51 protein-coding genes (1 of these 51 running past the window's edge) are annotated in these 57,671 nt (G+C 51.2%); 22 read left to right on the plus strand and 29 right to left on the minus strand.

The features are described 5' to 3' along the window. Nucleotides 1-228 precede the first annotated feature (228 nt). The 5 genes from VB016_05920 to VB016_05940 all read right to left on the minus strand — a co-directional run bounded on the left by VB016_05920 (nt 229) and on the right by VB016_05940 (nt 9,195). A complete protein-coding gene (locus VB016_05920) occupies nt 229-2,301 on the minus strand; it encodes an AIPR family protein (protein MEA4978065.1) in 2,073 nt (690 codons plus the stop codon). Continuing rightward, nucleotides 2,301-3,191 (minus strand): PD-(D/E)XK motif protein, encoded by an 891-nt coding sequence (locus VB016_05925; GenBank protein MEA4978066.1) that lies wholly within the window; start codon nt 3,189-3,191, stop codon nt 2,301-2,303. The genes VB016_05920 and VB016_05925 overlap by 1 nt, the downstream gene beginning before the upstream one ends. A gap of 5 nt (nt 3,192-3,196) precedes the next feature. Beyond that, nucleotides 3,197-6,016 carry a Z1 domain-containing protein gene (locus tag VB016_05930; protein ID MEA4978067.1) on the minus strand — a complete coding sequence of 940 codons (2,820 nt, stop codon included), beginning with the start codon at nt 6,014-6,016 and terminating at the stop codon, nt 3,197-3,199. After that, nucleotides 6,003-7,433: an ATP-binding protein gene (locus tag VB016_05935; GenBank protein MEA4978068.1), complete on the minus strand. Its 1,431-nt coding sequence runs from the start codon at nt 7,431-7,433 to the stop codon at nt 6,003-6,005. Before VB016_05935 ends, VB016_05930 begins: the two co-directional genes overlap by 14 nt. Before the next feature lie 400 nt (nt 7,434-7,833). Further along, entirely contained in the window at nt 7,834-9,195 is a 1,362-nt protein-coding gene (locus tag VB016_05940; protein MEA4978069.1) for a Sau3AI family type II restriction endonuclease, read from the minus strand. 41 nt (nt 9,196-9,236) lie between these two features. Between VB016_05940 and VB016_05945 the strand changes: the two genes are divergently transcribed. The 5 genes from VB016_05945 (at nt 9,237) to VB016_05965 (ending at nt 12,635) form a co-directional block, all read left to right on the plus strand. Further along, nucleotides 9,237-9,677 carry a very short patch repair endonuclease gene (locus VB016_05945; GenBank protein MEA4978070.1) on the plus strand — a complete coding sequence of 147 codons (441 nt, stop codon included), beginning with the start codon at nt 9,237-9,239 and terminating at the stop codon, nt 9,675-9,677. A gap of 19 nt (nt 9,678-9,696) precedes the next feature. Next, nucleotides 9,697-10,932: a DNA (cytosine-5-)-methyltransferase gene (dcm, locus tag VB016_05950; protein MEA4978071.1), complete on the plus strand. Its 1,236-nt coding sequence runs from the start codon at nt 9,697-9,699 to the stop codon at nt 10,930-10,932. Between the two features lie 119 nt (nt 10,933-11,051). Beyond that, nucleotides 11,052-11,243, plus strand: a complete 192-nt coding sequence (locus tag VB016_05955) for a hypothetical protein (GenBank protein ID MEA4978072.1) — start codon at nt 11,052-11,054, stop codon at nt 11,241-11,243. 128 nt (nt 11,244-11,371) lie between these two features. Beyond that, nucleotides 11,372-12,310 (plus strand): oxidoreductase, encoded by a 939-nt coding sequence (locus VB016_05960; GenBank protein MEA4978073.1) that lies wholly within the window; start codon nt 11,372-11,374, stop codon nt 12,308-12,310. A 37-nt stretch (nt 12,311-12,347) separates the two neighbouring features. Next, nucleotides 12,348-12,635, plus strand: coding sequence for a SemiSWEET transporter (locus VB016_05965; GenBank protein MEA4978074.1), 288 nt, complete (start codon nt 12,348-12,350; stop codon nt 12,633-12,635). On the opposite strand, the gene VB016_05970 is transcribed toward VB016_05965, so the two are convergent. Beyond that, nucleotides 12,625-13,344, minus strand: coding sequence for a hypothetical protein (locus VB016_05970; protein MEA4978075.1), 720 nt, complete (start codon nt 13,342-13,344; stop codon nt 12,625-12,627). The genes VB016_05965 and VB016_05970 overlap by 11 nt on opposite strands. Nucleotides 13,345-13,602: 258 nt before the next feature. On the opposite strand from VB016_05970, the gene heR reads away from it, so the two are divergent. Continuing rightward, nucleotides 13,603-14,379, plus strand: coding sequence for a heliorhodopsin HeR (gene heR / locus VB016_05975; GenBank protein ID MEA4978076.1), 777 nt, complete (start codon nt 13,603-13,605; stop codon nt 14,377-14,379). 199 nt (nt 14,380-14,578) lie between these two features. Here the strand turns inward: heR and VB016_05980 are convergent, their stop codons facing one another. From VB016_05980 to VB016_05990, 3 genes are all read right to left on the minus strand, one after another. Beyond that, on the minus strand, nt 14,579-15,406 hold the full coding sequence (locus VB016_05980; protein ID MEA4978077.1) for a methyltransferase domain-containing protein: 828 nt from the start codon (nt 15,404-15,406) through the stop codon (nt 14,579-14,581). Then, nucleotides 15,396-16,463, minus strand: a complete 1,068-nt coding sequence (locus tag VB016_05985; GenBank protein MEA4978078.1) for an iron ABC transporter permease — start codon at nt 16,461-16,463, stop codon at nt 15,396-15,398. Before VB016_05985 ends, VB016_05980 begins: the two co-directional genes overlap by 11 nt. A gap of 63 nt (nt 16,464-16,526) precedes the next feature. Beyond that, nucleotides 16,527-17,909, minus strand: coding sequence for a hypothetical protein (locus VB016_05990; protein ID MEA4978079.1), 1,383 nt, complete (start codon nt 17,907-17,909; stop codon nt 16,527-16,529). Between the two features lie 102 nt (nt 17,910-18,011). Between VB016_05990 and VB016_05995 the strand changes: the two genes are divergently transcribed. Next, nucleotides 18,012-18,773, plus strand: coding sequence for an ABC transporter ATP-binding protein (locus VB016_05995; GenBank protein ID MEA4978080.1), 762 nt, complete (start codon nt 18,012-18,014; stop codon nt 18,771-18,773). Between the two features lie 3 nt (nt 18,774-18,776). On the opposite strand, the gene VB016_06000 is transcribed toward VB016_05995, so the two are convergent. Continuing rightward, on the minus strand, nt 18,777-19,310 hold the full coding sequence (locus VB016_06000) for an FmdE family protein (protein ID MEA4978081.1): 534 nt from the start codon (nt 19,308-19,310) through the stop codon (nt 18,777-18,779). A 211-nt stretch (nt 19,311-19,521) separates the two neighbouring features. Between VB016_06000 and VB016_06005 the strand changes: the two genes are divergently transcribed. Genes VB016_06005 through VB016_06030 form a run of 6 tightly spaced genes read left to right on the plus strand, consistent with a single transcriptional unit; the run spans nt 19,522 to nt 23,227 of the window. Next, entirely contained in the window at nt 19,522-19,908 is a 387-nt protein-coding gene (locus tag VB016_06005) for a DUF134 domain-containing protein (protein ID MEA4978082.1), read from the plus strand. After that, nucleotides 19,905-20,270 carry a NifB/NifX family molybdenum-iron cluster-binding protein gene (locus VB016_06010; GenBank protein ID MEA4978083.1) on the plus strand — a complete coding sequence of 122 codons (366 nt, stop codon included), beginning with the start codon at nt 19,905-19,907 and terminating at the stop codon, nt 20,268-20,270. The genes VB016_06005 and VB016_06010 overlap by 4 nt, the downstream gene beginning before the upstream one ends. Before the next feature lies 1 nt (nt 20,271). Further along, nucleotides 20,272-21,117, plus strand: coding sequence for an ATP-binding protein (locus tag VB016_06015; protein ID MEA4978084.1), 846 nt, complete (start codon nt 20,272-20,274; stop codon nt 21,115-21,117). Then, on the plus strand, nt 21,114-21,992 hold the full coding sequence (locus VB016_06020) for a 4Fe-4S binding protein (GenBank protein MEA4978085.1): 879 nt from the start codon (nt 21,114-21,116) through the stop codon (nt 21,990-21,992). The genes VB016_06015 and VB016_06020 overlap by 4 nt, the downstream gene beginning before the upstream one ends. Next, on the plus strand, nt 21,989-22,810 hold the full coding sequence (locus tag VB016_06025; GenBank protein MEA4978086.1) for an MBL fold metallo-hydrolase: 822 nt from the start codon (nt 21,989-21,991) through the stop codon (nt 22,808-22,810). Before VB016_06020 ends, VB016_06025 begins: the two co-directional genes overlap by 4 nt. A 60-nt stretch (nt 22,811-22,870) precedes the next feature. Then, entirely contained in the window at nt 22,871-23,227 is a 357-nt protein-coding gene (locus VB016_06030; protein ID MEA4978087.1) for a NifB/NifX family molybdenum-iron cluster-binding protein, read from the plus strand. Between the two features lie 236 nt (nt 23,228-23,463). Here VB016_06030 and VB016_06035 read toward each other — a convergent pair whose 3' ends face one another. The 3 genes from VB016_06035 to VB016_06045 are packed head-to-tail and all read right to left on the minus strand — an operon-like array spanning nt 23,464 to nt 27,412. Further along, on the minus strand, nt 23,464-25,272 hold the full coding sequence (locus VB016_06035) for an ABC transporter ATP-binding protein (protein ID MEA4978088.1): 1,809 nt from the start codon (nt 25,270-25,272) through the stop codon (nt 23,464-23,466). Next, nucleotides 25,269-27,020, minus strand: a complete 1,752-nt coding sequence (locus tag VB016_06040) for an ABC transporter ATP-binding protein (GenBank protein MEA4978089.1) — start codon at nt 27,018-27,020, stop codon at nt 25,269-25,271. The genes VB016_06035 and VB016_06040 overlap by 4 nt, the downstream gene beginning before the upstream one ends. Then, on the minus strand, nt 27,017-27,412 hold the full coding sequence (locus VB016_06045) for a hypothetical protein (GenBank protein MEA4978090.1): 396 nt from the start codon (nt 27,410-27,412) through the stop codon (nt 27,017-27,019). Before VB016_06045 ends, VB016_06040 begins: the two co-directional genes overlap by 4 nt. 239 nt (nt 27,413-27,651) lie before the next feature. On the opposite strand from VB016_06045, the gene VB016_06050 reads away from it, so the two are divergent. Next, a complete protein-coding gene (locus VB016_06050; GenBank protein ID MEA4978091.1) occupies nt 27,652-28,245 on the plus strand; it encodes a uracil-DNA glycosylase family protein in 594 nt (197 codons plus the stop codon). Nucleotides 28,246-28,469: 224 nt separating this feature from the next. Beyond that, complete coding sequence (locus tag VB016_06055; GenBank protein ID MEA4978092.1) at nt 28,470-28,790, plus strand: demethoxyubiquinone hydroxylase family protein; 321 nt, start codon at nt 28,470-28,472, stop codon at nt 28,788-28,790. Nucleotides 28,791-28,850: 60 nt separating this feature from the next. Here VB016_06055 and VB016_06060 read toward each other — a convergent pair whose 3' ends face one another. Both VB016_06060 and VB016_06065 read right to left on the minus strand, forming a co-directional pair. Beyond that, nucleotides 28,851-30,596 (minus strand): AMP-binding protein, encoded by a 1,746-nt coding sequence (locus VB016_06060; GenBank protein MEA4978093.1) that lies wholly within the window; start codon nt 30,594-30,596, stop codon nt 28,851-28,853. Next, the gene (locus VB016_06065; protein MEA4978094.1) at nt 30,593-31,510 is read right to left on the minus strand and encodes a 2-oxo acid dehydrogenase subunit E2; all 918 of its coding nucleotides are present in this window, start codon (nt 31,508-31,510) and stop codon (nt 30,593-30,595) included. Before VB016_06065 ends, VB016_06060 begins: the two co-directional genes overlap by 4 nt. Before the next feature lie 194 nt (nt 31,511-31,704). Between VB016_06065 and VB016_06070 the strand changes: the two genes are divergently transcribed. The 3 genes from VB016_06070 to msrB all read left to right on the plus strand — a co-directional run bounded on the left by VB016_06070 (nt 31,705) and on the right by msrB (nt 34,873). After that, nucleotides 31,705-32,202, plus strand: a complete 498-nt coding sequence (locus VB016_06070) for a hypothetical protein (protein ID MEA4978095.1) — start codon at nt 31,705-31,707, stop codon at nt 32,200-32,202. Between the two features lie 144 nt (nt 32,203-32,346). Then, the gene (gene speE / locus VB016_06075; GenBank protein ID MEA4978096.1) at nt 32,347-33,906 is read left to right on the plus strand and encodes a polyamine aminopropyltransferase; all 1,560 of its coding nucleotides are present in this window, start codon (nt 32,347-32,349) and stop codon (nt 33,904-33,906) included. A 37-nt stretch (nt 33,907-33,943) separates the two neighbouring features. After that, nucleotides 33,944-34,873, plus strand: coding sequence for a peptide-methionine (R)-S-oxide reductase MsrB (msrB, locus tag VB016_06080; GenBank protein MEA4978097.1), 930 nt, complete (start codon nt 33,944-33,946; stop codon nt 34,871-34,873). 55 nt (nt 34,874-34,928) lie between these two features. On the opposite strand, the gene VB016_06085 is transcribed toward msrB, so the two are convergent. From VB016_06085 to VB016_06095, 3 genes are read right to left on the minus strand one after another with little or no spacing between them, the layout of a single operon-like run. Further along, nucleotides 34,929-35,684, minus strand: a complete 756-nt coding sequence (locus VB016_06085) for a YqaJ viral recombinase family protein (GenBank protein ID MEA4978098.1) — start codon at nt 35,682-35,684, stop codon at nt 34,929-34,931. Nucleotides 35,685-35,700: 16 nt separating this feature from the next. Further along, nucleotides 35,701-36,798, minus strand: a complete 1,098-nt coding sequence (locus VB016_06090) for a hypothetical protein (protein ID MEA4978099.1) — start codon at nt 36,796-36,798, stop codon at nt 35,701-35,703. Continuing rightward, on the minus strand, nt 36,799-37,410 hold the full coding sequence (locus VB016_06095; protein MEA4978100.1) for an NYN domain-containing protein: 612 nt from the start codon (nt 37,408-37,410) through the stop codon (nt 36,799-36,801). A 128-nt stretch (nt 37,411-37,538) separates the two neighbouring features. Between VB016_06095 and VB016_06100 the strand changes: the two genes are divergently transcribed. Next, nucleotides 37,539-38,423: a DUF6293 family protein gene (locus VB016_06100; GenBank protein MEA4978101.1), complete on the plus strand. Its 885-nt coding sequence runs from the start codon at nt 37,539-37,541 to the stop codon at nt 38,421-38,423. A gap of 248 nt (nt 38,424-38,671) precedes the next feature. Here VB016_06100 and VB016_06105 read toward each other — a convergent pair whose 3' ends face one another. Further along, nucleotides 38,672-39,913, minus strand: coding sequence for an SLC13 family permease (locus VB016_06105; protein ID MEA4978102.1), 1,242 nt, complete (start codon nt 39,911-39,913; stop codon nt 38,672-38,674). 215 nt (nt 39,914-40,128) lie between these two features. Here VB016_06105 and VB016_06110 point away from each other — a divergent pair, with 215 nt between their 5' ends. Next, nucleotides 40,129-41,415: a DUF4143 domain-containing protein gene (locus VB016_06110; GenBank protein ID MEA4978103.1), complete on the plus strand. Its 1,287-nt coding sequence runs from the start codon at nt 40,129-40,131 to the stop codon at nt 41,413-41,415. Nucleotides 41,416-41,551: 136 nt separating this feature from the next. Here VB016_06110 and VB016_06115 read toward each other — a convergent pair whose 3' ends face one another. From VB016_06115 to VB016_06130, 4 genes are all read right to left on the minus strand, one after another. Then, nucleotides 41,552-41,827 carry a hypothetical protein gene (locus VB016_06115; GenBank protein ID MEA4978104.1) on the minus strand — a complete coding sequence of 92 codons (276 nt, stop codon included), beginning with the start codon at nt 41,825-41,827 and terminating at the stop codon, nt 41,552-41,554. Nucleotides 41,828-42,898: 1,071 nt separating this feature from the next. Then, complete coding sequence (locus tag VB016_06120; protein ID MEA4978105.1) at nt 42,899-45,478, minus strand: leucine-rich repeat protein; 2,580 nt, start codon at nt 45,476-45,478, stop codon at nt 42,899-42,901. 410 nt (nt 45,479-45,888) lie between these two features. Continuing rightward, nucleotides 45,889-46,017, minus strand: a complete 129-nt coding sequence (locus tag VB016_06125; GenBank protein ID MEA4978106.1) for an inorganic diphosphatase — start codon at nt 46,015-46,017, stop codon at nt 45,889-45,891. A gap of 71 nt (nt 46,018-46,088) precedes the next feature. Further along, nucleotides 46,089-49,268 carry a leucine-rich repeat protein gene (locus VB016_06130; GenBank protein MEA4978107.1) on the minus strand — a complete coding sequence of 1,060 codons (3,180 nt, stop codon included), beginning with the start codon at nt 49,266-49,268 and terminating at the stop codon, nt 46,089-46,091. A 456-nt stretch (nt 49,269-49,724) separates the two neighbouring features. Between VB016_06130 and VB016_06135 the strand changes: the two genes are divergently transcribed. Then, a complete protein-coding gene (locus VB016_06135) occupies nt 49,725-50,315 on the plus strand; it encodes a DUF998 domain-containing protein (protein MEA4978108.1) in 591 nt (196 codons plus the stop codon). Between the two features lie 934 nt (nt 50,316-51,249). Here VB016_06135 and VB016_06140 read toward each other — a convergent pair. The 4 genes from VB016_06140 to thsA form a co-directional block, all read right to left on the minus strand. Further along, complete coding sequence (locus tag VB016_06140) at nt 51,250-51,771, minus strand: hypothetical protein (GenBank protein MEA4978109.1); 522 nt, start codon at nt 51,769-51,771, stop codon at nt 51,250-51,252. A 197-nt stretch (nt 51,772-51,968) separates the two neighbouring features. Further along, the gene (locus VB016_06145) at nt 51,969-52,835 is read right to left on the minus strand and encodes a recombinase family protein (protein MEA4978110.1); all 867 of its coding nucleotides are present in this window, start codon (nt 52,833-52,835) and stop codon (nt 51,969-51,971) included. Next, a complete protein-coding gene (locus VB016_06150; GenBank protein MEA4978111.1) occupies nt 52,828-53,598 on the minus strand; it encodes a recombinase family protein in 771 nt (256 codons plus the stop codon). Before VB016_06150 ends, VB016_06145 begins: the two co-directional genes overlap by 8 nt. A gap of 248 nt (nt 53,599-53,846) precedes the next feature. Further along, a complete protein-coding gene (thsA, locus tag VB016_06155; GenBank protein ID MEA4978112.1) occupies nt 53,847-55,469 on the minus strand; it encodes a thermosome subunit alpha in 1,623 nt (540 codons plus the stop codon). 143 nt (nt 55,470-55,612) lie between these two features. On the opposite strand from thsA, the gene VB016_06160 reads away from it, so the two are divergent. Further along, entirely contained in the window at nt 55,613-56,020 is a 408-nt protein-coding gene (locus VB016_06160; protein ID MEA4978113.1) for a hypothetical protein, read from the plus strand. Here VB016_06160 and VB016_06165 read toward each other — a convergent pair. Together VB016_06165 and VB016_06170 are read right to left on the minus strand one after the other, a co-directional pair. Continuing rightward, on the minus strand, nt 56,004-56,723 hold the full coding sequence (locus VB016_06165) for a radical SAM protein (protein MEA4978114.1): 720 nt from the start codon (nt 56,721-56,723) through the stop codon (nt 56,004-56,006). The two genes, VB016_06160 and VB016_06165, sit on opposite strands and share 17 nt — an antisense overlap. A gap of 49 nt (nt 56,724-56,772) precedes the next feature. Further along, nucleotides 56,773-57,671: the 3' portion of an Nre family DNA repair protein gene (locus VB016_06170; GenBank protein MEA4978115.1), read on the minus strand. It continues 376 nt past the right edge of the window; 899 of the gene's 1,275 nt are visible here — the last part of the coding sequence; its start codon lies off the right edge, out of view; it ends in the stop codon at nt 56,773-56,775.

Below are 57,671 nucleotides of genomic sequence, written 5' to 3' on the forward strand. Positions count from 1 at the left end.
GGACCGCGGCGTGAACGTGCGTTCCGAGAAGACCAAGCGCGTGAGGGAGATCTTCGAGGCGTTCGGGGTCGAAGACCCTGAGCACCTCGAGCTTGCCCCTCAGAATTCATAAGGCATGTAGCTCAATTCCGGGGATTTCGGTGTATATGCATATGGCTCCCAAATGAGCTGTCTGACACCGGGCTAAACAACGCCTTCTAATTCCTTCTTTGTCAAGTATATTCAAAATTACCCTTTGAATCCCTCTTCGCGCAACCGTTCGAGTATTTTCATCATTGAATTAGCCTGTTTGTCTGTTGGCAACTTTCCGCCGAAACCAATACGGGTGCCGATATCAAGAATTGATTTTTCATATCCCGGCAACGTATTGTGTTCAATGCCCCATTCTATTGCCTTACTCCATCCGCCGGCACCATAGTTGACAACGACGATACGGACACTCACGTCATTGCGCATCTTCTGATCGCGGGTCGCAATCCGCGTTACATAGTTTGAATGAATTTTGCTAACTAGGAATATACTCATATTTGGGTGCAATTCCACTGTTTTTGATTGAATTTTAATCCAACATTTCGGTTTTTTGCACCATTGTCCGACATTCTCTTCCTCTTTGTCCCCTGTAATCGATGAATACACGATTTCTGCAATCTGTATCAATTGCGCCTCCAATGGTTCAGATAAAGATTGCGAATTCCATATTTTCATTAAATCAAGTTCCCCCCCTAACTTTTTTATTTCATGAGACAACTTAGCTATGGTGTATGTGACAGTCTGCGCCCTATATCCCCCGTTGTACCAAGGTTGGGCGGTCACAAGGTCCTGTACTCTCCGGAAAAGAATACAGAGAGCTACAGATTCTCTGAAGTAGGTTTCGTTGTACTTCTCCAGATGTTCCACATCTATCGATTTAGCGAATTCATCAAGACTGTATTGCGCACCTTTGCTCACAATTTGCGGCTTCAGTTCATAGCTGTTACGGAATTTAGCAAGATCTGTTTTGGTGAACATCTGTCCTTTGGGATATTCTGCTTTGAATTTACTCGCTTCAGATCCCGAGCGCATGTTTATGTCCTGTTGATATTGCCCGCGTGTCCTCTCGTAATACCAACGCGTTGAATATGCCGTACCTTGAATCTGTGGTGCCCTAAGCCTGCGCGAATATTTCTCCATCTCTCTGTGGAAGGGGCTATTGGAGAAGAAATCGGATTCGCTGACTTTGTTCTGGGTGTTGGCGGAACGAGATATCATAGGAACTATTTTTTGTGCCATTTCAATATCGGGTATGACAGATATTTTCATCGGAACCGATATTTTATCCATATCGGGCTTGTCGCGTGATTTTCCAACGGTGAAAAGCGTCACGGTCGTCTGCCCCCCATTGACTATCTGCAGAGAAGTAATGTTCACAATCTTCAGAGCGTCGCCGTCCTTTCTCAATTCCAGGCCTGTCGCTGTGGCTGTAATACCGTTATTGTACGCGAAAAACATCTGTGGCTCCCTGAGAATCGTTCCTCTTATCGCTTTGTTGGTTTTCGTCGAAAGTTTTAAAAAAGAACGAACATTCGATTCGAGTAGCCTGCTGCCGTATTTTTCGTAGAATTTCGCCACTAGTGCACCAGGTATTGCACATAGATATGCGTCGTATCCCGCATCGCCTTCATTCGCATATGTGCGGAGGCATGGTATTCCATCTTCTCCGAAATCGGACATATTGATTGTAATCTCATCGAATCCGTTCTTGGAAAGGCTAAGGTCATACAAGTTGCCGATATCCCACACTTTGAGGAGAATGCTCTTGTCCTCGATGTTCCCCACATCCAAGGATTTAATCCTATCACTTTTTTCCAAGTCTGAGAGAACGAAAATCCTGTATCTGTCTATGTTTTCACGGTTATTGTATATGAATTCCGCAAGCTCGTACGCCATCTCGCTTTCTTCGATGCTGTTCTGAACGGTCCTGTCCAGAGATCCGTCGATAAATCTTCTCGCGCGTTCGGCCAGGTCTTGAATTTCTGTCTTCGTCAGTTTGGAATCGGGTTTGCTGGTGCCGTCATACCTGCATGTTATTATGGAGAATGTTCCGTCGTATTCGTCGAGGTTGTACCCGTCGATTTCCACCTTTTTTCCTCTGTTGCCGATGAGGCCTTCATAGAAACACGGTGTAAACTCCGATATCTCTTCGGCTTCGATTAGCTCTGTCATCACCGTATTGACGAACTCGGACCGGTTGAAATCCTGATTGACCTTGGATCCGATTTTTACGCTTTGAATATAATCTGTCCGATACTCGTTGATATCCATCATTTCACCCTGTATTCAACAATTTTATTCAAAGAAATATCATACTCGCCACTCAGTATACCAGACATCACCTGGGATCGTCTCAGCCGGGGAAATCCCTCTCGGACATCGTATTCATCGATCCTCACCAGTTCGTAATTGATATTGTCATAGAACGCATCATCTTCATAGCCCGCGCAAAACAAAGTTTCCATGAATTCGTTTCTGGACTCCAGGGATTGGAGCGCGCTCATTATTCTGTCGCTGAGATTTTTCAAATTTATTTTTTCTGCGGATTCCTTGGACGTCCTGCGGAGCGAGACGACAACCACTCGTCCTGGGTCATCGCGATCTAGTTGCTCGAGCGAATTAACCCTCAGTGAACTCTTCCCGTCGATCAGAGCCTTGACCTCGTACCAGCAGTCGTTCTGAACGAAGTCCTGTTTACCCCTGATTTTGTTCGTCCACGATTTAATCGCAGATGCCTCTCCATATCTTTGAATGAATAGTTTCTCCAGTGCGAGCATCTCCCCTATGAGTCCTTCTACTGCAGTTTCATCAAGATATTCACTGCAGGGTTTGAACATGCGCATCCAATGTTTGTAGTGAGATAATACAAATGCAACCCCATCTTCAGAGCTTACATTTTTACTTGATTCGATTGAATCTTCACAGAATTTGCAGAATGATTCCACATACTGCTCATCTTTGAGCACAAATGCTATGTGAAATTCTCCATTGCTCTTTTCCCATGATTCGATACTCAATCCTTTTGTTCCCTTAATCGGAGGAGGCTTATTCGTCGAGCTGACGACCAGTGCGAATTTCGGATCGCCTTCGTTATATTGCCAATCAAGAGGGTGATAAGGATCTGCCAGAATAAATTTGCAGGTCAACAGCCTTGGATCCATGCCATTCAATCCCCCTCTATTTCATCCAAATCTTCGTTGCCTCCCAGTCTGTCATAAATTACGGAGGTCCTGTATTTGATTGCGAGTCTGTCATTACCATTGTGGAAATCGTATTTTGGGAATCCCATGGCGATGCCTATCGGGGTCCTTCCTTCGAGCATGGCTCTTACCCTTTCCTTATCTGGATCCTCTGTTCCATTCTTTTCATCATATATATCTAGAACATAAATCAAGAATAACGGGCGACGTTTTTCAGTGTTGAGGTAGGCCTTTGCAGGGAAATTGAATTCTCCACCTTTGCTCTCGACCCTCTCTATTTCCTCCTTGGATAATGCAGATTTGTATTTCGATTCCAATTCTTCAATTTCAGCTCTCCATTCTCCTTTGGTTATTGTTCCTTCGCGTATGCTATCGATGCATATGCCCTCGCGTAGGTTGTGTGGTGTGATCAAGCTTGAACTGTTGAATCTTATGGTGCCCTCTTCCTTCGGTATGAAACTAGTGCGACGGGCGGTTTTGATGATACCTAATCCAGCAGACTCAAGAGTTTTTGAGACCGTTCCTGTGCCGTGTTGGATGGCTACGTCCCAATTGCTGTCAAGCTGCCCATCCCTTATCATCCGTATGACTGCTTCGTGATCAAAAAGCACGTTTCCTAACTTTGGATATTTGTATATTTCGAGGAAACTGGCGATTAAATCTCCCGGGACGTTGGGCCATACTCTGTTGCCGCCCATGAATTCGTTGACCAATGGCGTGCTCAGATCATTGAGGCGCTTTATCCATTCCTGTAGGGCCATATTATTCTCATCGACTATGCGCGGATCCACATACACTTTCGAAGTCCAAATCAGGCTTCCGTTCAAACTTTTTGTAATGTATGCCTCTCCTGCGCTCCTCATCTTATTGCGAGCAGTAATCAAGAGTCCATTTATGTCGTTCCTAACTCTGAATCCAAAATCATCTGGTGTTTTATTGAGGTCGCGCATGAGGTGGAATTCATCTTTCAGCTCTTCTGTGGCTTCGGAAATCTGATCATACCAATCAATGCTATCCTGCGTCATCCATACTCTACACAATTTGCCATAGTCATCACGATAGCCGAACCATCTCCCCATCTGCATGAGTGTATCGTAGTTGCTGGATACTCTGTAGAAGTAGCTTTGGCTCAATCCCTCTAGCGTCAGACCCCTAGAAAGACTGTTACCGCCCACAGCAATGACTCGAAGGCCGTCAGGATTATCGCTGTAGTTGAGATTCTTCGGTCCGTTTTTCTGATTGACCGATCTCACAGCAATAGGTTTCACCGCACCCTCGAGTCTCATCTGGATATCTATCCATTCGTACCCGACGTCTTTGTATTCTCTGATCCATGTGTTCTTTATCGAGCAGATATTTTTATCTTTCAGAGAATCCGATTCTGGAAGTTTGGAGTTGAGCTCCAATGAAGATTTAACTCCGAAAATATAATTGGCAATGAGCTCTCTGGCAGATTCCTGGACATTTGTGAATCTACTGACATTCACCAGCATCGACATATGACTCTTACCATATCCCTGCATCTCGCGAATAGTACAAGAAATCAAGAAGCAGTTTATCGCTTCGATAAGAGAGTCTGGCAGGATTTTTATCTTGAAATCCTTTCCGTGTTTGTATGGGATTTCCGGAAGGCCTATGTCGACCCCATCATGGATGACAGTTTCAATTTTTCTCAGCATGAACCGGTGATTTCCGTTTTCATCATACATGCTGGACGGGCCGATGTAATTGTTGGCGGCCCTGAGACAATAGATAAATTCATGCGGGTATAGGTCCTCCTTTTCGTCCGGATTGATGAATATGTTAGCATAGGGAGTGGCTGTGAAACCAACGTAAGTCGATTTGGTGAATAAGTTCAATATCTTGCGTATGCCTCTGTTTATTGCAGTTATCTCATCAGGATCTGAAGAAGTGTTGATCGAAGCATTATCCGCTTCATCGTCGATAAGGAGCAGAGGTGCTTCCAGTACCATATTTGGGCCACTACGGGTTCTCAGCCAATCGCTTAAGTTGTTCAGAATTTTTTTATTCTTTTTAACGACAAGCAACACGGGAATCTGAAGATCTGTTATCGGAACGTTGACCTGCGAGGCTATTGTGCTCTTGAAGTCGTTGTCGGTGGATGTGAAGACTGCGAACGGGAGATAATTGATTTTCCCAACTCCGATTGGTTTCCGCGCAGTGTCTGCTTTGATCAGTATGGCGCTTTCGGAACCGACAAGCCCCTCATCGAGCCGTCTTTGAGTCTGCTGACGTAATATCTCCAATGTCCCAGTAAGAAGAATTATGACCTTATATCCCACGTCGGCGGCCTTGCAACTCAATGTTGTGTACGTATTGGTTTTTCCAGATTGCACATCTCCCATAACCAATCCACGAACGGAAAATGGCCCCGATTTAGGGTCTCCGAATCCATCCATAATCTCATTCGTAATATCGTTAAGTTTGGATACGATGTCTGGAGATAATCCACGTTCACTTTGAAGATATTGTAGGTTACGTTCCGTATACTGCATCGGCGTATCCCTTGTTCTTGCTAGGTACCATGCCTTATGTTCGGAGTTCATTATCATGGATCCGACATCCAAGGTATGACCATAGATCGAAAGGATTTTTTTCTTCACCCTTTCAGCGACCACATCATCGAAATAACGAATGGTGCGGACGTCTTTTATGCACCTGTCGATTGTTGAGTCGTCTACAACTGATTCATTGTCAAGAAGAGACCTCACAATCATCATGTACGAATCGATTTCCTTCTCGTCTGGAGTTTCATCTGCTTTCATTGTATTCCTCAAGTTTTCTGATTACATTTGGATTGTTCATGAACGGCTCGGTGAAACGAAGTATGTCCATGGCAACGCCTTTTTCCAACAGTCGAATTCCCTGACCGATGTATTCCTCCTCATCGTCGGCATCTTCCGTTATAACGAGTTTAGACTCACCCATTGTGCAGAATATGTCATTGTAAGGTATTGATTTCGCGACAAGTTTCATCACATCGCGGAACCAGGTTTTGGCATCATCTTCAAGCTTATCGTACCCTTCTTTGATCACAGGGTGCTCCATGTTCAATTCGTATGTGTAGGACTTGTTGAGCGCCACTTTGTTCCAAACGTAATTCTTCGACGAGTCTGACTCCTTTCTTCCTCGAAATGTGTACTTACGTTCGCTTTTTGATATGACCCTTTCCAATACATTTTCGAATTCTTTCCTGAATTGATCAGGGACGGAAGCGGATGACTTTTTGACATCTATGTCCCATATCGAATCCATGCTGTTCGGTATTTCGACACGGACACGAGCTAATTTAGTGAGTTCCTTGCTTCTGCTCAGTTTGAACCATGTTCCTGGAATGATCAATCTTCTATTGCGATAAACCCAAAAGCCCTGAAGATTTCGTTGTGCGCCACCGATTTTGGCAATATCCTGGGGAGTCATCTTAGATTCAGGAGGTAGGACATAAGGAGTCACAACGACCTTTTGCCCATTAATTTCGACCGTCTGAGATGGCATGATGGATGTTAACGTGTTATCACTGAGGAATGGATCCAAAGGTTCCAGCTTGTTGTTGTTCATGAAGATGTTCACAGGATTCTTCTTTGAACTCATGTACATGTGGAAGTGCAAGCACAGATGACTCCTGCAGGAAACGAGTGTTTCATTCATAGACTCCTGAAGGTCGACAGCTCTCCCTCTGATTTTGTCCAAATTCTCCCAGATCACGAGCGTCCCATGTTCCAGTGTTTTAAGCATGAACATCTGGGGACAGTTATCGACCTCCTCCAGAGAAGGCAATTGTAATGTCCACTGGTCTGTTTCTATGACTCTGTCTAGGTCCCATCTGCAAGCTGCGAACCCAGCATCCGTTTTAGAAACCACAGTTAGCTTTCTGCATTGGGAGAGGGAGGCCATCTTCATGCCGAGTCCGAAACGCCCAAGATCATCCTCGGTTCGAACCATATTCGGGTCTGCACCATACCTCATGGCTATCTGCAAATCTTCTTGTTTCAAACCTTCTCCATCATCGAGTATAGCGACATAGGGGTCCTCGCTAGGGAGTGAGGTTATCCATATCCTCTTCGCCGATGCGCTGATGCTGTTATCGATAATGTCCGATATGGCCGATTCGAACGAATAACCGATTGATCGTGTAGATTCCATTAACGCGGCGGCGGTTGGAGGAGAGTCGATTTCCTTCATATGTGATTACCTCAACGCGCGTGTTTCTGCAGAAGGCTGTCGCGCGATATGCATGGGATATTTTCGCATGGTAATGTGTTTATAATACTTGTCCAATTTTTCATCCCGAATGCCGCTCTATTCTTCTTCAATGAACAGATTCTTTCTACAGCCCAACATGTTTTATTGACTTTCTTTGGTGTTGGACGCTTTTTAATGAAACGGCGTGTTTCCAAAATTTTTGTTTGCATAATTTTAAATATTGATTTAAAAACCACTAGTGTACTGACATCTGACGTGCAAAGCAAAACCAATTAATAAGGATTGAATTCGCAAACATTTCCATGACCGGTGGCGATAACGGCATCATCTGGGTCAAATAATTGAGCTAAATATGGATTATACATTTCTCTGGATATGGTTACGCCGTTTCAATGACCTTTGACATGACCTCTCTGATTGCGTTCAATACATATCCTCTGTTGAACCAAAAACACATTTTCTTGTGCATTTTACCATCGGGCCCCATGGTCAGGTCGCCGGAGTCCCTTCCGTGCGGCCTTACATGAGATATCTTGTCGGCCGAAATGGGGATGAAATTTTCATAATCTCCTTCTTTGATCTTTTCAACCGTGTCCTGCCACACCGAACGTACGGTCTCCAGGTCTTCTTCGCCCATCGACCAGAACTTTATGCCTTTGAAAATAGTCGATCTTCCGTCAGGTCCTTTCTGGTAGACCACGAAAAGGAAGCGATTCGTCATTATGTCGTACAGTTCGGATTCTTCCCAGATTTCGTTGACGATCTCCTTGTATCTGATATGAGGGAAGGACATGCTCTCTTTGAGATTTCCATTATTCTCTAAACGTACCGTCTTCATCTGGATGCCGGCCTTCTCGAATTCTTCTATTCTCTTCTTTTTGATGCCGAGCATCGCCCTGGCCATGGACGCATATCTGTCCTTACTATTACTTGGCGTTGTTCCGGTCTTTTTAATTATCTCATCTGTGCTCATTCCGACATATTGAAAAAAGATGTCAGCAACGACGTCTTCTATGTGCCTGTTCTTCAAATCTGAAATGTCCTTTATGACAGGTTCTGATTCTTTCAAAGAATCGAAGATCACTCGAAGATATTTGTTTTTCAGGCCGAACGCGCGTTGTTTGGCAGGAATGTCGCAGAAGGGCTGCCTGCGCAGGTCCCTTTCATGACCGACGCCTTTCGGCATCGCCTCCAAATAGAATGTCATGCCTCCAGATATCTCGTGGGCGAGCCCGTTCACCACCATTTCACGGATATTGTTCCAGTCTCTTTTGATGATTTCAAGGTCTACATCTGGAAACACCCATTCTGTGGTGTTCAGAATTGAATATTCGAGCGGGGTTTTTTCCTTCTCGTAGAGAAAGAACACTATCAGAAGGTCCTTATTCTTGGCCATGAAAGACTCTTCGAAGGTCTGGCCCACTATCTCCTCGTAGTTGATTATTCCTAGTGCCAGCCTCTCTTTTGGAGAATAACCGCCGAATTTCAATTTGCGCATAGGGCTAGATTTTAGCTCTATGCCGGCCTCTTCAAAATCCGGGACAGGGTCGTTGTTGTTCTCGATATGAAAATAACCGGACTCCAACACCTGGCCGAACCCGCCTTTGTTGTTCTCGTTTATTTCGCCTGAAGTGACAAAACTGCCCAGGGTCCGTCCTTTCAGCCTCTTTGCGTATTCTAAAATGGATCCTTTACTTTTCGGATCGTATGCGACCCCTTCTCTTATTTTGGGCACGCCCATCGATGGTAAACCATATTAATGAATATGTCCACTATTGATCCGTGGTTTCAGAATATCTGCGGGACGGCAGGTCGCCTTTGCCCGAAAATGAGGCCGTATCGCGCTCCATGCGCTCCAACAAAAGCAGGAACACATCGCCCGAACTGGTGCTTCGAAGTGCGCTCCGTGCCCTTGGCCATACGGGATACCGTCTGAATTGGAAAAAGGCGCCAGGAAGTCCCGATATATGTTTTGTAGGCAAGAAAGTGGCGATATTTGTCAACGGTTGCTTCTGGCACAGATGTCCGAGATGCGGCCTCCCATTACCGAAGACGCACGTCGACTACTGGTCTGCCAAGTTCGAGCGTAACACGGAAAGGGACAGGTGCAGCGAGGAGTCCTTAAGGGCCGCAGGTTGGACTGTCATCACGGTTTGGGAGTGCGAGGTCAAGAACGATCCTAAAGATGTAGCAGAAAGGATATCGATCGTTTTAAACCATTAAACCAGATGTGCCGTTGAAGATGTCTGAGAAGGTTATTTCTGTTGTAGAACTGTTTGCAGGAGTGGGCGGCTTCAGGCACGGCCTCGAGATTGCTTCCGAACGTTTTGAGACCTTATGGTCGAACCAATGGGAGCCAGGAAGAAAGAATCAATTCGCTTTCGATTGTTACGAAAGCCACTATGGGAACAGCGGATCCATAAACGTGAACGAAGACATTGCGACGGTTCAGGACGACATTCCGGAGCACGACCTACTGGTGGGCGGTTTTCCTTGTCAGGACTATTCGGTCGCCGCAACAAACGCCAAAGGCATCACAGGGAAGAAGGGGGTGCTTTGGTGGAACATCGACCATATAATTGACAAAAAGCGACCGCAGTTCGTCCTTTTGGAGAACGTGGACCGCCTCCTCAGATCCCCGAGCGCACAACGTGGCCGTGACTTCGGCATAATACTGCGCTGCCTGCATGACCAGGGATATGATGCGGAATGGCGTGTCATCAATGCCGCAGAATATGGCGAGGTCCAACGCAGAAGGCGCGTCTTCATATTCGCGTCCAAACGCGGAAACAACGGTTATGAAAAATCCCTGGGGGGATCTGGATTAAGAGAGATAGTTAACAAAAATGGTTTTTTTACAAGTGCTTTCCCAATAAAGGACGCCTTTAAAGGAGAAAAAGAATCGGAGTTCGCTATTGACGGGACCGAGTACCTGGACCTGGTCTCCATATCCGATCGCTTTGCTGAAAACTTCTACCGTGCCGGCTCTATGAAAGAAGGCAAAATCTATACGAGAGATTATTCCAGCGCCTGGGAGCCCGAAGAAGACAATGCATCAAAGACGCTCAGGTCCATACTTTTGGAGGACGTGGACGAGAAATACTTTGTCGACGACGAAAACGACATCGAGAAATGGAAATTTATGAAGGGGCCTAAAAAGCTGGTGCGCAAAAAAAGAGGCACGGACTTCGAATACCTTTATTCCGAGGGGGGCATCCCGTTCCCGGACGTCCTCGATTCGCCCAGCAGGACGATCCTGACCTCGGAGGGCTCGACGAACCGCAGCTCGCATTTTATCCTGGACCCGGCAACAGGGAGATACAGGATATTGACACCAGTGGAGTGTGAACGGCTCAATGGTTTCCCCTCGGGCTGGACGGAAGGGATGGCTGAAAGAAACCGCTATTTTGCAATGGGAAATGCCCTTGTTGTGCCTTTGATTACAAAAATGGGGACTCAAATCCTGAAGTACTGCTGATAAAGCCTATCCGAATCAGAACATAATTGTCCCAACCGTGACTACATCGAATTCCATAACAAACGTGTATTTTGGGACGCGTATGATCTTTTTTTCTACTCTGCCTGTATCTTCGTAATATGAGATATGCAATAATCACCACCGAAGGCACCACGACATCTCCAAATGGCAGCGACGTCGAAAACGTCCAAGTGCTTGCGTTTATCGAAGCCGCCGACGGTTTTTCAGCTATGTCTGAATTTAAAGAATTTTATTCGCAGACAGTAGAAGATCTGGGATTTACAAAGTATAGTTGTTTCCCCGAAGACTGATTCTGTACGATCGCCCGCTGTATCGTCCGTTTCACGTAATATGATATTTCCCGCTTTTTTGAACAAAGAAAAACTTGTCTGAGATGTCTGGGGAGAACGATTATCTAAACCTCGATCATTTAACCCACATGGCTGAAAAATGGGATTGGCATAACGATGTTGTGCCCCGCATAGACGGGAAACGCGTTGTGGTGACCGGGGGCGCATCGGGACTGGGCGCATACATCGCCGAAGCTCTCTGCGCCAAAGGGGCATCTGTCGTATTGGCCGACAGGGATGTAAAAGGCGCGGAAACTGTTGCCGGGAAGATCGCCTCCTCTGTGCCCCGAGCCGATGTTTCCGTCCGTTTTCTTGACTTGGCAGACCCTGTTACGATAGAGGATTTCGCAACCTGGTACATGTCCGAATACAGCACTTTGGACATACTCGTGAACAACGCCGGGATCATGACGCCGCCCTACGGCAAGACCGTCAAAGGATTCGAATCCCAGTTGGGAGTCAACCATCTGGGACATTTCACTCTCGCATACCACCTTCTGCCTGTCCTGGCCTCGACTCCCGGGTCCCGCCTCGTCACCCAGACCTCCATCGTGCACCGCGGAGGAAAAATCAATTTCAAAGATATCAATTCCGAGAGATCGTACAGTCCCTGGAAGGCGTACAAGCAGAGCAAGCTGGCCACGCTGCTCTTCTCCCGGGAGCTTGACAGACGCCTAAGGTCTCTGGGAATGGAGGCTCCGGTCAGCGTAGCCAGCCACCCCGGCCTGGTCGACACCCAGTTGTACCGGAACAGAGAGAGGATGAGAAGATGGCTCAAACCGTTCATGCACGAACTGGAGGCCGGCGCAATGCCGGCCCTCCGCGCGGCCCTGGACCCGGAGGCCCGGGGAGGCCAGCTCTACGGCACCGACGGTTGGATGGAGTTCAAGGGCCGGGCCATTCTGGTACGGCCTCACGGAAAGGGGAAAAACACGGACCTGGCCTCCAAGGTGTGGGAGCTTTCCGAAAATATGACCGGACTGGACTTCTCGGCCCGTCTGCGTGAGTGCGCGTCGGGCGATCGGTGAAGCATAATATCATTACAATAGACCGTAGTGCGGGTACATGGACCAGATAACCATCATAGGGCTGGCGGCAGGCCTGATCACCACAATGGGATACGTACCTCAGGTGATCAAGGGATACCGCAGCGGGCGCATGGAGGACGTCTCTCTTTTCATGCCCGCGTTCCTCATGGTGGGCATGGGCCTCTGGCTCATCTACGGCATCTTTCTCGGGGACCTTCCGATAATGCTCTGGAACGCCGTATCCGTGGCCCTCAACGCGGCGATGATAATAATGAAGGTCCGTTACGGCAAGAAAAGAAAAAATAAGGCGGAAGTCACTCGCTGAGCCGAGAGAACGGGCAGACCGAGATACACCTTCCGCAGGCCCTCTCGGGCTTGCTGCCGTCGCCGATCAGCTTTGCCTCGAACACTCCGCACTTCTTCCAATCTATGACCGCGTCCCGGCTCTCGGGGTGGTGGCCGAACTCGGTTTCTTTCAGAACCTTCATCGCGCACCGGTCGATGCATTCGGTGCATTCTCCGCATTTGCTGTCGACGAGCTTCGCCTTCCGTGTGACCGGCATGTCCGTGAGCACCGCGCCCATACGCTGTCTGGGCCCGTACTCGTCTGTGATGAACAGCCCGTTCTTGCCTATCCAGCCCATTCCGGACCTGGCCGCGATTGCCTTTTGTGATATAGGTCCGAGGAGATTCTCCATGTCGATCCTCTGAGAGGGGTCGATGAACCTGGCCTTGTAGCCCTCGGCCGCCAGTATCTGCACTATCTTCTCTCCCGCCTCCTTGAGCTTCTTGTTGCACATCTTGTAGGCCGATCGTATCTCCTCGCTCGGTTTCTCCAAAGATGCCCGGGCCGCTTCCTTGGGTATCTCCACGGCGAATGTCACCGCATAAGGGAACTCGAAGACGGCGGCATCGCCGGCCGGCATGCCCTTGAGATCGGACATATCGGCGAATCCTATCAGGCATGAGCCCGATTCCAGTGCGGCGGCCTCGATCTTCTGATAAAGCGGTTCCAAAGTACCGGTGTGCGTCATGCGCGGAGGATGCATGTGGCCGAAAATAAAGGTTGTTCTTTAAGTGCGACATTCAGGACGTCAAATTTTCTGAATTTGGACCGAGGCTTCTGTCTGAAGATGAAGCAGGCGGTACCTTTCGCATTGTTTTTCATTAAAAATATTACCGTGGTGAAAACAGAGCCAGAACATGATCTGGCTGGATGTTCCGCCCTACATAGAGGACATGGAACCCGGATAAGGATATATACGTATTAACGCCGTGCAACAGTGATCCACATGAACGACGCTGTATCAGACGATATAAAGTTCCAGAAGCTTAGACGGTTCAACCTGATAATGGGATTCTTCCATTTCATCCAGGCCGCCATAATGCTCGCGATAGCGAACTACGACGTGCAGATGAGTTTCACCACTTCGTACATCGACGCCACCGCCGGATTCCCTCCCGTCGGGCCCGGAGCCGCTCAAGTTTTATTCAGCGTGCCCTTGGGACCGATGGTGGCCGTATTCCTGCTGATGTCGGCTATAGCCCATCTCTCGATCGCCACGTTCGGGTTCGACTGGTACGTTAAGAACCTCAAGATGAACATGAACAAGGCCCGCTGGTTCGAGTACGCGTTGTCCTCTTCATTCATGTTGGTGGTGATAGCCTGGCTTTGCGGCATGTTCGACTTCGTATCCATCATAATGCTGTTCTCCCTGAACGCATGCATGAACCTGTTCGGCTACATGATGGAGGCGCACAACCAGAACACCAAGAAGACGGATTGGACCTCGTTCATATTCGGATGCTTCGCCGGGCTCGTCCCCTGGGTCGCGCTGATCATGTACTTCACCGGCGTCACCGGAGGCTCCCCTCCTGCGTTCGTCTACGGTATCATGGTCTCGATCGCTTTCTTCTTCAACATATTCGCGGTCAACATGATCCTGCAGTACAAGAAGGTCGGAAAGTGGAAGGACTACCTCTACGGCGAGAGGGTGTATATCATACTGAGCCTGGTGGCCAAGACCGCCCTGGCCTGGCAGGTGTTCGCCGGGACCATGGTCGGCTGAACGCCGGCTAAACCCCTTCAATAACTTTTTCTGCTGCGCGTCGGGCGTCTGCGGTCTTCGCGGACGGCCGACCGCAGATCTTGATTTTGCATATTTGGGACTTCTTCGAACGAGGCGCTTCGCTTACGATCGATGACCAAAAGATGTTTTCATATGCCCGGCCCCGGCGGTTCCGTGAGGCATCTCCCGGACCTTGCGATCATTGAGATGGGCGCCATATCAGAAGTCCCAGGCGGTTCATCTGCTCGGTACGGACCACGCCTTCCTCCGCATGCGAACCGACCACGTCTTCGATCGCCTTTGAAATCTCGCGTTCGTCCCTGTAGAGAAGGAATTTCCGCTTGTAGAATTCTGCGAGCCTGCCGGGTTCGCTCTCGCTGCAAGTCTCGATCTCAAATTTTTTTAAGATGGGTTCCCTGCCTATGGATTTCAGAAAACGTAAAGGAAAACCCGTGTCGTAACCCTCATAGGTGTATTCCCTGCCGAGCTCTCTCCAGATCTCGAAATAAATCGAATCCCTGTCTTTGGACATCGAAGAAATGTATATGCATGTATCGCTTGAGCACATCTCCATTTTAAGGATCGAGACAGAAGAATTTACCGGAGGGCAGAGCGAGGAGAAGGCAATGTCGTACTTCCTTTTCGGAACGTAAACATCCCAGTCCGCGCATTCGGTGCGGATGTTGGTTATCCCTTCGGTCCCGCATATGCCGTCGAGACGCTCCAGCATGCGTGCGGACTTGTCGATCGCAAGTATGCCTTTCACCGACGGCGATAACCTTAGGGAATACGTCCCGGGTCCGCATCCGATGTCCAGCAGGTCTTTGTTCCTGCTCACGTATCCTTCTGAGACGAGGAATTCCGTTATCATGTCGTGGATCTCCGAAAGCGTCCCGTCCCCGTACGTCTCGGCGGAATCATCCCATATTTTATCGATGTCTTTCTCGGAAAGCCCCTCGGCGAAGAAGGGATGTCTGCACCTGGCATGTTCCCACTCTCTTATCACCGGAATAGGATCAGACCGCATTGTCGCTCTTCCTCCTAAGTAGCAGAAATAAAAGCAGCGGGCCGCCGACCATGGCGGTAATGGCGCCTACCGGGAGCATTATCGGTTCTGCCAAGACCTTTGCGCCCAGGTCTGCCAGGAGCAGGATCGCGGAACCGCACAGCGCGGATGCGGGTATAAGGTATCTCATGTCTCCGCCTACGAAGATCCGCGAGATATGCGGCGCCAGCAGACATATGAAGCCTATGGAGCCTGTAAAGCATACCACCATCGCGGTGGAAAGACATGCGACGAGCAGAGTGACCGTTCTGACGGCCTCGGTGTTGACGCCCAGGCTTCGTGCGGTATCGTCGCCGAGCCTCATCGCGTTGATGTTCTTCGACAGGTAGGCCGAGGCGGCCAGGCACATCATCAGGGTTACAAGGACGAACGGGATGTGCCAGATGAAGATATTGTTGAGATCTCCCACCATCCAGAACACTACCGCCTTCACGGCGTTCGGTTCCCCGAAAAACTGCAGGAGCGTGTTGGCCGCGCTGAATATGTATGAGATGGCGACACCGCAGAGTACCATGGTGGCCGGCGCCAGGTTTCTCATCCGTCCCGCCGTAAGGATGATCGCTATCGGTATGAGTGCGAAGAAGAAGGAGTTCGCTATCACGCCTGCTATGTTCGAGGCCAGGGACATGCCCGTCAGTATCGCTATCGCCGCCCCGAAGCCCGCGCCCGACGACACGCCCAATGTATAGGGTGTCGCCAAAGGGTTCCTCAGTATGGACTGTGTGAGACATCCTCCTATTGCCAGGACCGCCCCGCCGATCAGGGCCATAAGTATCCGGGGGAGCCTGATGTCGATGATGATCATCCTCATCCTGTCGCTGATGTCGAAGGTTCCCGGCAGCAGGAAGTTTACAAGGGTCTTGTAGACGTCCGATACAGATATCTCAGCTGTGCCGACGGTGACCGAGTAGCAAAAGATGGAGATTACGGCGATGAGCAGGAATGATATGAACAGCAGCCTTTTCACAATAATAGTTCTGATCTTCTCTTCTTCGCAGCTGTTTTCATCGATATTCAATATATCCTCGCCCTTGAAATAAAAAATGAAAAGGTTTGTCCTGTCACATCACGGGACCGGCCGTCACACCGCAGGGCTGATGAACACGCCGTCCGTGCTGACGTCGTAATCGATGACCCCCAGCCACTCCGACACATACTCGTTGTGTATCGCCACGGCGTCAAAATCTGCAAACTCGTCCGGATAGATCGCCTTTGCGATATACGCCGCATGGAGTATCCCGCCGGTGGCCCCGTTCCTGAAGTCTCCGGCCATGATGTAGATGTTGCCGTCTTCCACGAAGTCCGTCAAGGGCCTTCCTGCCGCCAAGGCATGTGCGGCGTCCATCCCCGTGCCGTCGCCCGTGCCGTAACCGTGGTCGGGCGTGGACGTTACCACTGTGCCGCCGTACGTGTATTTCACGCAATGGCAGAATATGAAATCGATATCGGCGGTCACTATAGGCTCGGAGCCTACCTTTGTACCGTAAAGCGTCCTGTCGGGCCCCCCGTTGTACTGTTCCTCGGTCAGTATGTCCTTTGCAACCGGATAACCGCCCGCAAGAAGAAGGGCCTGTACCTGGGGGTCGATCTTGGTATAGATGCTCCAATCGGTTATGCTATCGTCGGAGAAGTAGGAATTGGAATAGTTGGTCATGAGCACTTTGACCTTGTCCTCCTCCTCGATACCGCCGGATATCGATGCGATCTCATCTCTGATGTCGAGAAGCCGTTCCACGTAGGCTTCTGCCCTTTCTACCCTGTCGAATATGTATCCGGCCTTCAGTATGCCCTGGATATACTCCGACTTTTCGGGCTCGAGGACGTCGGGCCTGTACATCCCGAGGTAGATGACGTCCACATCCTGGAGCATCTCCTGTTTGGCCTCCGTGCCGGCATATGAGAACGTGAGCAGTATGTCCAGGTCCAGCCCGGCCACGAACTCGTAGTTGGGGGCGTTCATGTTGACAAGATTGGTGATGCTGTCCCCCCTCTCCTCCCCGAAATAGAAGTCCCTCGTCTGATACGGCGCATTGTCCACGGCCACGACCTTGTCCTGAAGCCGGAGTATGCACATCAGCTCCGTGTTGCTGTAATATTCGGCACCTATCCTGCTTATGTCGAGACCTATTTTTTTGACATTGCCGTCCCCGTCGACCAACCAAAGATATTCGGCGGTCCTGTCGATGACCGCTTGGACCTGCTCTACGTCGCTTGCATCGACGACGCCGTCCTGATTCGCGTCGGCATATGTTGTCCTGTCGCTGCTTCCGGAGATTATGCTGTTGAGGAAGTCGACGTCATCGCCGTCGAGCTTCCAATCTCCATTCGCGTTGCCGAAGATCTGAAGTTCGGTGTCTACCGAATATCCCTCTGGGGCGCTTTTCGTCAGCAGGAATATACCGGCTCCCGCGCCGGCCATCGCCAGTGTGGCAACCAACACTACGGCCGCGGTTTTAGTGTTCATTGCGGCAGGCATACGTATTTTTAATATTTAACACTAATTATAATTACAGTAACACTAAACACATCAATAATAAATATTAATATGTAATTTGTATCAACCGAAGTGAACTTACAGGCAGAGGATATCGAATTTTCATACGGGAGGTCCCAAATTCTTAAGGGCATCGGATTCGAGCTCAGACCGGGCGAGGTGCTCGGGATAATCGGGCCGAACGGTTCGGGGAAGACCACGCTGATAAAATGCATCAACAGGATACTGGAACCTTCCCAGGGCAAGGTCACCATAGATTCCCGGGATGTCCTTTCGATGAAGGTGCGCGACGTCGCACGCATCATGGGCTACGTGCCGCAGGCATCTCTTGACGACCTTGCATCGCCGACGGTGTTCGAGGTCGTCATGATGGGCAGGATGCCTTATTCTTCATGGCAGTCCAATAAGAACGACCAGGAATTGACGTGGAAGGCCCTTGAGGACGTGGATATGAAAAGATTCGCCTCTGTCCCGTTCCGCCAGCTCAGCAGCGGCCAGATGCAGAGGGTGCTCATCGCAAGGGCCCTGGCCCAGGAGGCGAGGATCCTGCTGCTGGACGAGCCCACCAGCAACCTGGACATCAAATTCCAGAGAGAGATCATGGATGTCATCATCGGGCTGGTGAGGACCAAGAACGTCAGCGCATGCATGATACTCCATGATATGGACGCCGCCATGAAATATTGCGACAAAGCGGTCATAGTGGACGGGGGGGCCGTTACGGCCGCGGGCGATACCGAAGAAGTGCTGACCGCCGAAAATATCATGAGGACGTTCGGGGTAAAAGTCGCCATCGACCGCAACTACGGGCGCCCCCACATAATCGTCCTGTAATTTTCAGAAATAATTCCTGCTGTAGTCTCTGAAGCAGTCCAGACATACCTGTTTCCCGTCCTGCCAGCGGACCTTGTCCTCTCTGGCCAGCTCTCCGCAGGATTCGCACCTCACGCTGTAGAATATCTTGGCCGTCTCCGGGATGTCGAACACCGGGGTTTTCACTTTCACTACCTCCTCTTCCGGCGCGGTGAGGATGTGGTTCATTAAATCTTCCCTGCACATTTCGCCGAAGTCCCCGTCGATCAGTACCCTGACCTTCTTCCCCGACCTCCTGTCGAAAAAGGAATAGGCCTGCTTGCCGGTTATTCTGAACAGCAGGTTCCCTTTCCCGGCGGTGCACGAATAGATCGCCTGCACCGCATCTATGCCGCACGCGTCGTTTTCGACGACACATACGATCTCTTCGTCTCGGACTTTTTCCAACGGGACCCCGAGCGTCTCTGCGGCCACCTCGGACGCTCTGAATCCCATGGCCAATCCGGGACATGCATGTCCGTGGAATCTTACGCATTCGTTCCAGAGCTCTTCGTTCACAATCGGAGACCCTCGTGAGACTATTCAATTATTTGTCTTACGCACACTTAATTTTATGATCGTTGTTCTAAAGCGGATGTGGGCCCCTCCTGCCGCCCTTCCGATAGATATAAATTACATTGTCGGTTATTGACATATGTCAGAAACTATCGCGTATCTTGCGTTAAGCGGCCCTACGACGATGGTTCAGTACCGCAGATGGTGATATCGAATGCCGCGTCCGAAGAAATGGAGGAACGTATGCTGCCTTCCCGAAAGCAGGGAATACGGTCCGCTCGACAGGGTCCCGTGTACCGCAGAGACCATCAGGATGACGGTCGAGGAATACGAGGCCTTCCGTCTCATAGATCATGTCGGGATGACACAGGAGGAATGCGCCGAGCGCATGTGCGTCTCACGCACAACGGTGCAGGACATTTACAGCAAGGCCCGGCGGAAGTTGGCTTGCTCCCTTGTTGAGGGGGCCCCTCTGATCATCGAGGGCGGACAGTACCGCATATGCGAGCACAACGAGGGCTGCTGCAGGCGCAAGGCGTGCAGACACGCCTGCAGGAGCGTAACGTTAGTATTATCAGAAGAACAGGAGGCGAAAAAATGAAGATAATCGTACCGGTCGAAGGAGCATCAGGAATTTCGGAGATCAGCGGATCCCTGGGAAGGGCACCGTATTATTTGTTTTACGATACAGAGGTGGGAGTTGCGACGTATCTTGAGAACCCCGTTGCGGACAGCCCCTCGGGGGCCGGCGTCGGGGCTGCGCAGACCATAACCGATGCAGGTGCGGACGTCCTTCTGACCCTCAGATGCGGCGACCGCGCTTACGAAGTGCTCAGGGAAGCGGGGATCAAGGTTTTTCTAGCCCCTTCCGGAGATGCGGGGTCCGGCATAGAAGCATACCTCCAAGGCCGTTTGTCCGAGCTGACAGACTTCCACGAGGGGCACCATCACGGGGCGGTATGAAGTGAAGGTCGCGGTGCTCAGCGGCAAGGGAGGCACCGGTAAGACGATGTTGTCCGTGAACCTTGCGGCGGCCTCGGGACCGTCGACTTATGTCGACTGCGACGTCGAGGAGCCCAATGGCCATCTTTTTTTCAAGCCTGATGAATCATCCGAGGAGACGGTATCGGTACTCGTGCCAAGGGCCGATCGCAATGAATGCGACGGATGCATGGCATGCGTCCGATTCTGCAGATATCATGCACTTGCATACTCCCTCGACCGCCTGACTGTGTTCGACGACATGTGCCACTCTTGTGGCGGATGCGCCGAGATATGCCCCCGGAAAGCCATAACCGAACACCCGAGGGAGGTGGGCGTCGTCAGGACGGGGAGGTCGGGAGACGTCTCCGTTTACACGGGGACCATGAACGTCGGCGAGGCGGCGGGACTGCCCGTGATTCGCAGGCTCCTGGAAATGACGGCATTGTCCTATGATGAAAATATATTCATCGACTGTCCGCCGGGGAGCTCCTGTTCTGTCATGGAATGCATAAAGGATGCCGACTTCTGCGTTTTGGTAGCAGAGCCGACGATATTCGGAGCCCACAACCTGGAAATGGTATCCGAACTCGTCCGTGTATTCGGTAGGCCGTACGGGGTGGTCCTCAACAAGGTCATCGAAAATGAAAGAGATCCGTCCGAGGAATACTGTCTCGATAACGGCCTGCCGATACTGGGCAGGATTCCTTTCGACATCGGGCTCGGCAGGATATGTTCCGAGGCCGGGATCGCTTCGAGGGAGAATGTCGTATTCGAACGGATGTTCCGCGAGATTTATGAAAAGATGACGGAGATGGTCTCCCGATGAAACAGCTTCTCATCCTGAGCGGCAAAGGCGGTACGGGAAAGACGACGGTGGCAAGTGCTATGATACGCATGTCCGAAGCGCCGGCATGCGCAGACTGCGACGTGGACGCGCCGAACCTCCACCTTGTGCTCGGATACGGCGAAGATGCGGAAAGGAAGGATTATTTCGGTCTTCCCAAGGCCCGCATCGACAAGGACCTCTGCACAATGTGCGGCATATGTTCCGACAAGTGCCGTTTCGGAGCTATCGATATGGGCGATCGCGCAGAGGTGAACCCCTATGCCTGCGAGGGATGCGGGCTCTGCAAGGCGGTGTGCCCGTCTGATGCCATCGAAATGCTCCCGTCAGTCGCCGGAGACCTGATGCTCTACTCGGACACGGAAAGGGGGATATTTTCGACGGCACGGCTGAGGATAGGCAACGGTACGACCGGGCTTCTGGTCACAGAGGTCAAGAAACAGATGAAAAAGGCCGCCGGAAATGCTCCTTTCGCCATTATAGACGGGTCGCCGGGGATAGGGTGCCCCGTTATCGCTTCGATCACGGGCGTACATACTGTGCTGGTCGTGGCCGAGCCCTCCCTGTCGGGCATCAGCGACATGGAGAGGGTGCTGGATACCGCCGACCGTCTGGGCCCCCGGACGGCCGTATGCGTCAACAGGTCCGACACGAATCCCGCCATGACCGAACGGATAAGGTCGCTGTGCTCCGGAAGAGGCGTGCCCTACCTGGGAGAAATACCGTATGACCCCAAGGCAGTGGATGCCGTGAACAGGGGGCTTACCCTGGCGGACGTGGAATGTCCTGCGGGAGAGGCCGTACGAACCATATTCGGAAAGATCGTGAAACTGATGGAAGGGGGGGAGGGCGTATGAAAGTCTTTGTTCTGGTCGAGAACACTTCGGGTCCGGGCGGGCCGGAGGGAGAGCACGGGCTCAGCCTTTACATAAAAATGAAGAAGACGGTCTTTCTTTTCGATACGGGGCAGAGCGACAGATTCGTCCGCAACGCGGAGATCCTGGGAGCAGACCTCCGGGAAGTCGATGCGGCCGTAATATCGCACGGCCACTACGACCACGGCGGCGGAATGGCCGCTTTCCTGGCGGCCAACGGGCACGCCCCGGTATACGTTCACAGAAGGGCGTTCGAAACCCATCTTTCCCTGAGGTCCGACGGAAGCTATGCGGACATAGGTCTCGACCCGGGCCTCGAACACAACGGGCGCGTGGTCCTAACGGACGGGGAGACGAATATCTCCGAGGGAGCGGTGCTTTTCTGCGATGTGGGAAACGCGTGTCCGGTTCCGAGCGGCAACGGCAACCTTTTTTTGAAAATCGAAAACGACCTTCGCCCGGATGATTTCGCACACGAACAGAGCCTGATCCTGGAGGAGGAAGGCAAGACCGTCCTGATCTCCGGATGTTCTCATCGCGGGATCGCAAACATCGTGGAGAAGGCACGGGATATCATGGGCAGGTATCCGGACACGGTGATCGGAGGCTTCCACCTCAAGACACGGTCCTGCGGTCCAGATGCCGGATCGGAGGCGCGTAGCGTTTCCGAGGTCCTTCTGAAGACCGGCGCCGATTTCTACACCGGCCACTGCACGGGCGAGACGGCATACGGGCACATGAAAGAGGCCCTGGGAGACCGCTTATCCGCACTGAAAACGGGAGACGTTCTTGAGATATGACGACCTCAAAGCGAAAGATATGAAGATAGACAACATGGAAAAAACAAAGGAGAAGAAAAAATGAGAATAGTAGTAGCAAGCGACGGAGAGAATGTGACAGGACATTTCGGACACTGCGGATCGTTCAGGACGTTCGACGCGGAGAACGGCAAGATAACTGCGGCGGGCGCGATAGAAAATCCGGGGCACCGTCCCAATTTCCTTCCGATGTTCCTGAAAGAGAACGGAGCGGACGTGATCATATCGGGAGGGATGGGCGCGGCCGCCGTCGACCTGTTCAATAAAAACGGGATCGAAGTGATAATCGGCGCCGCGGGAGACGCCAGGACGGCGGCGGAGAGATATCTGAAGGGAGACCTCAAGTCCACCGGTTCGGTGTGCCACGAGCACATGCACCACGACGATTGCGGCGAATGAGACGCCGCCGAAACGGTAAAGCGAGCGGCGTCCGAACAGGGACCGGACGGTCTCCGTCCGTTGGTACGCCGCCTCAAATTTTTTACGCCACTATGGCGCAATCGGTGGCTTTCTCCGCCTTTCAGAGGCGTGCGAAACCGAATATGATGTCTTCGGTGAGGCGAAGAAGGCCGTTGCGTATGAGATAAGAAGGTTCCGGACGGCGGAACTTTGCGCCGCCGTCCGTCATTGGCGTTTCAGTCCTCTCCCCCGTCCTCGAACTGGCTGTTGTACATCTCGCTGTAGAACGCTCCCGCGGCCAGAAGCTCGTCGTGGGTCCCCTGCTCGACTATGTTACCTCCCCTCATAAGAAGAATCAGGTCGGAGTTTTTGATGGTGGAGAGGCGGTGCGCGATGACGAAGGACGTACGCCCCACGGTCATCTGGTCCATTGCGTTCTGGATCGCCCTCTCGGTCCTGGTGTCCACCGAGCTCGTCGCCTCGTCCAATATCAGGAGGGGCGCGTTCTCGACTATCGCACGGGCGATGGTGATCTGCTGCCTCTGTCCCACGGAAAGGGAGGTCGTGTTGTCCAGCATGGTATCGTATCCCTTGGGCAGGGTCTTTATGAAATGATGGATGCCCACGGCCTTGCATGCTTCCACGACCTGCTCGTCGGTCACTCCCTCCTTGCAATAGATGATGTTCTCCTTCACGGTCCCCTCGAAAATCCATGTGTCTTGGAGGACCATGCAGAACAGGTCGTGGACGTCGCTGCGCCTCATTTCTTTGATCGACACGCCGTCTATCAGGATGTCTCCGCTGTCCGTGTCGTAGAACCTCATCAGCAGATTGACCATGGTGGTCTTTCCCGCACCGGTAGGTCCGACGATGGCTATCTTCTGACCAGGCTTGACTTCCGCCGAGAATCCGTGGATGACCTCTTTGCCGGGAATGTAGCTGAAGTGCACGTTCCTGAACTCGACATGCCCCTCGACCTTCTCGAGCTTGCGGGGCTTGTCGCTGTCTTCGGACTGCTCCTCCTCCTCGATGAACTCGAAGACGCGTTCCCCGGCCGCCGCGACGGACTGCATGCCCGTGAAGGCCTGGGCCATCTGCGACAGGGGCTGCGTGAACAAACGTACGTAGATCATGAACGCTACGATCACACCGATCGAGATCTCCCCGTTTATGACCATTGCCGCACCGACGATACATACCATGACGTACCCGAAGTTTCCGATGAAGTTCATCAGAGGCATCATAAGGCCCGACAGGAACTGAGACATGAACGCGCTGCTGGCCAGTTCCTCGTTTATCGAGTCGAACTTTTTAGCGGCCTCTTTCTGTCCGTTGTATACTTTGACCACGTTATGCGCCGAATAGATCTCTGCGACATGTCCGTTCATGTTTCCGAGATTTTCCTGCTGGATGCTGAAGTACTTCTGCGAGTGCTTCATGATCAATATCATAAGCACAAAACCGGCGACGCAGGACAGCACCGTGACGGCCATCATTACAAAATTGGTATACGCCATCATTACCAGAGAACCGAGAAGCATCGTCACCGAGGTGATCAGCAATCCGATGCTCTGGTTCATCGACTGGCCCAACGTATCCACGTCGTTCGTGGCACGGCTGAGGATGTCCCCGCTGCTGGAAGTATCGAAGTATCTGAGAGGAAGGCGATTGATCTTCCTCGAGATATCGGTACGGAACTTCGAGGCCATCTTCTGCGATACCGTCGCCAGGATGTAGTTCTGAACGAACGTCAGTATTGTGCTGGCCGCATAGACCGCTATGAGGAAGAATCCTATCTCCCAGACCGCATCCATGTCTATGTTGCCGGATACCAGGCCTTCGACGATCAGGTTCGTCAGATCCCTTAATTTGTTCGGTCCGACCAGGATCAGTGCGGTACCGACGATCGCGAATACGATCGATATCCAGACTGCTATCCTGTATCTGCCCATGTAGGAAAATATCTTCTTCCAGGCCTCTGTGAACGCCTTCGGCTTTTCTACAGTCATCCCGGGATGGTCCATCGGGCCCCTTTTCTCGCTCATTTCATCAACTCCTCTTCGGAAAGCTGTGAATAAGCGATCTCGCGGTACACTTCGCTGCTCTTCAGCAGATCGTCGTGCGTGCCTATGCCTGCGATATGGCCTTCGTCGAGTACGACGATCGTATCGGCATCCATTATCGTGCCTATCCTCTGCGCCACGATCAGGCTGGTAACGCCCGAGGTCTCCTTTTTGAGCGCATCTCTGAGAACGCGGTCCGTCTTGTAGTCCAGAGCAGAGAACGAATCGTCGAAAACATAGAACTCCGGCTTCCTGCATACCGCACGTGCGATGGACAGACGCTGCTTCTGGCCTCCGGACAGGTTGGTGCCGCTTTCGGCGATCTTGCCTTCATATCCTCCGTCCATCTTCTCGACGAAGTCTTTACCCTGTGCGATGGCTACCGCTTTCTTGACGTCCTCCATCGTACGTTCGTCCGATGTGTCGCCGTAGTTCACGTTGCCGTATACGGTTCCCGAGAAGATCGTCGCCTTCTGCGGAATGTATCCGATCTTTCTGCGCAGCGCCTCCAATGTGTAGTCGCGGACATCCTCGCCGTCGACCAGGACCTGTCCTCCCGTCACATCGTAGAAACGCAGGACCAGGTTGATCAGTGTGCTCTTGCCGCTTCCGGTGGACCCGATGAACGCTATCGTCTCTCCCTTCCTAACCTTGAAACTTATGTCCTCGAGCACGCTCTCGGCGGCGCCCGGATATTTGAAGGAAACGTTCCTGAATTCTATCTCTCCCTCTTTACCTTCGGGAGAGGCCGTCTTTGTACCGTCTTTTATCGATGGCTCGGTGTTTATGACCTCCTCGATACGCTTGGCTGCAACGGTTGCACGCGGGAGTATCATGAAAATGAACACCAACATCATGAATGCAATTACGACCTGCATCGCATACGACGAGAACACGATCATGTCGGAGAACAGGGTCAGCCTTTCTCCGACTCCGGCGGCGGCCGATATCAGTATCGCGCCGATGATGTATATCGACATTGACAGCAGGCTCATTATCGCCGTCATCACTGGCAACAAGACCGCCAGGGAACGGTTTACGAAAAGGTTCGTCGACGTGAGGTCTTCGTTGGCCTTCTCGAACTTCTCCTCCTGATAGCTCTCTGCGTTGTACGCGCGGACGACCCTTACTCCGGACAGACCTTCTCCGGTGATCTGGTTAAGATTGTCCGTAAGTTTCTGGACCCTCTTGAAGCGCGGTACGACGAGGACCATTATGATGCCTATGGTCACCATCATGACGATGACCGCCACGGCAGTGGCAAGCGTCCAATGCATATCCTTGTTGGAGATCTTTACGATCGCCCATATCGCCATCACAGGTGCTTTTATGAGGATCTGCATGCCCATTGCAAAGGCCATCTGCACCTGGGTGATGTCGTTCGTCGAACGGGTGATCAGGCTGGCCAATGAGAATCTGCCGATTTCTTCCATCGAGAACTTCTCGACATTGTCGAACTGCATCTTGCGGATGCGTTTTGAGAGGGATGCCGCGATGTATGCTGCGACCGCTCCGACCACGATCGCCGCCAGAAGGCTGCCGAACGCGCATGCCATCATAGGCCATCCTTCGTCCATAACCTGCCCGACCGTTCCGCCGGTGGTTAGCAAAGTCGTTATCTGGGACATATATCCCGGAATCTCAAGTTCCAGGTAGACCTGCAGGCATATCAGCACAAAACAGACCGCAACGAGGGACCATTCTTTTTTACTTATATATTTGAGGATCAATTCCGAGCCTCCTTAGGCTCACTGTATTCTTCGTTAAGTTTTGCATTTATTTTGGTGCATATAGACCTGAACGCCTTCCGTTCCTCATCTGTGAGGTCCGAAAGAATATCGTCCCATATTTCGCCGAACGATGCGTTGACCAATTCTACCGCCCGCTCGCCTTTATCCGTGAGCACGATGCTGTAGCGTCTGGGATCGTTGCTCTCGTTGATCGCGAATCCCATTTCCATCAATAAGCCGACGGTACGGGTAGTGATCGACTTATCTACCATCATATAATTCGCGATCTCTTTCAGCGATGCCCCGCGATTCTGGGAGATCGCCAACAGGTAGATTCCATGAGAACCCTGTATTCCCAGATGCTCCAAGCGGACCGTCAGCTTACGGTCCATGTATTTTTTCATCGTTGCCGGTACGATGCGTTCATTTGTGATCTATTTCACGAGCGGTTGACTTGTCAACCATGTATATAAGGATTAGCAGAACCCGAATCCCGGCATCGGAATCCCCGTAAACGGCAGCTTATTTTTTGGATGTTTGAGACGGTCCTTTTTCGTCCGTGAACCATATTGTATTTACCCGCGCAAACGATAAAGACATCGCAATCGATCATCGCCGGGAGTGCAGATACATGAATGTCGGAACTGAACTTAAAAAAACGATCGACGTCCCGGATGGCGTATTCCTCAACTATATCGAATTGGATCCTCTGGCGATAAAGGCGATAATGATCAACGAAGTCGTGCCGTCGGATCCCCTGCAGGATTTTTACGGCGGTTCCGACGCGGATTATCTTAGAACGACCATTCCTCTTCTACGGGAGGCCGGTGCCGCGGTCTCCTCGATCCGGGACGCGGTGCAAATGGGGATCTACATAACCAATGCTGTCAAAACTCCAAAATCAAAAAGCACGGTCGATAAGGCGGAGATTGAAATCAGCCTGCCATATTTGGAAAAGGAACTTGCTTTGTTTCCAAACGTCAAGGTCATAATGCTCATGGGCGACGTTGCAAAAAAAGCATTTAACATGATTGCCAAAAAGGTCTCAAATAAAACCGTGGTGCCCTCGATCCCCACCTATAAGCTGAGAGGCAGTGAAATCCATTACGGGAGCATCAGGATCATTCCGTCCTACATCATGACAGGCAGAAACATCCTGATAGAGAAGTCTAAAGTACAGATGGCGACGGAGGATGTCGCCATAATGTTGGACCTCATTGGATGATCGGTTTTGAATACTAACGGAATTGTTTTCGATCCCGAGTATTTTACGTCTCTCCGTTCCTCCGATATGCTGTCTTGTAATCGGCATACGTATCCAACGGTCCTGTTTTTGGATCATGTCATTTATTCTCCCCGAAGCGACTCGACCGATGAGGCTGAAAGTCCTTCGAAGAAGAAACGAAATATATTATCTCAATAGCGCGATGCACCCCGCTAGGTGAAATCATGCCGATATTTCCGGACCCATTCGCAGGTAACGCCAGCAAAAAGATGACAGACCGCGAACTTGCCCAGGCCATAAGACTGGACATAGCCAGCGAGCTGGAGGCCATATTCCTCTACGACGCGCATGCGGCGGCCACAGATAATCCCGTGGCCAAGGCCGTTCTTAAAGATATACGCGACGAGGAGAAGGCCCACTTTGGTGAACTGGTCACCCTGATGAGATACCTCGACCCCAAGGAGGCCGAACTTTTCGAGAGCGGGGCCGCGGAGGTCAGGGAAGTCATAGAGGAACTGGAAGAAGAGGGCGCAATAAAGAAGTAAAAATCCTTCTTCGACACTGTCCTTCCTGCCTTCCGGCAGGGAGGACTTTCTCTTTCCCGCTCATACGTTATGCGCGGAACCGGGGGCGAAAGGATCGTACGGCTCCCCTATTTCCGAGCAGAGCTTCTCCAATTCGACATGGTATATCTTGCCGAGCTTGGTGATCGGCATATCGTTCAGAAATTGTATCTGACGAGGCAGGGCGTACTTGAAAATTTTATCCCTGCACACCTCCATGATGCGTTCCTTTGTCTCGGGCGTAGGGGGCGTTCCCTCTCTGAGGACCACGAACACCTTCACCACCTGCGAGTAGATTGGATGCGGGATGCCTATGGCATAGCAGCTCCGGACCGACGGGATCGAATTTATGACGTTCTCGATCTGGCTCGGATATATGTTGTATCCCGAGCTGACGATCATCCTCTTGATCCTCTGCTTGAAATAGACATATCCGTCGCTGTCCATGCAGCCGATGTCCCCCGTATGCAGCCATTTAAGGCCATCGTCATGGACTCTGAGCGTCTCGGCGGTCTCCTCGGGCTCGTCGACATAGCCCATCATCACCGACGGGCCGGAGATGCATATCTCCCCGTCTTCCCCATAATGTGCGGTTTCGGTTGTTCCGACACGGACTATCTTGTACAGAGTGTCGGGGAACGGGACCCCGATACTTCCTTCGCGCTGCTTCCCCTCGGATTTCAGGGAGAGACAGGACGCCGCTACGCACTCGGTGGCGCCGTAACCTTCCCTTATCGTCGTACGGCAGCCGTGCTCCTTCAAAAATGCGTCGACCCTCTTCTTCAGGTCCGCGTTGAGGGTGTCGCCACCGCAGAAAATGCCTTTCAGATGTGATAGATCGGCGTTCCTCATCCTCTTGTTCCTCAGCATCAGTTCGAAAAGGGACGGTACGCCGACGATGAAATTGGGCTTGTTCTTGATTATTATGTTGGCGTAGGACTTGGGGTCGAACTTCGGTATGAGAATACATGTGCGACCCATATACAGGACCATATGCACGCAGATGCACAGGCCGAAGCCGTGGAAGACCGGCATTATTGCCAGCATTGTATCCCCTACCTCGCCTGACTCGCCCATATGCATTGTCTGGACGGCGGCGGCGTTGATGTTCATGTTTGACAAGAGCACGCCCTTGCTGCGACCGGTGGTCCCGCCGCTGTACAGGATACAGGCGACGTCCTCTTTTCCGGAAGATATGGGGGGAAGTTCGACTTCCCTGCCTGTGCCCATCATATCGTTCCACCTGAGGACGTTCCCGTCGAACTTGGGCTTGGGGTCCTTCCTGCCTTGGACGATCCGGTACAACAGTGCCTTGCCCGCCCCCAGCCCGTCCTTGATGCTCGTGACTATGACATTCTTAAGGGTCCCGGACCCGTCGACTGCCGGAAAGTTGGGGTAGAACATGTCCAGAACGATCGCCGTTTTGCTGCCAGAGTTCTCAAGATAGAATTTTATCTCCTCTCTGGCGGAAAGAGGGTGTATCATAGTGGCCACCGCTCCGATCCTGTTGATCCCGTATATGGATATCAGAGCCTGGGGGCTGTTCGGGAGACAAACGAGGACCCGGTCGCCTTTCCGGATGCCGAGGCCGTGCAGGGCGCCGGCCATGGCGTCCACTTCCTCCATGAGCTCGGAATACCTCACCTTGCGGCCCATGAACTCGCATGCCACTGTATCCGGGCCCTCCGAGGCGGACCTCGAGAGGCATTCGTACATCGTCATGTCAGGGTACTCCAGATTTCTGGGAACATTTCCATATAGGTCGTACCAGGGCGTTTCAGCGGTCAAGTAGGCACCTCTCTCCCGGAAAATGGTTTCTCCAGCACTTCCGGGTTCAGGATGATCTCCCTGAAAACATCGAGTGTCCTGGCGAAATAGTATCCGTCGGATATCCTCTCGTCCACCGTGAACGCGAAATCGATGTACTGCCTGCTTACGACCTTGCCGTCTTCCATGCAGAGTTTTTCGTACATTTTACCAATGCAAAGGAATACCGAATTGGTCCCCCACTCGTTGAGATGGTGAAACGGGGCGCCGGCCTGTATGCTGCCCATGTTCGATATGAATATAGATGAGAAATTCGGGTCCGAAGAACTGATACTTTCCGGAACCTTCCCGTAATAGTTCAGGAACCTAAGGAATCTGGCTATGAACCTCTTCATAAAACGGGGGAGCTTGGCGACCTTTTCGACCACTCCGTCCGAACCGACGCTTCCCCCTTCTCTTACTCCATGCACCTGGGAGTAGATCTTGTCGGTGACCTCGAAGATGTCGGCGCCCTTTTCGAAGGGGATTTTTATGGCCGACTCCTCGGCTTCGTCTCCGAAGTATTTTTTAGCTATGAACCCCACATCGACGGTCTTCCTCTCGTACATTCTCTGCCCGCAGATGAACCTGTTCAACGCGGGCCTGATCGTCGCCGTTCGCACAGCCGTTGCCACGAAGACGGAGAAGAGCGTTATGTTGCTGCCCTCGCTTTTCTTGAGCTCGATGTATGCCAGCAGATTGGTCATATCGATGCTCTCGCAGAAAAAGACCTCGCATTCGGTTCTACGCGGCATCAAAAAAGGCATGATCTTATGATAGCTGTCAACGTCTCTCAGAAGGACGCCGTCCTTTCTGTCGCCTCTCTTTCTTTTGTCTGCCATGGAAAACGAACCGATGCCGGGTATCTGGAAGAAGGTTTTGCTGATATGCACCATCTTTGTTCTATTTAATTCCATGATAAAGTTGATCGGGGGATCTCTCTGGCAGATCTTTGGGTTTCGCTTCTATGAAGAGTGTCAGGGGAATCGATAGGTCGCATTATGTCGGCGGCCGCTGTTTTTATTACTTCTGGCAACGCTGTTTAATGTATCATAATCGGCTATATATTCCGAGATGGCTGTTTCAGGTCATGACCATATTGGATTCGGTTAAATCCTACGGCGCAGTACTGCCTCTGGCTATACTCAGGATATTGCTTGGCTTCGTGTTCCTCTGGGCCTTCTTCGACAAAATGTTCGGGCTGGGCTACAGCACAACTTCCCAAAATGCAATGATAAACGGCGGGTCCCCCACACGCGGTTTCCTCCAATACGGATCTGAAACTTTGAGCGCCCTCGGCGATTTCTTCGCTGTCACCGACGTGATCATAATGGCGGCCTTCCTGCTTCTGGGCCTGGCCCTGATCCTGGGAATAGGCATGAAGATCGCCACGATCGGAGGGACACTGCTCCTGATCATGATGTACATAGGGGTCTTCCCGCCCGATACCAACCCCCTGATCGATTACCACATAATCTATATCTTCCTCCTTCTGGCCATATGCCTTGCCAACGCCGGGGACTTCCTGGGAATGGGAAAGCAGTGGAAGGAGATGGAGATAGTGAAGAAACTCCCGATTTTGGAGTAACCCGGAATCGACCGAACACCGGAGGGGGGCCGGAGTGCCCCTCTCCTTATTTTTATGCGCTGCCCATATTTTTTCAGGGCATTGCTTATAAACGTCACAGATGTACTATATTTGCGCCTGTGGCTCGTTCATAGGGGGATAGTTATGAAAAAAGACGATAGATTGCCCCTTTATGGTTTTAACAACCTGGCCAAGACATTGGACCTCAATCTCTACACCGTAGAACGAACAGTTACAGATGACGAAAAGAAAAGATTCATATCCCATATTGATGGCCGCTACAGCTCTTCCAAGCTCAGGGCAATAATGGAAGAAATCTGCAGAGATATCGATGCGAACATCCTGGACGTTTCAACTTATGACTATGAACCTCACGGCGCCTCGGCGCTGATACTTCTGGCCGAGGAGGACACCAACCTCCATATGAAGACTGTGGCACATCTCGACAAGAGCCACATATCCCTGCATACCTATCCGGAACGTCACGACTCCATCGGCATTTCTACATTCAGGGTGGACATCGCACTGTCGACCTGCGGCAACATCTCGCCCCTATCTATCGTAGATAAGATATTCGATTTCTTCTCTCCGGACATAGCCATATTGGACTTTAACGTGAGAGGATACACTCGGGACACCGACGGAAGAAAGATCTTCATGGACAGGAAGGTCGATTCCCTGCAGGAGTGTTTCGACAAAGAAGCCCTTGAAAAGTACGTTGCAGAGGATTTCAACTTCCCCGAGCTGAGGTCCTATTACACCCGTATGATGAGGAAAGACCTCCTAGAACTCAAGAAAGAGGGAGAAGAAATATGGAAAGAAGTTGAGGATATCTACCTGGAGAGTTCCTCAGGAGAGAATAAATCAAAATCCTGGCACATAGAAAAGCAGTCGGAGGGTGCCGACCTCAGGATAAGGAAGGAAGAAATTCTGTATCATGGCATAAGCGAATTCCAGGAGATAGAGATCTTCGATTCGAAGACGTACGGAAAAATAATGGTCATAGACGGCTACATAATGCTCACCGAAAAAGACGAATTCATCTATCACGAGATGATGGTCCATGTTCCGATGTCCATCCTTAAAAATCCAAAAAAGGTGCTGGTCATCGGAGGGGGCGACGGAGGCTCCGTGAGGGAGCTGGTGAAGCACGGATGCCTAGAAAAGATCGATTTCGTAGAGATCGACGGTGACGTTATAGAAGCGTCGAAAAGGTTCTTCCCTTCGTTGACATGCGGTCTGGGAGATACCAGGGTCAGGACCGTTGTGGGTGACGGTATAAAGTTCGTATCCGAGACAGAGGAGACATACGATCTGATAATAGTGGACTCCACCGATCCGTATTCTGGCCCGGGAGAGGGCCTTTTTACTTCAAGCTTCTACAGAGACTGCTCGCGTATCCTCAGCGACGGTGGGATATTGGTCAATCAGCACGAGAGCCCATACTATGACGAAGATGCCGCATTGGCGAGAAAGATGCACCTCATGATGAGGGACATATTCCCGGTCTGCACGGCATATCAGGCTTTCATCCCCACATATCCATCGGGCCACTGGCTCTTCGGTTTCGCATCCAAGGGCGCCGACCCTCTCGCGGACGCTGTGCCTGGACGCATGGATTCCATAGATACGAAATACTACAACGACGAGGTACGCAGAGCATCCTTCGCCCTTCCCAACTATGTCAAGATGCTTCTGAAGTGAACGAGCCGATTATAATCCTCTATCGTGATTACGGTGTATGAATACGGTGTATCTTGCGGGCGGTTGTTTCTGGGGCGTCGAGAAGTATCTGTCGATGATACGCGGAGTCGTAAGCACCCGCACGGGATATGCGAACGGCGGTTCCGATAAGACTGACTACAGGTCCGTCTGCTCGGGCTCAGGGCATGCCGAAGCCGTGGAAGTCGTCTACGACAAGGAAACGGTCTCCCTGGAAAAACTTCTTGGCATATTCTACAGATGCATAGATCCGCTGAGCATCAACAAACAAGGTAACGACCGTGGAATACAGTACCGCACCGGCGTCTACTACACCGACCCGGAGGACGAGCATGCCATAAGGGCGTCGGTCTCCGAACTCGAAAAAACACTGGGAAAGAAGACCGCCATCGAAGTCCTTCCTCTGAAGAACTGGTGCACGGCCGAAGAATACCACCAGAAATATCTCGACAGGACCCCGGGAGGATACTGTCACATCTCCCCTTCCCTATTCTCGGAAGCCGAGATGGCAAATCCGATACCGATATATGAGCTGTCACCGGACTCCTCCCTTACTGACTTGCAGTATTCTGTAACGAGGAAAAACGGCACCGAAGCGCCGTTCACCGGCGAATACTGGGACTTTTTCGGAAAGGGAATTTATGTGGACGTGACCACAGGCGAGCCCCTATTCCTTTCGAAGGACAAATTCGAAAGCAGATGCGGGTGGCCGAGCTTCTCTTCTCCCGTATCGCCGGAGATCGTCGTAGAGAAGGATGACCGTACCCACGGAATGAAGAGGACGGAGATACGCAGCAGGTCCGGCGATGCGCATCTGGGACATGTGTTCCCCGACGGCCCGAAGCAGAAGGGCGGCCTGAGATATTGCATCAACAGCGCCGCTCTGCGTTTCGTTCCGTACGAGAAAATGGAAGAGGAAGGGTACGGATGGCTGATGGGCTCCCTCTGACCCGATGTTCCGCCCGGTCCGCAACCCTTCTTTTATTCGGTCAGGAGACTTCCGTTCACCGTCTGAAAGCCCTCAGATGCTTAAGAACGTCTGCGTCCTTTTCGGTCCACTCGGGAGTGAACCCTTGTTTGACATACTCGTTGTACCAGTCGACGCATTCCTTCATGTACCCGCTCATTTCCAGCTTGTCCTTCACCACGAAGAACGTATTATTCTCGTCTGGAACCCACTGTTTAGGTCTGGTGTAATCGCTTTCTTCGAGGAACCCCACGAGGAAGACGACCTTGTCGAGTTTGGAGAGCTCCGCATACAGCGAGGCCTGCAACATATAGTGCATCGGAACGTCCGTATAGCCTCCGGAGCCGTCCTCCCATGACTCTCTCGAGTTGGAGGTCTTGATCTCCAGGATGGCCTTCCTGGAACCGTTTGCGAGCACATATCCGTCGACCATGCCCCCGAACAGCTTCTCGTTGTGGAAATGGTCGTAACCGCACTTGTCCGCAGGTACCGGCTCTTCCACCTTCACAGGACTGTCGCAGCCGATTTTACCGGAGATATCTCCGGCTTTGACGGCGGCATATCTTCTGAGGACTGGCTCTATTACATTTCCCGCATCGATGTACTTATTTGGCTTATCTCCCGGATATAGTCCTGCGATCTCGCAGGCGACCTTGAAGGGGGTAGAGAACTCGCTGATGCCGAGTATCGGACCTATCCGGGTACCGGTGATCTTCTTAAGCTTGTAAGTGTCGAAATAGACGATTTTGTTTCCATCGTCTATCTCGACTATGGCGCGCCTTCCGTCGAACATGTCCAGTCGATCCCCCTCAGATACTTATCTCCACTGTTTTATCATCGACCATCGCCCAGTTAAGCTCTCCTATGCGGTTGCCGAGGGCTTCGATGCTGTTCAGGCCCGGGACCGCGATTATGCCGTTGCGGCATATTGCAAAACCCATGTTGTCATAGGTGAACCTGATCTTCGTCATCTCGGAGTTTATCCTCACAGAGTAGCGTCCTTCTTTGAAGATCGGGCTCTTGAACTCGTTGCCCGATATCCTCAGCAGATATGCGTCGGAAGAGGTTCTTTCGACCGCTTTCCGGTCCGAGTCATCTTTGCAGACGGCCCCCGCCCTCAGTTTTGACAGTTCAAAACTAAGATTTTCCGCCTTTTTCCTGAGGTCGTGGTTTTGCGATTCGTAATAGCTCATCATGGCGCTCTTCTCATTGATGAGCTTCTCTTCCCTGAACTTTACGGCGTTAAGTTTTTCCTGGAGCTCGAACGCCATCTTTTCATATCTCTCCCTGAGGTCCTTCTCGGAGTTTTCGAGCCTCTCCTCCATCTCGAATGTCCGGTTCCTCTCCCGATGTTCCAGCATGGATTCTATAGATTCGATCCTGGATGATTTGGCCTGGTATTCCGCCTCCAAAGCGGACCTCCTGCCCTCATACTCCTCCTCCAGGGCAGATTGCTTCCTCCCGTACTCTTCCTCGGAGCCTGCCACCCTCTCTTTGACCATTTGCTCCACGGTGGAATCTACCTCGGGTGCAAGATATTCCAGGACCTCCTTCTTCTTCCTGGACCATATATTGTTTGCAATCGCCTGCATATCGCCGGACATGGCCATTATCTCGGAGACCTCTATCTTCCTCACTGGTTCGGCATAGCCTAAGAAGTTTGTCTTCATAGTCACCTTGCATATCCATATCTCTTTCTCCAGAACGGTAATCTTGCTGTTCCAGTCAAGAGAGATCTTCTTTGTTCCGGTGTTGCACGAAAACTTACCGTCCGTACCCGTCTCGAAAAGCAGCACCATGAGCTTGCTTAGGACGTTTCCATCTTCCTCTGCAACACCGTTCTCCTCCAGGAATTTTTTTTGCACGTCGATGAAGTCCATCTTGGCCCCTCTCCTCACCTCGACCATTCATTCCGCCCCCGGGCACTCTTTTTCCGCCTCGATAAGAGCAAATACGTCTGTGAATCCTTCGTCGGCGTCCTTCGGCACATCGCAGGTCTCCTTTGCACAGGTTACGCAGTAATCTACGATCGGCAAGGTCCCCACATCCACGTATTTATCCGAGACTTCGACCACTTTGGAGGAGGTGCATTTCGAGAACGAGGCTACCTCCACTCTCTTGCCGAGAGACTGGACCATGCTGATGGCAGGTATGAAATCCCTGTCGCCGCTTATCACGATGGCCACATCGTAATGGTCTCTCACCGCATGTATGATCATCTCCGCGGCCATCGCCACATCGACCTCCTTCTGCTTGTCGTCTTCCATGTGGCCGCATACGATCTTATATCCGATCTTCGAAAGGTATTTCGCGTTCGAATACTTGCTGTTGAAGTACTGGATCGTGTCGAAGACTATTGCTCCGGCGACCTTGCGCCCGTCGATTAGAGTCGTTGCGAGCAGTTCATGATCTATCGTGCTGTTTTCCAGCCCCTCATGGTCCAAAAGTCCGTAACTGATGTTGGCCAGGTCCAAGAATATCATCACTCTGTCTTCTTTGTCGGTAGTTCTGAAACTCATTTTTTCACCTGCGCATGTGCGCATGATTACATGGCCGGTCGGGCATATATATGAAATAACGTTATAGAGGTTATATCTGATATAAGTGTTACAATGATATATCTGAAAAGCGTATTCTGCTGTGGAATATGCCCCGCGACGACAACAAAAGCAAACGGATCGATAGAATAGTCATATCGTGCGTCACTTTCGATACCGTCATGGTGACCGACCCCATAGAGCATTACGACGCCACTAAGGCCTACCTTGTCCACTACTCAAAAAAAGACGATGATGAATACAACGAATGCTTCAAACGTGTTCTGGAGATTTTGGAAGAGGGCTTCAACACCGTAGTTTTGGATTACGGTATGTCCGAGTTCGGATATGACTCCGGCTCGATCGGCGCCGAGATTAAAAAACAGAAGAATCTGACCGTCATCGACGTAAAATGCGAAAAGGTCTATGTGTTCCAGGATATGCTTAGAGTGCTGTTCTCCATAATACGTAAGGAACGGTCGATCTCTTCGAAGAACCCCATATATGTTAACGTATCCGCCGGCACTTCCGAGTTCTCGGCCGCCGCACTTATAGTCTCGATGATGTTCGAAAATGTCGAGGCGTTTTCCGTAGGCACGATGGAATACACCATCGTAGGGCTGGACCCATACAAGGACAGGGAGACGGGCAAGTTCATAGGTATTTCCAAAGCAGTGCATCCGCCCCGGGCTATCAACGGTTTCAAGGTGTCCCAACCTGAAAAGAATTTCACACTGGCACTTCGTCTGTATAAAGAGATGGGCTTCCCCTCCGCAACGAAGATGATCCGCGCCCTAAAGGACAGCGGGCTGTGGAATTCGCCTGACGGCGACCTGCCCAATGAGAAGATGCGTTACCAGAGACGGTACATCGACGAGTGGCTGAAAGACGGCCTCATCGAAAAAAACGGACGCGGCAAATATTCGCTTACGCCCCAGGGCCAGTTCGCAATAGAGACGTACTACACGGAAGTCGAATTACTCAGCATTGTTTGAAACGTTTGTTACGGCCTTGTGATAGATGTTGTTCGATTGCATGAAAAACATCCATCATCGATGAAAATAGTTGATCTGGCCATTAAGATTTTCTGATAAAAAATTATTTTTTTTTACATCTTTTGGAATGCTATGCATCCATTAAAATGTATCGATGTACATTAATATACATTATTATTTTAGATATATTAATTTAATATGTTAAGTTATCACATATATTATAATAGGTATGATACTAGGCAGGCCGTTCAGAGAATTATCGAATGAACTGCCAGCTGCAGCAATATCGTAACGACGGTTACCGGAATTCCGATGGCCATGAACTTCCAGAAGTCGATCTTTATCCCTTTTGCAGCCGCCTTCTCCGCGACTATTATATTGCACGCTGAACCGAGCAGGGTCGCGTTCCCCGCCAAAGTGGACGAGGCCGCCAATGTATACCAAAACGCATCCGTCTGAGGTATCATGCCGCTCAACAGCATGACTGCTGGTACATTGCTCACAAGGTTTGATATTATTGCTGAAAATCCGGCAGTGGCGATCAATGTCGGCGACTCTCCGGAACCGAACCCTGGAACAATTTCCGCAATATTGCCCAGCAGCCCGGAGGCCTGTACTCCCTTCATTAGAACGAACAGTCCGACAAAGAAAAGCAGAATGGACCAATCTATCCTGTGCAGAACCCACTTGCCTCTTTTGACATCCTTTGACAGTATTACTGCCACTGCGATGGCCCCTGCGATAAGCGCAGGCACGCATATCATGATGCCCAACGTACCGCTCACCGCAAACCCGATGAAGGCTAACAATGCAACACCCATGAGGATGCCCAGGCGCGTTTTGTCCACTGCTATGTGCTCTTCATCATCCAAATCTGTAACGACGGTCGCTGCAAGCCTCTTGCGGAAGAATATCAGCAGCATAACATATGCGACGGGGAGACATACCAGCGCCACAGGGAGCTGGTTGGCCAGGAACTGCATGAAAGATATCCCGGACTCCGACACGATATAAGCGTTCTGCGGGTTGCCGATCGCGGTGGCGACGCTTCCGATGTTCGCAGAGATCATCGTTCCTACAAGATAGGGGACGGGGTCGGCCTTAAGGGATGCGCAGCATCTGATTACGATAGGCGTGAACAGCAGAACGACCGCATCGTTCAGCACCAATGCCGCCAATAATGCATTGAGACACATGATCACTCCCAATAATTTGGGCCCGGCATGATACCTGGACATGAGCCAGTCCGAAATTATCTCAAAAAGGCCGCAATATTCCAGGCCTGCAACCAGGGCCATCATCCCCAGCAATAGCAAGATGACGTTATAATTGATGGAACCGACGGCCATCATCGGACTGACGACGCTGAATATGATCATCGCCGCGGCACCCAATAGAGCGGCCCCGGTACGGCTTATCTTCAATTTGCGATTGCCGCGCACCGAAATCAGCGCGTAAGTAATCACAAAGATCAGCAGTGCGGTAATCATGGGTCGCCAGAGGTCAGGAACTGCGATTACGGATTTAACGCTTGGTCACACGATAAGGCGCATATGTATCGAGGCTGACATTCATATCCTGTTTTGTAAAAAGAAGCTCTGTTGCTAAATCTCCGAAAAAGTTAAAGTGAAATCTCCGAAAAGGTTAAAATGGAGTAATATAATTTTCAGCTGGCACAATACCTGCAAATGCCAAGGATTATTTTATGATACTTAGAAAAAACGGATACGTCCAGAGAATTGCGGACGAAAGACTGGAAAAGATGCTTAATTCATTCGGGGCCGTTTGCATCGAAGGTCCAAAATGGTGCGGTAAAACCTGGACCGGCCTTAATCATTCTAACAGCGTCATCTACATAAAAGATCCATCGGGCGATTTTCAAAATCGAAGACTAGCGGAGATCGATCCGGAACTTATATTGAAAGGAGAAGGGCCGCGGCTCATTGATGAATGGCAGGAGGTGCCTCAAATATGGGATGCCGTAAAACATAAGGTAGATATGATTTCAGACAGGGGGCATTTTATCCTCACCGGTTCCGCAACACCGAATAATGACGGAATCATGCATAGCGGCGCTGGACGCATCGAAAGAATCAGAATGCATACGATGTCGTTATACGAATCCGGAGATTCTTCAGGGGAAGTCTCTTTGCTCGAGCTATTCGATAAACCTTGGAATGAAAACCTTTTCACGAACGAAGTGCGGCTGGAACACCTTATCGACCTTACCGTACGCGGCGGATGGCCGGGGATTCTGGGTTTAAGGACCGAAGACGCCATGGAAGTATCGAAAAGTTATCTTGATGCCATAATCAATAGGGATATTCAGACGATAGATGATAAGAAACGTGACATAACGAAAATGCGTATGTTGCTGAGGTCCCTGGCCAGGAATGAAAGCACCATAGTGAATAAAAGTACGCTTGCCCGTGATATATCGGATTCAAACGATGGGGCCATCTCGTTTCCCACATTGTCGGACTACCTCGATGTGCTCGGCAGGCTGTACATTATCGAAGAACAACCTGCATTCGATCCCAATATGCGTTCATCCATAAGGGTTGGAAAAGCACCTAAAAGACGCTTTACCGACCCGTCCTTGGCCGTTGCCACATTGGGTGCTACTCCCAAGATGATGATGGGGGACCTGAACACCTATGGATTGATGTTCGAATCCATGTGTATCCGAGATCTCGAAATATATGCAGAATCGTTCGGTGGCAGAGTATATCATTATCGCGACGGGGAGGGCAGAGAGATAGATGCCGTCATAGAACTTCCCGACGGGCGTTGGGGGGCGTTCGAGATCAAGCTGGGAGCAGACCGTATAGACAAAGCGGCCGAAAAGCTCCTTAAAATCGATGAAATGGCTTCCGAGGGCCGCGATTCAAAAAGACCATCCGTCCTCTGCGTGATTTGTGGCCTGTCTTCCGCAGCATACAGACGTGATGACGGCGTATTCGTTATACCGATTACCGCACTGAAAAATTGAACAGAATCGATGATGCGTATCCGATTGCATTCTTGAAGTGCACCCTGAATAGGGAATGTTCTTGGCGAACTCGAGGCGCCAATAGTTCTTTTTAGAGTAGATATACTGGCCCGCAACAGTTTGAAAGCGGACTTCTTCAATGTTTGCTGTCATACCTTCCTCTAAAGTATGGAATGAACGAAGCGACGATCAATGAGGCGCACAACGTAAGAATCACTATGCTGACCGTTGCTCCGATCTCTGGGTCCCTCACCGTTATCGCAATGACGATCCCTGCAATAAATCCGACCACAGCTATTGCCGAGAATAATTTCCATCCGCCATACTTTGCTATTTGCTCCTTTGTAATGTAAATTAGTCTTATGCTGATAACCAAACACAACGCTACCGAAACTGCCGCCGAGATGTTCATTTTTAATCACTGACCGCGGATATTCCAAACATACGCAATGGGAGATCGTTATGCCTTAGTCTAACTAATTTCCGCGCCATTGTACAGTACCGATTCGCAAACAGATAATATGTCGTTTTGTAAATCGCATCCGGCACGAGAGAACGCTGGCGGACGTCGTGTGCATCACCGGCACAGGATTTAGCATAGTCACAAAGGGCCGTCAGTTTTTGTGTGACATATTGGCCATCCTCCACAGCTCACAGACGCTAGGTGGCGTATTTGTGATTATGATAACTGCGCTGAAGAATTGAGAAGAATTCATGTTGCATGAATCATTTTTTAACTTTTTTACATTTTTTGAATTAATATAGCTAATTGCTTAATATGATATATTTTTATCAACTTATCGAATCGGAGTAAAATTAACTCCGTTTAATATTTCACAGCATAAATATATTAACAGTGTTTATTTTTGGAAATTCGAAACATTGTAAATAATAAATGTAATTTAGCTATTACATATATTATTCTTCTATCATCAAGATTTATGATCAATCCACTATATTTTTATCAACTTATCGATTCGAAGTAAAATTAACTCCGTTTAATATTTTACAGCGTAAATATATTAACAGTGTTTATTTTTGGAAATTCGGAGCGTTGTAAATAATAAATGTAATTTAGCTATTACATATATTATTCTTTTATAATCAAAATAATGAAAAATACAGCGTAACCGTGTATATTTTATTAATTTTACTAAAATATGTAATTTTTATCAAAAATAATCGTTATTTTCAAAAACCACTTCTTTCTTGTCCACGACGGTTCCCCGAATATCAACTTGGGAATGTGTTTTTGACACTGAAAAGGCTAGACTAAACGATGAAAAAACACCGAACATATTCTTCCAGACGAAAAAGAAGACAATTTACGGCTTATGCACAGGTCTGACGCATAGAATAGTCGGATACGGATGAAAAAGAGAGCTTAGTTCGCAGATTTTGAAATACGAGCGATTTTGTGTTACAAATTAGATTTATGATTAAAATATTGAGGGCCCGCTTCCGCGGGCCCCGTTCATGAAGTTTAGAGGGCAACCCTTCTTCCATAAAGGACGGCGACCATGACTATGACGATGGTTACTATGAGAGCTCCGACGATGCTTACGGTCCCGTCCGTTACATCAATAGTCTCCCAGATCGCAGTCAGTGTGACGTCGGACGTTCCCATGATATATTCGTCGCCTGCTTTGTAGACGTTTATTCCATCGGTCCATCCCCCGAACGTGTATCCATCCTTGGTGCCGTCGTAATCCGCGATGATGAACGAACGTCCCTCAGACAAAGCTGATTGTACAGGTGCAGAAGCGGATCCTCCGTCCACACTATATGTTACCGTATAGGCGACCCTTATCATACTTTCATATGTTCCTGCAAAACGGTAGCCGCTCAAATTTTCGAAGGTGTGTTCCAGTATAGTGGTTCCGTCTTCTGCAACGAAGGTCAGGCCGTAGAACGCATCGATGCCGATGGACGTCACGCTTGCAGGTATCGTAACTGATGTGAGACCGGTGCAGTAGTAGAACGCATAGTGAGCGATTGACGTTACGCCTTCAGGTATCGTCACAGACGTGAGACCGGTGCAGCCGGAGAATACAGACTGATCGATTGACGTTACGCCTTCAGGTATCGTCACGGACGTAAGGCCTGTGCAACCTGAGAATGCATAGTAGCTGATCGACGTCACGCTTGCGGGCATTGTGACGGACGTAAGGCCTGTGCAGCCGGAGAACGCAGATCCGCCGATCGACGTGACGCCCTCCGATATAGTAACGGACGTCAGGCCGGTACAGTTCCTGAACGCCGAGTCGGAGATAGAAGTGACGCTTGAAGGTATCGTCACTGACGTGAGACCGGTGCAGCCATAGAACGCGTACCAGCTGATGGACGTGACGCTGTCGGGTATCGTCACCGACGTGAGACCGGTGCAGCCTGAGAACGCATAATTGCTGATGGACGTGACGCTATCGGGAATAACGACATTTCCTTCGTATCCTCCGGGGCACTGTATCAAAGACGTCCTGCCCTTGTTGTACAGGATGCCCTGGCCGTCGTTCGAATAGTTAGCATTATGAACGGAAACGAAGAATTCCGTAAGATCTGTGCAGCCAGAGAACGCATAACTGCCGATGGACGTGACGCTTGCGGGTATCGTCACTGACGTCAGTCCGATGCAGCCAGAGAACGCAGATCCGCCGATCGACGTGACGCTGTCGGGTATGACGATGCCCCCCTCGTATCCTCCGGGACACTGTATCAAAGATGTCTTGTCCTTGTTGTAGAGGATGCCCTGGCCGTCGTTCGAATAGTTGGCATTGCCAGCTGAAACAACGAATTCCATGAGACCTGTGCAGCCCGAGAAAGCATTGAAGCCGATCGACGTGACATTGTTTGGTATGGTTAGAGAAGTTAGACCAGAGCATTCAGAGAATGCGTAGCCCCCGATCGACGTGACATTGTTTGGTATGGTTAGAGAAGTTAGACCAGAGCATCTGCAAAACGCATTGCTGCCGATCGACGTTACGCTGTCAGGTATCGTCACGGACGTTAGGCCGGTGCATCCGTAGAACACATTGTTCTCGATTGACGTTATGCCATCTAGTATCGTAACGGACGTGAGACCTGTGCAGAATAAGAACGCGCCGCCTCCGATGGACGCTACGCTTGCGGGTATCGTAACGGACGTGAGGCCTATGCAGTTGGAAAACGCATAGTCGCCGATGGACGTTATGCCATCCAGTATAGTAACGGACGTGAGGCCGGTGCAGCTTTCGAAAGCGGACTGGTCGATATACGTTACGCTTGCGGGTATCGTCACGGACGTTAGGCCTGCGCAGTTGGAAAACGCGTACCAACCGATCGACGTGACGCCTTCAGGTATCGTAACTGATGTGAGACCGGTGCAGTAGTAGAACGCATAGTTGCCGATGGACGTGACGCTTGAAGGTATCGTCAATGACGTGAGGCCGATGCAGTAGTAGAAAGTACCTTCGCCGATGGACGTGACGCTTGAAGGTATCGTCACTGACGTGAGACCGGTGCAGTTGTAGAATGCCAGGTCGCCGATGGACGTGACGCTGTCGGGTATGACGACATCTCCTCCGTATCCTTCGGGGCACTGTATCAAAGACGTCTTGTCCTTGTTGTAGAGGATGCCCCGACCGTCGTTCGAATAGTTGGCATTGTCAGTTGAAACAACGAATTCCGTGAGGCCGGTGCAGCCGAAGAACACATATCTTCCGATGGACGTGACGCTTGCGGGTATCGTCAAGGACGTCAGGCCGGTGCAGTTGTAGAATGCTAGGTCGCCGATGGACGTGACGCTGTACGATACGCCTTCGTATGTGACCGTGGCTGGTATCGAGATCTCGGCCAGCAGCATGCCTGCGCTGCTGACGTCCGTGACCGTGGCGATGTTGTTGTCAGGGTCGGAATCGCCCATGTCGTCAAGATCGTAGACAAGGTCGTCTATCGTTACGTCGTACGATGCCGCATATGCTTCATCGGTTCCGTACAGCACCGCGAAAGAAGATATCAGAACTACTGTGAGCGCCAAAGCGACCGCGATTTTTCCTTTGTTATCGGATATGACTGGAAGAAGGGACATGTTATATCCAGAGTATTTTGTGCCCGTTATTAATATTTCCGCCAGCATTTTTATGACCTATTATGATAATTATCCGCATGATCTCCGGCTGAAAAAGAGGGTCCTTCCGAGAGCTGTATTAAGAACTGTTAAACAGGATTAAATACTGGATGCGCTCAACCCCCGGAACCATGTCCGTATGATGATACCAACGGTTTCCCTGCAGCTTACCGTTTTGTATACTGAGGCCTGCCCGCCCTAAATGGCACCTGCGTAGATGACGTCGCAATGATGAAAATATAAAAGAAACACAGTATGCCGCCGGGCGGCTCGGCAGATCATGAGATCCGATGCGATACGGCTCAGGGGTGCGATCCACTGAAACGCTTCCTATGGCTATAGAGGGTGTGCCCGATTATCGCCCTGACCTCTTAGGACCCGGTGACTTCGTCCACGGCCGTCTCCTTTTTCTCCAGGGTATTGTAGACCATGAAGAAGTGGGCCATCCCGTTGAATATGTGCTCGGGAAGCTCCGATATGTCCCTGAGCAGATTGTACAAGTAAAATGTCTGCTCCCCGCCACAGCCTGTGGCGGGGACTTTCGGTTTCGGTAAACGGGTTTCTTCCGGCCTCAGTGTCTCCTGATGACGATCGCCGCTACGGCTATTATCGCGATCGCCGCGGCCGCTATTCCGATGTACAGCATTGTGTTGTCGTCCTCCTCGGGAGACGGCTCGGCGAGGACGTACGAGGAGCAGTGGGTGAGGTCGAACGTCACCTTGCCGTCCGTTACGGTCACGTCCTGTCCCTGGTCTTCCAGCTGCTTCGTCTCCTCGTTGTAGAAGAACAATGTCAACACCGTGCCGTCCGCGTAGTCGTCGCCGACATAGTATGTGACGGATGCGTTGATCGGAAGCTCTCCGCTCGCCGCGAAGTTCAGGACGAGAGGATTCTGCACCTTGGTGGAACCTATCGCATTCTCGAGCTCTGCGTCCGGAACGGCCTTGGATATGTCCGCCTTGAATGTTCCTGCGCCTTCCTTGTAATCTCCGGCGAAGGACCAGGAATACTGCACCTGTCCTTCGTCGTCGACCACGTCGATGGTCAGGGTCTTATCGCCGAGACCTTCGAAAAGCGTATTGTCCAGCGTCGTTCCGGTGACGTTTCCGCCTATCTGCAGGACGGGTTCGTCATTCTGTTGGATGATATCGTCCAGCTCCTCCGTGGGCGGCACTTCGGAATATGTTATGATGTTCCACGCCGCGTAGAGCGTTACGTTCCCGGTCACGGTGTGTTGTGTGATGGGAGTCCCTGAAGATGTAAGAGACCATCCGCCGAACGTGTATCCTGCCCTCGTCATGCCGTCACCCGCGGGAAGCGTAAGGGCGGCCCCGTAGCCCAAGGAGGCCGAAGACGGTGCTGTGCCCATCCCCTTGTTGATGTTGTAGGTCACAGTGTAGTTTCTCAGGACCTCGTCGAAGACCGCCGTGTATGTCACATCGCCTGTCACAGCGACCGGCTCGACGTCCCAGTTCGCAAACGTGTACGTGTACTGGGCCGTCGCTACCTTCGTCGGCGTTCCCGAATATTCCGGTACTGTTCCATATGGGACGGATGCGGACGATGATGTTCCGTCTATGACCCACGTTATTGTATATTCGTTAACGGTCGAAGTGTACTCTGCAGTATACGTCTGATCACCTGTGACGGCCATGATTTCCGGGGACCATCCCGCGAACACGTACGTATATTGGGCTGTGGCCATCTTGTCGGTGGAACCATTGAATGCCGGAGTGGCTCCATATTCATAATCCTCCGATATATCGGATCCGTCCACGGACCAGGTTATCGTGTACGTGTCAGGTATCCAGACGGCGAACAACGTCTCATTGTTGGCCGTCACCGTGTAGGGGGTCAGCAAAGTTGCGCCGCCCGCATGATGGGACCATCCGCCGAACGTGTGGCCGGTCTTGGCGAGGTCACCGGCGCTGGGCAGGTCCACGGCCGAGCCGTAGTCGGCGGCGATGGCGGCGGGCGCACTTCCCGTGCCGCCGTTGGCGTTGAAAGATATGATTTTTGGCGTGGATATGAACTCCGATGCACCGGTGAAGTTTGTCGCCCTCACACCGAAGAAATACGTTGTGTCCGGATCCAGACCTGTGACGGTACAATTGAGCAGGTCTCCGGTCCAGTACAATGACCAGGTGCTGCTGTCATCCACTGTGCCGTACCATACCTCGTAACCGTCTATCTTGCCCCCGTTGTAGACCGGGGCGGTCCAAGAGAGCGCCGTCTCCCCCGCGTTTACGGAAGATGATATACTCGACGGCGGGTCGGGGACGGTCACTCCGACGGCCCTTATCCCGCCTAATTTTGTTCCGAAGCCGGTTGCGTCTTGATAGTGATATGCTGTTGTGGAAGCGTTGTTGGTATTCGCCCATTGGATGCTTACGGTCGGCGCACTGCCCAAGAAAACTATGCTGGTAAGATTAATACATTTGTCGAACGCGTACCAGCCGATAGACTTGACACTTGAAGGTATCGTAACTGACGTAAGACCAATGCACTGACTGAACGCATAGTCTCCGATGGACGTGACGCTCGAAGGTATCGTAACTGACGTGAGGCCGGTGCACTGACTGAACGCCGAGTCGCCGATTGACGTGACGCTCGAAGGTATAGTAACTGACGTGAGACCAATGCACTGACTGAACGCCGAGTCGCCGATGGACGTGACGCTCGAAGGTATCGTAACTGACGTGAGACCGGTGCAGAAGGAGAACGCATAGTGGCCGATCGACGTGACGCCTTCGGGTATCGTCACTGACGTGAGGCGGGTGCAGTATCTGAACGCCGAGTCGCCGATCGACGTGACGCCTTCGGGTATCGTCACTGACGTGAGGCCGGTGCAGTTGTAGAACGCATAGTTACCGATGGACGTGACGCTGTCGGGTATGACGACGCCCCCTTTGTATCCTCCGGGGCACTGTATCAAAGACGTCTTGTCCTTGTTGTAGAGGATGCCCTGACCGTCGTTCGAATAGTTGGCATTGTCAGCTGAAACAACGAATGCCGTGAGGATCGTGCAACCTGAGAACGCATAGTTTCCGATGGACGTGACGCTTGCGGGTATCGTCACAGACGTCAGGCCAGTGCAGCCGTAGAACGCAGATCCGCCGATGGACGTGACGCTTGCGGGTATCGTCACAGACGTGAGGCCGGTGCAGCCGTAGAACGCAGATCCGCCGATGGACGTTACGCCTTCCGATATCGTGACCGAGATCGTTTTGGAACGGCTCTCGTACCACGGCGTTTTTCCGTAATCGTACTCAGTGTAGGAAGCGCCTTTGCCGGTCTGACCCTCTGTCAGGACGACCGACGTGACTCTGATGCAACCAGAGAACGCAGATACAGTGAACTTGATGTCGATGGGCACGGTAAGCGACGTGAGGCCGGTGCAGTCGGAGAACGCATAGCCGCCGATGGACGTGACACTCGAAGGTATCGTAACTAACGTGAGGCCGGTGCAGTTGTAGAACGCATAGTTTCCGATGGACATTACGCCTTCAGGTATCGTCACAGACGTGAGGCCGGTGCAGCCGTAGAACGCAGAGTTGCCGATGGACGTCACGTCATATGTCGCCGAATCGTAAGTCACGGAAGACGGGATCGTCAGTTCCGTTATGCTCGAATCGTCGAGACCGGTGATTTCCACGGTGCCGTTGGCCTTTATCATATATTCCAAGCCACCCTCCGAGAAGGGCGTTCCAGCTCCTGCGCCCTCCGCAGAATCGGATTCGGAAACGACCATATATGACGAAACGACGGCCAGTGCAAAAATCGTAAACAAAGACGCTTTCAAAACAGAAGACACAGACATTATTCTCACAACCTCTCCGATGATGCTGAGTAAAGACAATACTCCGACACCTTTTGGGATCTGACAGTTTTATCTGGCTCTGAGCATGTGCGGTTCCTCATCGACGTAGTTTTTTAAATAAATACTTTTTGTTTAAATCGTCTCAAAAAATTACTGCCAGCACGTTGATGAAAACAGATTTGAGCAACATCGTCTGATAACCGGATTTTCAATGAAATCCTTCTATAGATTAAGCAAATATGAAGAAATGCAAAAGCATGATAGTATTTCTTGAAGTGGACGCACTGTGGCCGGAACTGAACCGGTTGGTCATTTTAATTGCAACCTATAGCGTTTCTACTGAGATATATATGTAAATATTAAATCCGAACACTTGGATGAAGTGCCATGTTTCCGTCCGGAACTAAAATCCCCTCGGTTATCCTGATGATAGGAATAGCACTGTTCGCGTTCTGTTGGATGGGGGCCGTACTGCTGGACCCGTCTTGGACGTTCGGCGTCAACACCATGAGCGAGCTGGGTATTTCGAAAACGAATGCCAGATACCTATTTCTGATCGGTTGTTTAGGAACAGGGATATGCACCTGCATATACGGAGCGCTGATGGCATACTCCCTGAAACCCATGCTCCTGCGCTCTGTTTTCATCATATTATCGGTCGCAGGGATATTCCTCATGGGTGTTGGATTCTTTACGATGGATACGGACCTGCATATCGTATTCACAGCCGCGTTCTTCATCTCGGTCGCGCTGTGTATGGTGATTTACGCCCTGTATGTTGCATTTGCCGAAGAAAATTACCTGCTCGGCATCTATACTGCTGTACTGATCGTAGTGAACGTTCTGTTGCTTCTGCTAACGCCGCTGGCATTCGTAGAGCCCGTGGCGGTCATCCTGTTTATGATATGGATCTTGAGCATCAACCACAGTTTCTTTTGGAACGAAGATAAGTGGTTCATTATTAATTACGGCAGATAAGCTTCTGTCTTAATTAATAATGGATCTCAACTCCATCCGTCATAATACATCGCAACGGCGGTGACGAAGACCGCGCCCACCATGAGCAGAATGATTCCCCAGGATACGATTTTGATCTTGGTTTGCTTTTTCACAGGGGGCCATCGTCGGTGCAGATAATAACTTTTAGCCGGAACGATTCGATATCAATAGTTCCGGACCGATGATCTTCGTTGGTCGAATATAATTCCTGCGCCCGCTTACGCTGGGAAATATGTTCAAGGTGAAAAACACGGAGGGCCCGCACGAGCGGGGCCCGATGCTCGGATCTGAAAGCGGCCCTTCTTAGTAAGCCCATAATGCGACCGGAACTACGGCCATGCGGTTACGATGCCTGCGATCATCTCGTTGAGGCCTTTGAATTCTTGCCTGCTCGGGCAAATTAGCAGCTTCCACAATGAAACGGAATGAAAAATTTTGGGCGTGCCAGAACATGTTACCGTCATCGGACCTCTGTCCTCCGAATGCATATCCGGCCTTCGTTCCGGAATAGGATGCGGCAATGAATATCGATCCCTCGCGATAACTTAAGGAAATGGAGTGAACTGTCGACGGGATGCTCTATGTCCGAGGCGATCTTATCTTACAGGAGGCCTCGATGGGAGGTCATGCCATTCCTGTAGAAAATTATCTCTGAATCAGGTTTTGGCCCGCATACATCCTATCGATCGGGATTTCGTATTTTTCCCGCGATAACCATTCTTTAAAAATCTGGCACATTTAATATGCTGTCTTAAAAGCAGTTATTGGTAAGATAAAAAAAACTGCAATACAGGAACATCGGCAACCATCGGGCCGTTTCCCGCCGGGGCGACCCCGCAGAGTTACGACGACCTTTCGGATGAATGAATAAAAAGATTTGACCCCTCCCGGAGGAGGGGGTTTGGTTTAACTTTTATGCACACTTGCCGTCGCACTCTGCCTTCACGAGTGTGAATGCAAGGTACAGGGTCAGTATGAAGTTTGCAGTAGCGGCGATTCCCTTCAGGAGCACCCAGATATCAGTGCCCTCGGCCGCCGCGACTCCGCCGAATATGAATATCAGCGCCGTGGTGATCAGAATGGTCGTCAGCACGGACGGGTTCTTTGCCATATAAGACCATACGAATGCTACAAGGTACAATACTCCGAGCGCAATGTTTGTGTATATGTCTCCACCGGCCCATCCAGCGTAGAATACACCCGCTGCCACTAGTCCGAACACGGTGGCTCCAAAGTTGGATCCAGCCCTGTACGCACCGATGGCTGCGAGCAGTATGAATACACCGCAAATCATGACGAACCTGCCAAGCTGTTCGGCTGCAAGTCCGTAAGTGCTGTCCGCATATGTTACGAAGCATATCATCGCTATAGGTAGCGACACCAACGCCACGAAGAACAGCCCGAAAGCGGTTGTGTCTATGCATTTTTCTGTCATTTGTTTTTCCTCCAGGACATTAGTCCCGTTTACGAATCTGACTTGCTCATATTAAAGGTTTCCTTTAACATTAAATATTTATTTTTAACGAAGTATCCAGCATGTCAAATAATGTAGCATTTGACCCCCGTAATCCGGGACGATTTTCACATCCGAAAACCGCCCTTGCGCTTGGTCCCCGCGCTCGCTTTTTTACATTAATACTGCTCGCCTATCACCGGTACGAGAAGGACGCCCCTCTTGGAGGGGTCCTTTACTTTGGACGACATCATTTCCTGCACCTTGTTGAAAAGCCCGGGCGATACGGCCGTGTGGGCCTCGTGACGTATAAGGACATCTTCCCATCTCATGTATCCCGCATAGACCGGATTGTGGAGTATGTTGCTCAGGTTGAACTTGTTCCAGATGTTGCCTTTCCGGGTGAGGGTTTCTTCCTCGTTGAGATTCCTGCATATCTCGTCGATCGTCCTCCCGTCATAATATTGGAAAAATATGTTCTCGATCACGTCGAGCTCGTCTCCGACGGCTTCGAGGGCTCCGTTGTTGAGACGATACCCGAAGGGGGGATTGAATCCCATCGTCTTCTTTTCGGATTCGTCGTTCTCGAGATTCTCGGCCTTCTCGCGCATGCCCATGTAGGTGCGCTCACCGATCTGTTCGCTTTCAAGCTGGGCTATGCGCTGGATCATGTCCACTACAAAACGTCCGAGCGCATTGGTCGTGTCTAGCGCCTCGGTGGAAGAGACGAACATCTTGCCTTTTGAGCTTAATTCCTCCATCATCTCCATGAAATTGCGGCTGTTCCTGTGGATACGGTCCATCTTTACGACCAGCATCACATCCCAGAGATCCAATTCATCGACCATTTGCGTGTATCCGGGACGTTTGGCGGTACGTCCAGAATAACCGTCGTCCTCGTACACCTTCGCAATGTTCCAGCTCTGAGAAATACAATAGTTGACGAGCATCTCCTTTTGCGCATCGAGCGAATATCCTTCCTGCGCCTGCTCGTCTGTAGACACACGCACGTAGATTGCGGCCCGGAGATTCTCTTTTTCATCCATTGAAAGGCCCGTTTACTGCCTCATAGGCTTCTTTATCTATTATCGCCATGTGACCGCCTTCTCTGACGATACCGTCCCATTCTATGTATCCCGTATAAATCGGGTTGTGGAGGATGTTGCATATCGACTGCCTGTTCCAGGCACCGCCCTTTTTGGCAGGGATCCTTGCCCGGTTGAGCGATTCGGCGATCTCCTCCATCGTGGAACCTTCGTTGTACAGACGATATATCGCCTTGACCGTGTAAGCCTCGTCCTCGATGACCTCGAGCGTTCCCTTCGAATAGACATAACCGTAAGGGTGTCCGGAACCCATTGGGCCTGTGCCGAACTGCGCCTTCTGCGTCATTCCGAATTTAACCCTCTCCCCTATCTGCTCGCTTTCGAGTTGTGCGATACGTTGCATTATGTCCATTACGAAACGGCCCATGGCGGTGGTGGTATCGAACTTCTCCTGCATCGAGTTGAATTCCTTCCCGTGCTTCCTGAGCTCGTCCATCATCAGAGTAAAATTAACGCTGTTCCTGTGTATACGATCCATTTTGAGGACCAGCAAAACGTCCCAGCAATCTGATTCGGCGAACATCCGGCGGTACTCGGGACGGTCGGTATCCCTGCCGGAGCAGCCCTCGTCCCTGTATTTCCCCTTTATATCCCATCCTCTGACCTGGCAGTAGGCCTCCAGCCGCTTCATCTGAGCGTCAAGGGAGTAACCTTCTTTGGCCTGGTCTTCAGTAGATACCCTAGTATAAAGTGCAGCCCGCATGCGATCCCATCGGTATTAGGATAGGTCTGACAGATATTTAATTTTATCAGACAGTTGTCTGACAATAAAAATTTCCATGAAAAAGATGAATATGACATGGAACTTCGAAAAGTAAATGTCCCATTAAAGAGCCAGCATAAAAAAACTGGAATCGATGTGATTTTTTAAAACCCGTAAGACGGAATTGCGATCGGGCGATATTCGATTAAAAATGGTATGCGAGGGGGTTACCCCCCTCATTAATGGTTTTACATCATTCCCGGAGGCATGCCGCCCATTCCGCCCTGTCCCGGAGGGGACTGGGACCTGCGAGCGGTTATGACGTCGTCGATCCTGAGGATCATGTTGGCGACTTCGCAAGCGGCGCTTATGGCCTGCTTTTTCACCCTGAGGGGCTCCACAACGTTCTTCTCGAGCATGTTCACGGCCTCGCCGCTGTCGAGATCGATACCGTAGACGGCACCGTTCTTGTGGTCCTTGTGGGCCTTCTTCAGCTTGATGATGCTGTCGATCGGATCGATACCGGCGTTCTCGGAGAGGGTCCAAGGGATTATCTCCAAGGCCTTCGCGAACTTCTCGATAGCCAGCTGCTCCCTTCCGCCGACGCTTGAGGCGTAAGCTGCCATCCTTATTCCGACCTCTATCTCGGGCGCACCTGCTCCGGCGACGACCTTACCGTCCTCGATGGCGACTCCGACTACGCGGATAGCATCGTTGAGGGATCTCTCGACCTCTTCTATTACGTGCTCTGTGCCTCCGCGGGCGAACAGCGTAACTGCCTTGGGGTTCTTGCAGCCGGTGATGAATACCATTCCATCCTCTCCGATCTGCTTCTCCTCGACGACTCCGGCTATTCCGAGGTCCGAGGCGTTGATCTCCGCGGTGTTACCGACGACCGTTCCGCCGGTCGCCATTGCGATCGCTTCGAGGTCGCTCTGCTTGAGCCTTCTGCATGCGAATATGCCTGCTTTGGCAAGGTAGTGCTGAGCGAGATCGTCTATTCCCTTCTGGGAAAGAACGACGTTTGCTCCGGACTTCTTTATGTTTTCGACCATCGCCTTAAGGCTGTTCTCTTCCTCCTCGAGGAACGAGTTCATCTTGCTTGGGTCGGTGATCTGTATCTGTGCGTCGAACTCGGTTTTCTTGACCTCGAGGGCGCAAGAGAAAAGTGCGATCTTTGCCTTTTCGACCTTCTTGGCCATGCGGGGGTGCACGCGTTCTTTGTCGATAACGATGCCCTTTATCATGCAGGTGCTGCCGATATTGTCACCGATCTTCTTCTGGATATGGATGTTGTCGGTGTCGACCTTTCCGTCCTCTTCAACGGACCTGCAGGCCTGCACGACGATCTTCGCCAGTTTTTCCTCTTCCTCTCCGACGGATTTGCCGGTGAGTGCAGTCGACGCAACTTTCTCCAGGAGCTCGTCGCTGTCGACGGGCACCGCGATCTCGTCCAGGATCTCTGCTGCCTTCTCGGCCGCGAGCCTGAACCCGTTGGTGATGACTGTCGAGTGGACATTGGAGTTGATGAGCTCCTCGGACTGCTTCAGCAGCTCGCCGGCTATGACGACGGACGTTGTTGTTCCGTCTCCGCATTCGGCGTCCTGCGTCTTTGCGACCTCGACAACCATTTTGGCTGCGGGGTGCTGCACGTCGATCTCTTTCAAGATGGTAACACCGTCGTTGGTGATTACTACGTCACCGATGGTGTTGACCAACATTTTGTCCATTCCTTTAGGTCCTAGAGTGGACCTGACAGCGTCGGCCACCGCTTTGGCGGCCGCTATGTTGTTGAATTGCGCTTCCTTGTCTCTGTTTCTTTCAGTGCCTTCTCTGAGCACTATTATAGGCTGATTTCCAGAACCATACATTGGATTATCCTCCTTTGTCTTGGTTACGATAAATTTGTTCTTCTATATTAACTATTCGTTTTTGACCAGCATTTATTTTATTCGCGACGGCCTCGTTTTATCCAAGCATAAGGATATATATAGATATGCAAAATATCTGATAAATGCGCGCCTTTAAGATCAACTACGACTCGATGGAGGGGATGTGGTTGGTCTATCTCGGAGTTTGCTTTTGGGGAGCGTCGCTCCTCTATCCTGCTTTCTTCATAAGCAAATGGCCTTTTCCGCCTCTCACCTACGTCGCTTTCCTTCTGAGCTTTTTGGTGGGCGGCGGCATTGTCTGCATAGGATACATGAACCGCGGAGGTGAAGTGCAGGTCCGCGTCTCGCACCTGACCGCGGGCATGATACTGTATCTTACTTGGTATGTGCTCTACATAAGGCTGACCGCCTACGGTTCCACGAACGGGACGGCCCTTACGGTGCTCACCGTGCCCCTGGCGGTCTCCCTGCTGATGTTCCTTTATGCATTGTCTGTCAAAGACAAGCTCACTTTCAAAATACGTCGGTGACCCTGATCCCCGCATCCTCGGCAAGACGACGTATTTTTTCCAGCGCCGCGACCGACCCGGTTATTCCCATGCGGTCCATCCTCGCCGACAGCTCCGGCCGCATGTTGAGGCGGTCGATGCACATTCGTCCCGTACCGGTGGATACGATCGCATCCACGAAACTCTCCTCTCTGCCTTCGAGGAACTTGAGCACGGGCCCCACCAGGGCATAGGTGTCGACTCCCGCGTCGGTCAGTTTCTCCATGGCATCTAGCCTCCTCGCGGGAAGCGGGGCCCCCGGCTCCGTTATGTGGGATATGTTATCATCCAGGGTCGTGACGGTTATCCCGACCTCCCCCCTCATTCCGGCGATTATGTCCAGGTCGCGCAGTACGAGGTCCGATTTGGTGTGTATGTGTATCCTCAGCCCGGCGGACCTGAGGACCTCCAGGCACTGGCAGGTGAGCTTGAACCTCTTTTCCGCATACTGGTAGGGGTCTGTCACCGTCCCTATGCCGACCGTCCCGTCTATGTTCACGGCCTCCTTCGCAAGCCTCTCTGCTATGTTGCTTCTTACACGTACGATGCGCCATTCCCTGAGATCGGTATGGGTCACCTCCGGCGCGTAGCAGTAAACGCAACCGTGCTCGCAGCCGCCGTAGGGGTTCAGAGCATAGTCGATGCCGGGAAGACCTGACGGAGATAACGCCCGTTTGCATTTCACTGTCTCGAACACTCCGTCCCACTCGTCTGTCGGCGTAAAGTCGAAGAGGTCAGTAATAGTCCTCGATCCTCCTTTGGGTGTACCAGTCCTTCAGGACGCCGGAATTTTCGATCCATGTTTTCTTGGGGATGTCCATCACTCTGCCCACGTGGTCCATGGCCCTGTCGAGGGTGTCGTAACTGTAAGGTTTGGTACGCAGGGCCTCCCTGACGTTCTCTCTGACGTTCCACACGCCCACGGGCATGACATAGCCGGGGTGCGCCTCGCGGAATATCACTGCGCCGGCGGTCCGCCTTTCCTTTATCAGAAGTTCGTTGACCGCCATTCTTGCCGCATAATAGCACCCTCCTATGTGCGCATATTCCTTGCGGCCTTCGAAGAACTCGTGGTCGCTGATTATGTCGATGGTGCGTCCGGTCGGGTTCCAGGTCGTGTTGGGGTACCACGCCTCGATCAGCTCGTACCTCCACGTGCACGGCATCATGAGGATGCACCAGCGGTTGTCCAGCTGCTCCCACTGGTATATGCGGTAGTCATCGATGGTGTTGTTGAATTTCGTTGTCTCGAGCAGGTCCTTGCCTATTATGTCGTCAACGGCGGTGATGCTCCATCTTGTGGGGACGAATCTGCGCCTCTTATCGACCCCCATGGTCCCTACCGAGAATGCCTTCTCAATCTCTGATATGAGGGTTCCGTTGCGGTAGGACGATACCACTGCATCCACTGCTTTCATGTCGGTGTCGTAGAAGTTGCGCTCGAGATTCCTTTCGAACCTTCCGTTACTCTTCCTCATGGACGTCATCCTCGCCGACGGACCGAAAGGCTGCACCTCGTCGTCCATGATGACACGCCCTTTGGGCTTATGCGAGAACTCTGCCTCGATGTCCAATGGACGCTCGGTCAGCGCGATCTCCTGTATGTCGTCCACCACTTTGCCCGATTTTTTAA

This window comes from Methanomassiliicoccaceae archaeon (assembly GCA_034928305.1).
Taxonomy (GTDB): Archaea; Thermoplasmatota; Thermoplasmata; order Methanomassiliicoccales; family Methanomethylophilaceae; genus VadinCA11.

Excerpts from the sequence above, each read along its gene's own strand:
- VB016_05920 (MEA4978065.1), bottom strand. The coding sequence starts at position 2,301 with ATGGATATCAACGAGTATCGGACAGATTATATTCAAAGCGTAAAAATC.
- VB016_05925 (MEA4978066.1), bottom strand. The coding sequence starts at position 3,191 with ATGGATCCAAGGCTGTTGACCTGCAAATTTATTCTGGCAGATCCTTAT.
- VB016_05930 (MEA4978067.1), bottom strand. The coding sequence starts at position 6,016 with ATGAAAGCAGATGAAACTCCAGACGAGAAGGAAATCGATTCGTACATG.
- VB016_05935 (MEA4978068.1), bottom strand. The coding sequence starts at position 7,433 with ATGAAGGAAATCGACTCTCCTCCAACCGCCGCCGCGTTAATGGAATCT.
- VB016_05940 (MEA4978069.1), bottom strand. The coding sequence starts at position 9,195 with ATGGGCGTGCCCAAAATAAGAGAAGGGGTCGCATACGATCCGAAAAGT.
- dcm (MEA4978071.1), top strand. The coding sequence starts at position 9,697 with ATGTCTGAGAAGGTTATTTCTGTTGTAGAACTGTTTGCAGGAGTGGGC.
- VB016_05955 (MEA4978072.1), top strand. The coding sequence starts at position 11,052 with ATGAGATATGCAATAATCACCACCGAAGGCACCACGACATCTCCAAAT.
- VB016_05960 (MEA4978073.1), top strand. The coding sequence starts at position 11,372 with ATGGCTGAAAAATGGGATTGGCATAACGATGTTGTGCCCCGCATAGAC.
- VB016_05965 (MEA4978074.1), top strand. The coding sequence starts at position 12,348 with ATGGACCAGATAACCATCATAGGGCTGGCGGCAGGCCTGATCACCACA.
- VB016_05970 (MEA4978075.1), bottom strand. The coding sequence starts at position 13,344 with ATGACGCACACCGGTACTTTGGAACCGCTTTATCAGAAGATCGAGGCC.
- heR (MEA4978076.1), top strand. The coding sequence starts at position 13,603 with ATGAACGACGCTGTATCAGACGATATAAAGTTCCAGAAGCTTAGACGG.
- VB016_05980 (MEA4978077.1), bottom strand. The coding sequence starts at position 15,406 with ATGCGGTCTGATCCTATTCCGGTGATAAGAGAGTGGGAACATGCCAGG.
- VB016_05990 (MEA4978079.1), bottom strand. The coding sequence starts at position 17,909 with ATGAACACTAAAACCGCGGCCGTAGTGTTGGTTGCCACACTGGCGATG.
- VB016_06005 (MEA4978082.1), top strand. The coding sequence starts at position 19,522 with ATGCCGCGTCCGAAGAAATGGAGGAACGTATGCTGCCTTCCCGAAAGC.
- VB016_06010 (MEA4978083.1), top strand. The coding sequence starts at position 19,905 with ATGAAGATAATCGTACCGGTCGAAGGAGCATCAGGAATTTCGGAGATC.
- VB016_06020 (MEA4978085.1), top strand. The coding sequence starts at position 21,114 with ATGAAACAGCTTCTCATCCTGAGCGGCAAAGGCGGTACGGGAAAGACG.
- VB016_06025 (MEA4978086.1), top strand. The coding sequence starts at position 21,989 with ATGAAAGTCTTTGTTCTGGTCGAGAACACTTCGGGTCCGGGCGGGCCG.
- VB016_06030 (MEA4978087.1), top strand. The coding sequence starts at position 22,871 with ATGAGAATAGTAGTAGCAAGCGACGGAGAGAATGTGACAGGACATTTC.
- VB016_06035 (MEA4978088.1), bottom strand. The coding sequence starts at position 25,272 with ATGAGCGAGAAAAGGGGCCCGATGGACCATCCCGGGATGACTGTAGAA.
- VB016_06045 (MEA4978090.1), bottom strand. The coding sequence starts at position 27,412 with ATGGACCGTAAGCTGACGGTCCGCTTGGAGCATCTGGGAATACAGGGT.
- VB016_06050 (MEA4978091.1), top strand. The coding sequence starts at position 27,652 with ATGAATGTCGGAACTGAACTTAAAAAAACGATCGACGTCCCGGATGGC.
- VB016_06055 (MEA4978092.1), top strand. The coding sequence starts at position 28,470 with ATGCCGATATTTCCGGACCCATTCGCAGGTAACGCCAGCAAAAAGATG.
- VB016_06065 (MEA4978094.1), bottom strand. The coding sequence starts at position 31,510 with ATGGTGCATATCAGCAAAACCTTCTTCCAGATACCCGGCATCGGTTCG.
- VB016_06070 (MEA4978095.1), top strand. The coding sequence starts at position 31,705 with ATGACCATATTGGATTCGGTTAAATCCTACGGCGCAGTACTGCCTCTG.
- speE (MEA4978096.1), top strand. The coding sequence starts at position 32,347 with ATGAAAAAAGACGATAGATTGCCCCTTTATGGTTTTAACAACCTGGCC.
- msrB (MEA4978097.1), top strand. The coding sequence starts at position 33,944 with ATGAATACGGTGTATCTTGCGGGCGGTTGTTTCTGGGGCGTCGAGAAG.
- VB016_06085 (MEA4978098.1), bottom strand. The coding sequence starts at position 35,684 with ATGTTCGACGGAAGGCGCGCCATAGTCGAGATAGACGATGGAAACAAA.
- VB016_06090 (MEA4978099.1), bottom strand. The coding sequence starts at position 36,798 with ATGGTCGAGGTGAGGAGAGGGGCCAAGATGGACTTCATCGACGTGCAA.
- VB016_06095 (MEA4978100.1), bottom strand. The coding sequence starts at position 37,410 with ATGAGTTTCAGAACTACCGACAAAGAAGACAGAGTGATGATATTCTTG.
- VB016_06100 (MEA4978101.1), top strand. The coding sequence starts at position 37,539 with ATGCCCCGCGACGACAACAAAAGCAAACGGATCGATAGAATAGTCATA.
- VB016_06105 (MEA4978102.1), bottom strand. The coding sequence starts at position 39,913 with ATGATTACCGCACTGCTGATCTTTGTGATTACTTACGCGCTGATTTCG.
- VB016_06110 (MEA4978103.1), top strand. The coding sequence starts at position 40,129 with ATGATACTTAGAAAAAACGGATACGTCCAGAGAATTGCGGACGAAAGA.
- VB016_06115 (MEA4978104.1), bottom strand. The coding sequence starts at position 41,827 with ATGAACATCTCGGCGGCAGTTTCGGTAGCGTTGTGTTTGGTTATCAGC.
- VB016_06120 (MEA4978105.1), bottom strand. The coding sequence starts at position 45,478 with ATGTCCCTTCTTCCAGTCATATCCGATAACAAAGGAAAAATCGCGGTC.
- VB016_06130 (MEA4978107.1), bottom strand. The coding sequence starts at position 49,268 with ATGGTCGTTTCCGAATCCGATTCTGCGGAGGGCGCAGGAGCTGGAACG.
- VB016_06135 (MEA4978108.1), top strand. The coding sequence starts at position 49,725 with ATGTTTCCGTCCGGAACTAAAATCCCCTCGGTTATCCTGATGATAGGA.
- VB016_06140 (MEA4978109.1), bottom strand. The coding sequence starts at position 51,771 with ATGACAGAAAAATGCATAGACACAACCGCTTTCGGGCTGTTCTTCGTG.
- VB016_06145 (MEA4978110.1), bottom strand. The coding sequence starts at position 52,835 with ATGGATGAAAAAGAGAATCTCCGGGCCGCAATCTACGTGCGTGTGTCT.
- VB016_06150 (MEA4978111.1), bottom strand. The coding sequence starts at position 53,598 with ATGCGGGCTGCACTTTATACTAGGGTATCTACTGAAGACCAGGCCAAA.
- thsA (MEA4978112.1), bottom strand. The coding sequence starts at position 55,469 with ATGTATGGTTCTGGAAATCAGCCTATAATAGTGCTCAGAGAAGGCACT.
- VB016_06160 (MEA4978113.1), top strand. The coding sequence starts at position 55,613 with ATGCGCGCCTTTAAGATCAACTACGACTCGATGGAGGGGATGTGGTTG.